We start from the raw sequence: 57671 nt of genomic DNA on the forward strand, positions 1-57671 counted from the left end.
TTTTCCGAACTGGAATTTTACCGTAAAGAGTGGACCGCGAATAATGGAGCAAAATATTCCTTGAACGATCTAGTCGGTGTATCGGCTTCAATCAAAGAGTCGAAAAATCGGGTGAAGAAGATTTCCAGTGGTGACATTTCTGTTCTGATCCGTGGAGAAAGCGGAACGGGGAAAGAGCTTTTTGCCCATAGCATCCACCAGCTGAGCGAACGCAGTATGGCTCCGTTCGTAAAAGTGAATTGTGCAGCCATACCAGACAACCTCCTGGAATCTGAGTTATTCGGGTATGTGGAAGGAGCATTTACTGGAGCTAAAAAAGGTGGTAAAGTTGGGAAATTCATTTTAGCTAATGAAGGTACGCTGTTTTTGGATGAAATCGGTGATATGCCCTTAAGAATGCAGGCTAAGCTGTTGCGTGTGTTACAGGAAAAAGAAATCGAGCCGATCGGGGCGAATGAAACGGAGAAGGTCAATGTACGTGTCATCGCAGCCACGAATCGCCCCCTTGAAAAGATGGTCCAGGAAAAGTTGTTTCGGGAAGATCTTTTTTATCGGATTAATGGCTTCCAGCTCCAAATTCCATCTTTACGCGAGAGGAAAGAAGATATCAAGCCGTTGGTGGAACATTTCCTGGAAAAGGTGACCAGACGGACCGGCAAGCGGATCAAAAGCATTGATGAAGAGGTCAACCAAGTATTGTTCCATCACAATTGGCCCGGAAACATACGAGAGCTGGAGAATGTGATAGAAGCAGCTGTGCACTTGGCTTATGGCGAGACGATCAATAAAGATTCCCTTCCAGAGTATTTAAAAGAAAATGACAGGCTCAGTATTGGAAGTAAATCGTTGAAAGAGTTGGTTGAACAGACTGAGATCAATGCAATCAAAGAGGCCCTTCAGCAAAATGATGGGGATAAGCTTGCAGCAGCAAGAACGCTTGGTATCGGAAAATCAAGTTTCTATGAAAAAATGAAAAAATATGAGCTTATTTAATCGCATTCCAGAATTCCGGAATCCTTCCGGGTTTCTGGAATTTTTAGTGTTAGAAGGGATTAAGCCTGATTTAGATTCTGTATCTTCCGACTTTTCGGAAAAGGATATAAGGGTATTGTTTTGCAATCCGGCTATTCCAGGGTTTTTGAGAGTTGGCATGGAACTTGCATTTAATTGTTGTCGGGTTGGAAAACGCTTTCAAATATAAAATGTAAAAATGAAAGCGATACCAATAAATTGATGAGTTAAGGGAGGATATAGGATGTTAAGCATGATCGGCTTGATCGGTGGTCTTATTTTATTGATTATCTTGACGATGAGAGGGATGAACCTTCTTGTGGTGGCCCCGCTTTGTGCATTGTTTGTCGCTGTCTTAAGCGGTCTTCCGCTTTTTCCACAGCTTGCTGGAGAAGGAGGAGCCAATCTGGTAGGAGATTATATGGCTGGATTCTCAGGCTTTGTCGCGGCATGGTTTTTAATGTTCTTACTCGGAGCAATTTTCGGGAAGGTGATGGAGGACAGCGGTGCTGCTGATAGTGTTTCAAAATGGATCGTTGAAAAGCTCGGCATGAAGCAGGCTGTGCTAGCTATTGTTATCGCCTGTGCAGTTTTGACGTATGGAGGTGTAAGCTTGTTCGTAGTTGCCTTCTCAGTCTATCCGATGGCACTAAGTCTGTTTAAGCAAGCGGATCTTCCACGTCGATTCATTCCGGCTGCCCTTGCGTTCGGGTCGGTAACGTTTACGATGACTTCAGCCGGTTCACCGGAAATCCAAAACTGGATTCCGATCGAATACTTAGGCACATCTCCGTATGCGGGTTGGGAAGTCAGTGCAATCGTTGCAGTCTTCATGATGGTATTCGGGTATTGGTGGCTGAAGAAGATGATTGGAAAAGCAGTTTCGAAAGGAGAACGGTTCGAAGCTCGTGAGGACGATCCGAAAGTAGCGGAAAAGGAACTTCCACATCCAGTCGCGGGGCTTATCCCATTAGTAGTCGTTTTAATCATATCATTCATTTTCCATGATTCCTTACAGCAATCCGCATTGATTGTAGCCTTGTTAGGCGGTGTCATTTCGGCCTATTTCTTGAACAGGAAGTATTTCACCGATTTTTGGGAGGCTGTATCAGCCGGTACGTTGGGAGCCTTGATTGCGATTGGTAACACGGCTGCAGTTGTTGGGTTCGGTGGCGTTGCAAAAGCTGTTCCGGCGTTTGACACGGCGGTCAGTGCGATGACGAGCATTCCGGGAAGCCCATTGATTGGCGGAGCAATCGCGGTCAGTGTAATTGCTGGTATGACCGGATCAGCGTCAGGTGGACAAGCGATCGCCTTGCCGATTCTGGCACCGCACTACATGGACATGGGAGTAAACGCAGAAGCCTTACACCGTACAGTAGCAATTTCTTCTGGGGCGCTTGATTCATTGCCGCATAACGGATATGTCGTTACCACTGTCCGGGCGATTTGCGGAGAATCCCATAGTGCAGCGTATGGAGCCGTCGGTGCTTTGACTGTCATCGTGCCGTTAATTGGATTGGCGCTTGCGGTAATTCTATTCTCATTTGGAGTCGGCATTTAATATAAAAAGGAGGAGCATTCTTGGTTAGCGATAAAGTTGTCTATATCACAGGAGCAGCAAGTGGGATCGGCTATGAACTCGCCTTATCATTTGCTGAACAAGGAGCAAAGGTCGCTCTTGCGGACTTGAATGAAGACGGTGTGAAGGAAGCTGCTCAAAAATTGAACAAAGAAGGACATCAAGCGATTGGTTTACGTTGTGATGTAACAGTTGAAGAAGAGGTGAAGAAGTCGATCGATCAGACTGTCAATCAATTTGGGAGTTTGGACATCTTGATCAATAATGCAGGCTTGCAGTATATCTCATCTGTAGAGGATTTTCCGACTGAGAAGTTCGAGTTGCTGACCCGAGTCATGCTTGTCGCACCATTCATTGCAACCAAGCATGCATTGCCCATCATGAAAAGGCAAAAGTACGGTCGGATCCTCAATATGTCCTCAATAAACGGACTGGTAGGGTTTGCTGGCAAAGCAGCTTACAACAGTGCAAAACATGGTGTGATCGGTTTGACGAAAGTAACGGCTTTAGAGGCCGCAGAACATGGTGTGACGGTGAATGCGATCTGTCCAGGTTACATTGATACTCCCCTCGTTCAGAATCAATTGGAGGATCTTGCGAATAACCGCGGTGTGACGAAAGAAAAAGTGATGGAGGATGTTATTTATCCGCTTGTCCCTCAAAAACGGTTGTTATCAGTAAAAGAAGTTGCGGACTACACATTGTTCCTTGCTAGTGAAAAAGCAAAAGGAATTACAGGTCAGGCAGTCGTTATTGATGGTGGATATACAGCACAATAAGCTTTTGTTAAGGACACTTCATTTATGAAGTGTTCTTTTTTGGCGTTATGAGACCGTGAAAACAAGAAAAAGACAAAATGACGTACTCAAAGAGTGGATTTTAACACGCAAGAATCGTGTAGAAACAAAACCTCCATTAAGTGATTGACATATTTTGCTCCATGTAAGGTAAAATCAAGGTGTATCATTCATTTGATTGTTTTAGGGGTTGGTTGTGATTCATTGGACATTGTTTTATAGAAAGCTTATTGCAGGTGTAGGCACGATTATTGTTGCCACTCTTTGTCTCACCTTGGTCTTTTTCATCATGAGTGCAGGCGATCCGTCATCGTTATTATTCTCAATAGGTGTTATCGCATATGTTTCTGCGGGAATCGTTTTTTACGGCTTTCCCGTTTCTGTACTGGCAGAAGTGCTTTTACCTGATAACATTAGCCATAGATGGAGTTATGCGTTATTGATACATATCGGATTTGTCCTCATCCCTTTAATCATTTGGAAAATGATCGAGCCGGGTTATGAAACCCTTTCTTATCTGATCATAATTACACCTGTCGCGTTTTTGTATTGGTTGTTAGATAAAGCGCTCATCCGGTGGAAACCTGGCTTTAAAATGAAAGAAACAAAGCTTTCGAGAATTTTGTATGGAATTCCTTGTGGTTTTGTGCTGCTATTTTCTTTGATATGGGCGAACGAAGCTTTAAACGATGCCTTAATCCCGCTTGCCCGTTATGAGATCCCAGAAGGACACAGCGGATGGGTCTATGTTTTTTATGAAATGGAGGATGAACCAAAATTAGAGGAAGACGGCAATTATCGTGTCATCAATCTAAACAAGGAAGGCTTTACAAAAACTTCAACGGTGTATAAGGGATCCGCAATCAGTGAAAATGAATATTTTTATGTAGATGAAAAGGGTGAAAAAACGAAAATCCCGGAAAGTCAGATCCCTTTTGGATCAGTAAGTGGGTTTTCGGAATTTTACGGAGCTAAAGAAGTCCATTATGAGGCGATTGAAATGTTTTTCATCGGTACAAAGGAAGAATATGAGAAAAGTGAAGAGCCGAATTATTCAAAGTTCATACCAAAACCGGATCCGGATCGGGAGAAATATCGTTTTATTTTGCCTGAAGGATTTACAGGATGGGTGAAGATTGAAAAGGATCCTGATGTACAAATAACAGAACGCACATTTGAGGTGGATCAAGAAGGGATTGTATTTGTTCGGTATGACATTTCCTCTATCGAACCGGCCTATGATCAGTTTTATTACCAGGATGGGGAAGATCTTATGCAGATTGAAGAGGATCATGTTTCTGAACTCTATCAATTTCCGGATTTGAAGGTTTTTTATATAGGGCCGCAAGAGGATTTTGAACCGTTCAAGTACGAGGAATATATCAGCAAGCAATAAACTGTAAAAGGGGAAATCATAAAAAAACTGATAGTGACCATCATTGCAAGTTTCGTCATCGTAGTGGTTTTGCTTTATGGTACATGGGAATTGGTCAATGCGCGAAGCTTCCAATTATTCGGCGGATTGGTGGACAAGGTTGACACAGAGGAAAAGGTTGTTGCGCTGACATTTGATGATGGGCCAACAGAAAAGGCGGATGAAATTTTAAAGATACTCGAGGAAAAAGGTGTACGAGCAACCTTCTTTTTGAATGGAGATAGCATCGAACAATACCCTGGAGAAACAAAAGCAATCATAGAGGCAGGACATGAGATCGGAAACCACACATACTCGCATCCGCGAATGGTTTTTAAATCCTATTCCACGGTGAAGGAGGAAGTCGATCGGACGGATGAATTGATCAGGGAGGCGGGTTATGAAGAAGAGGTGCATTTCAGGCCGCCATTCGGTAAAAAATTGGTGCTATTGCCATATTATCTGAATCAACAGGAAAAGACGACGATCATGTGGAATATCGAACCAGAGTCATACCCTGAAATAGCGGGAGACTCAGAGAAGATCATTGGGCATGTAAATGAGCAACTTACACCTGGATCCATCATCCTGCTGCATGTCATGTATGATAACGATGAAAGGGATTCACTCGAGGCTGTACCAGGCCTGATAGACTCCCTTCAAAGTCAAGGGTACAAATTCAAAACTGTGACTGAGCTGTTGGAGTATGAATAGATGAAGAGAGAGGACTGGCCGTGTCGGGCCCGCCCTCTCTCTTCATTCGATGATCATATCATTTTGCAAATCTAAAATCCGGGCCATCACTCGCTGGATCTCTTCGCGTTGTTGTGGTGTGGCGCTATTCGAAACCTTTTGAAGATCCAGGTATGCTTCCTCAAGCTGTTGCTGTGCGCCAGAGTAGATAGCAGCTTCAACCTGGGGCTCTTGCCGATTATATAATTCATTTTGTTTAGATGCGTACTCGATCACTTGCTCTGCGCGATTAAGAAAGGTCCTTAAAGATTCATGTTCTGTCATTTTGGGGTTCCTCCTCTAAAAAGTTTACATATAGTGTGTTATAGCAAGCTGAATAATATGTGTACGGGTTCTGGACATTCGCATAATTTTTTAGACTTCCATATTTGTCCCTATCATCGACGTTTTTGAAAACATAATGTATTAGTGACTAGATAATAAGGAGGCTGAAAACATGAGCGATGGAAAAATTAGAAAAGGCGGTAAAGGTTTTACTTTAATCGTTGTTTTATTTATCCTACTGATTATTGTAGGAGCTTCTTATGGCGGCGGCTATGGATATGGCGGTGGCTATGGAGGCGACTGTGGCTGTGATGGATATGGATATGGCGGCGGCTACGGCTGGTAATTTGTAATACAAAACAGATGGATGGCTTTGCCGCCATCTGTTTAGTTGTATTTTCATATTTACTAAAACTCAAGGGTTGACCGAAGCGGTCGCCCTTTTCATCTTGATCACCGAAAAGTATAATATAACTATTTCCAAGGAAGATGGGGGGCATATTCATGGAATTACATAAGATTGAACTTGTCGCTGATTGGTTGAGGAATGCTGAGCGTACGGTAATTCTCACTGGAGCTGGTATGTCAACGGAAAGCGGTATACCGGATTTCCGGTCTCGAGAAGGCTGGTGGAAGAAAATCGACCCGATGACAGTTTCTACAGTAGACGCAATTGAAAACGAATATGAGTTGTTCCATGGTTTTTACAGTTTAAGATTGACCGATTTGAAAACCTGTCATCCTCATAAAGGACATAAGCTATTAGCTGAATGGGAGGAAAAAGGGTTTATAAGTGGAATCATTACGCAGAATGTGGACGGATTTCATCAGGAAGCAAAACGGTCCATGAACTTCACGGTTCTTTACGGTCGATCTTCTGCTCAACTTGTGGACATTCTTCTGATGAGGATGCTTTTTTGAATCAGGAATCTTGTTCAGAGTGTCAAGGGCATTTGCGGCCTGACATTGTCCTATTCGGTGAAATGCTACCGCAAGATGAATGGGGAAAAGCAATCCAATTGATTGAGGAATCAGACCTATTGATGGTCATCGGTTCAAGTCTTCAAGTTTTCCCTGCGAACGAACTGCCTTTTTTGACGGATGGAAAAAAGGTGATCATCAATAATGAGGCAACACTCTTACATGATCAATTTGAAATGCAGCTCGAAGGAAAAGCAGGGGACATTCTCGAAGCTATCAATAAGAAAATGAAAGGTGGGGAACTTTCATGATGGGGCTTAAAATACCTAAGGAAGAGCGTGATCAACTGGTCCGGAGCATACAGGGATATTTCATCGATGAACGTGGAGAAGAAATCGGAAACCTTGCGGCTGGACTCATGCTGGACTTTATTTTGAAAGAAGTCGGGCCTTATTTGTATAACCAGGGGGTACGTGATGCGAAAAAACTGTTTCAAGAGAAAATGTTGAATGTTGAAGAGGATATGGACGCCCTCCAGCGCCCAATTGAATTACATAAACGGTATTAATCGAGAAAATGAAGTGGGTAAATACCTCCATTATCCAACTTATTTTCATATGGAATGATGAAGTTCAAGAGGCCGACCACTTTTATGGTGCGGTCTTTTTCAATATAGGTCTCTGCTGTCATGAAGAACAACCATCCTGTGTGGATGAAGGAACCGGATTCCTTTACTTGATCAATGTTTGTCCGGACAAATCCTGCTGAATTTGTTTTTGAAGAAAACGTAGTGCATTTCTTAAAATCACATGTCAGGATGCTGTTGTCTGCTAGCCATTGCGTATAATCCTCGGCTGTAGGACACGTAATAAATAATATAGCGAAAACTCCTGTAATCGCAATCAATGTGGCTTTTAACTTGTCATTCATCATATCCCCCGTAAAGGCAAAGACTTTTTGGTTCATTATACCTCCAGTTCTAAAATATATAAAATGGCTTTCAGGATTGTTGACATCCTATCCATACCCATCTATAATTGCAGGAAATTTCATAAAGCATAGGGAAGCTTGGATGAGTGAGTCAGCTTTTAAATTAATATCAACCCATCCAACGAAGAGGATAGGCAACGGAAAGAAGAAAGGGTCATCGGTACATTCCATTAAGAGGGAATCCATCTTTAAGGAGGAATTTTAGTGCGAAAGAAGAATTCTGAAACACCAAGACCAAACCATGACCAAGAAGTGATTCGCGCCATGACTGATAAAGAAATTGAAGCTTTTCACAGAAAAACGTATGAAAAATATAGTCGATATGCGAAACGAAAACATAGAGTCCGTAGAAAATAGAGGTAAAAGTAATGAAGGACGAGATGCCGCATTTAGTGTTTGTTTATGGAACACTCCGTAAGAATGAATGCAATGCTCATATGCTAGGCAATGCGAAATGTATTTCAAGTGATGCTTGGGTCCACGGGACACTTTTTGATACTGGATTCGGATATCCAGCAATAACATTAGTGGATTCCGGTAAGGTTTACGGAGAGATTTATCAGGTGAAAGCTGAGGATCTCCCGAAACTAGATGAACTTGAGGGTTATAAAGGAACTGATACTGACAACTTGTATGAACGTAAAAATTGCTTAGTCATGACCGAAGGGGGACCAGTCGAAGTGATCATTTACACTGTCGACCATAATCCAGATTTATGTAAAAAAGTGATAGGGAGTGGCGATTGGCCTAAACGATAGACTAGATGACCATCCGAAATCGGGTGGTTTTTCATTTGGACAAAATTTTTAATATACTGGACGAAATGTAGGCGTTCTGGATACAAAGGTGTAATCATTTTGAGTTGATTGCGTACACATCAATTAGGCGATCCCATTTTACAATTTGTGTCTCTTTCCGCATGCCAATTCTAGTTGCCACAGCTACAGATGGCGTATTTTCTGGAGCTATCAGTGAAACGAGCTGAGGATACTTGCATTTTTCCAAACCGTATTTAAGGCAAGCATATGCTGCTTCAGTCGCGTAGCCTTTTCCCCAATGGTCCCTTACAAACAAATAACCGATTTCCATCAGGACCTCACCATTGATTTTCTGTGGGACAATGCCGCATTGACCGACAAATTCACCAGTTTCAATCAATTCGACTGCCCATAAACCAACGTTGTAGGCATTGTAGTTATCATGGTTCCATGCAATCCATTCTTTTGCATCCTGTTCTGATTTTGTAGAAGGATAATATTTCATCGCCACTGGATCGCAAAAGATTTTCATTAAATCCGAGAGATCACTTTTCCGGAGAGGACGTAATACCAACCGTTCAGTCCGTAGTTCAAACATATTTAATTCCCCCCTTTAACATAAAATAGCGCAATACTTAGTTTTTTGTCAGCTCCAAATACAATATACAGCAGTGCCTTCAGCAGTGCCAGGCACCGAATGAAACCTCAAAAGCCCCAGGGCTTCTCCCAAAAGGTGCCTGGCACCGTCAAGCTCGTAAGGTGAGGAAGGAAAGGAACCAGACAGCGTGGTTTTGTTCATCTTCTGAAGCACGGCGGAAGATATCTTTGATATAAGGTGAGCGGGCGTTATCAGCTATGTCGAGGTAGAAATTAGCGGTCTCTTGTTCGTCGACAAAGGCTGCACGGGTCCCTTTCCTGTATTTATCCGGACATTCTTCAAAGATTTTCGGTTTCGGTTGCTGCCTAGTCAAGCTAGCATAAATTTGCGAGAACGTATGGAAGTGATTGATTTCGTCTTGCCTGATTTCCATGATCTGTTCCTTTTCTATCTTAATTGGTGCGTTCCTTGCTAAATTTTCATAACATTCGATGGTGCTGTATTCGCTATCGATCGCTTTGCGAATTCCTTCTATGAGATCCATCGATTCCATTGGTTTCCTATACCTTTGCATTTGGGCAAACACCTCCGGGAATTATCTTAGGTATCATATGCCCATGAACCAGCTATTGTGATATTCCATAATTCCACATAAAAATCACTCATGTTCATTTCATTTTTCCCATAAGTTAGATTATGCAAAAGTACTGGCTGGGAGGGAACACATTGAAAAGTGAAGAAGAGCGCTTACGTGACATTCAAGCTATGGCATTTCATGTGATGGACGATATTCACTTGAACAAAACACCAAGGAATGAAAAAGATCTGAAGACCGCAGTGGATCACTTATCTAGAGCAGTGGGAATGTTTGCAGATCCAAGTAAATGTGTCTCACTGGATTATGTCGAGGAAAAAGTAAGCAAAGCTTATCAACTTATCGTAAAGAAAAAACGTGTCCAGAAAACGTTTAAAGTGAATTGAATTATAGTTGGATGAGAGGGCGCCACAAATGGGCTCTCTTATTTAATTAAAGGCTTTGTTAAATAGTAATGTTGATATTTTATGGAAATTTTTCTGAATCGAAATTCGCGACACTCCTGGGTAAAAGCGATTGAGGAGGCTTGCAGATCCCCCGTGGAAAGGGAGTCAATTTGTATATATCAACAATGAACTTTAATAGAGCCTAATTAAAAAAATATGGACCGGCTCCTCGGGAGCCAGTCCACTTCAAAGGGGAGGTAGGATAATTTGTTAGGGGGAACCTGACTTCAAATTATAAGCTCAAAGGAACCTCCTACTAATATAGACGCATGACTTTAAAATAAGTTGCAGGAAATTTCAATTAAGTGAGAGAAATATATAATTAGCCGAATGGAACAAATGTTCTTGGTTAAAACAATTAAAGGGAGAGTTGTGCAATGAAGGAAGTATTACTGGTTATCGATGTCCAACAAGCTGTAATGGAGAGTGCATATGAAAAAGAAACAATAATCAACCGGATCTCGACGCTGATCCGCAAAGCACGTTTGAACGGAGTGCCTGTAATTTATGTACAGCACGAAGATTCTTCTGGACCGATGAAACGCGGGGAAGCTGGTTGGCAGTTGGATGCCTTATTGGAAAGACCGCACGAAACAGACCAAGCAATCTATAAAACGAAACCGAATTCATTCGCCAACACGAACCTGAAATCCGTCCTCGAGGAACTGGGAGCAGATCATCTATATATATGCGGAGCGCAGACGGATTACTGTGTCGATTCCACTTGCCGTGGTGCTTTCGATGCCGGTTATGATGTCACGTTGATTAAGGACGCTCATACGACCATGGACAACAACCATTTCACAGCAGAACAGATCATTGCTCATACCCATACTACCCTTTCAAACTTCTGGAGTCCCGATGCATCCATCACATTACAAACCGTTGCAGAAGTACCATGGATGAAAAAGGAAATAAAAAAATGAAAAAAGTTTAAAAAACCCCGTAAGGTTTTAGGAATTTGTTACGTTATATATATAAGGAGGAAAAAAAGAGGTCAATAAATGATAACAGAATCGATGAACACGATTGTCGAAGACACCAGGTCATTACATAATCAATTCGAAAAAGAAATCGAACCCTTCAAGCAAGATCTATGGAACTATTGCCGCTATGTAATTGACACTCCATGGGAAGGGGAGGATCTTTTTCAAGAAACGCTCTTGAAGGCGTTTGCCATGCTGTCCCAAATATGGCATCCGCTGAATACGAAGGCTTATCTCTTCCGTATTGCAACGAATCGCTGGATTGATGAATGCAGAAAAAGAAAAATAAAAGTAGAAGATTAATTGCCGGATCTCAAAATGGATCATCAATCTACCAATGCATTCGATATACGGGAAGCATTAGAGGTATTAGTGCACCATCTTACACCAAAGCAAGTGACGACGCTCTTGTTGATGGATGTATTTCAATTCAAAGCGGCAGAGATTGCGAATATGGTCCACTCGACAGAAGGAGCGGTCTATGGAATGGTCCACCGTGCCCGTAAGAACCTTCAAACGGTTGATTCGTTTGAAAAGAAGCATTCCACCCAGGAGAAATCCCAACATCATACCGAAGTGGTCGATGCCTATTTGGAGGCATTCCACAAGCGGGATGTAGACCAAATGCTCCGACTGACAAGCGATACGATCCATATGGAAGTATCCCCTGGGTTCCAAGAGTTTTCTAAAGGCGATGTCGAAAAGGGATCCATGAAGGCAGGAATCATGGGCAAGAAAGCTTACCGGGAAAACTTATGGGGGAAAGAAGTCATCATTGTGCTGGCGGAAACCGAAAAAGGTCTTCAGCTTCATGATGTGCAATATCAGGAAGTATCGAACGGAAAAATCGTACACCATAAGAGTTATTTCTTCTGCAAAGAATTACTGACGACAATAGCAGAGACACTTGAGATTCCCCTACAAAAATCGAAACCCCCGGTAAACTGGGAATGATAATTTAGGAGGTTATGAAAAATGAAAATCACAAAAAGTCCGATCAATCGTGTCGGAGCAACTTTCGTTCATGTCAAGAATTTACAAAAAACAGCTGAATGGTATGCTGAACTACTTGGAAAAGAAACTCCCCAGGTTGACCCGAAGAGCCCGGTCCATTATTTTGATTTAGGGAATGGCGGATTTTTACTTGATGATGATCGTAACAACGAACCCGGTACCGAAGCAAACTTGATGCTTCATACTGATGATACCGATGAAGCCTATGCTTTTGTAAAAGAAAAGGGAGGGGTCATTGTCCGGGAGATTGAAAGACATCCTGATGTCTCATTCTTCAATTTCAAAGATCCGGAAGGGAATGTGATCATGATCTGTGAGCAACACCACGACTAGAGGATTAAGGGAATTGCCATAATCAGCAATTCCCTTATTCTTTTAAATTGTGGTAGTATTTGATAAGAAAATACATAGAAAGCAGGGATGATGAAATTAACAAGAAGTTGATCCTGATTTTTGCAGGTGCATTCGTCTCCGGTATAATCCTTATTTTGCTGATCTCTTATATGATCGTTACGCCAGAAGAAGCAGCCAAAAATTTCATAGAGGATCTGGAAGCGGGAAAGATCAACGATGAATCCGTTCAAGACCAAAAGTCCGAGTTGGAGGAATTCATCCATTTTGGGGAGAGGAACGACCTTGAAAATACACGGATGGTGCTCAATTCCGCGGAGAACGTAGACCAAGCTTATGAAGTTACTGCACAGTTCCAAGCCTATGAATATAAAGACGAAAGCACTGACGTCATTGAATCCTATGATGGAAGCTTAGTGATTAGAATGAAGAAGGTCGGATTCCGCGGATGGGACATCATTGGCGTGAAGATCAATCCATACAAATAAAGACTAGGGGGAGCCATGGATGTTTATTTTTCCAATCGATGAAGATCTATCTTTAAAACTATTAGAAAAAAGGAATTCCTGAATTATTCGCTCTCGTCGACAAATCACGAGACTACTTAAGAGAGTGGTTGCCGTGGGTAGACGGGATGAAGAAAGAAGAAGATTACGAAACTGTCGTCGAGATGTGGCTGAAACAATTCGCTGAAGATAATGGTTTCCAAGTAGGAATCATGTTTAAAAGGGAGCTTGTCGGGATGATCGGTTATCATCAGATCGATCGTGCCAACTTGAAAACATCCATAGGTTACTGGCTTGCAGAAGGTCATCAAGGGAAAGGCATCATGACAAAAGCTGCCAAGGCACTAGTCGATCATGCGTTCGACACTTTGCACCTTAACCGCATTGAGATCCAATGCGGAATGAAAAATATAAAAAGCCAAGCAATTCCTGAGCGATTGGGATTTGTGAAAGAAGGCGTGTTAAGAGATGCAGAATACCTATACGATCACTTCCATGATTGTGTGATTTACAGCATGCTGAGAAAAGATTATGAATAAACGTAGAAAGAGCGTTCCTATTATGTCGAATAGGGAACGCTCTTTTTTTAGGTTCTGTTAAAGTCATTGTTGATCTAAACGAAATTCACTCCGTTTCCGCGGGCGATCCGAAAGCCTCCTCGTCGGACCTCCAGTGACCTTCGTGGCTGACCAGGAGCGCTTGCACTTTTCGTTAGATCAGTTGAATATTCCAACATCCTGGTAAACATAAGGTGTATCAGGAGTTTCGATTCTCTTGACATCCGTTACTTCAATCATTGGAATCGTAGAATCATTGTAATTCGTTTTTGTGATTGTACCTGTCACTTTCACCCATTGATCATCTTCAATTCTCTGCAGATCTGCTCCTTTTGCCATGGTGCCGATTACAGATGTATCGGCTGAACAACAACTCATTAGATATCGTGCGACAACGAGTTCATCATTGCTCATATCGTTTTCACGATAGGCGAACCCTTCAATTACTATTGTCTTGCCCTGGAACCGATCGAGGAAAATACTCACTGTATCGAGTAGATCAGAATAATTTTCATCCGTCACAACCACTGTGTCTTTGTTATTATATTGATCTGCAATATCTGCATAATACTCATCGTAATCATAGATTCCATCATCCGTCGTTTGGCCGTTGGAAGTCTCAGAGACATCCTCCTCCAAATCTTCCATATAAGCCTCAGGATCCTCTAGAAACTTGTCTGCATTAGGGGTGGAACTTTCAGAGTCTTCCTGCTGGGCAGGACGGTCTTTTTGCTTTACGCTTCCGTTAAGGGAAACCCCTTTTTTCTGCGCCATCGAACTATCCAATACTTTTTCAGGGAAAACAAATCCTGTCAAGAGGGGTAAGATGAAAAGGGAGTATACAAAGAACCGCATGAACGGATGCTTTGTTTCCTGATGATCATGTCCACATAGACAGTGCTCTTCTGAGTCTTCAGAACGAAATAATTGGATGATCCCAAGTATGAAGAACGTTCCCGTAGCAAAATACATGAACTTCATCATTTGTGGAGCGATATAATATTGGATTTGTCCAGTATAGATAAGGGCACTCATCAGGAATGCAAACCCAAATAGAATAATAGACCGCAGATTGATATAAAATTGATTATTCACGGTATCCACCCCCTATAAGAATAATAGTTGAAACAAGAGGATTGCAATAAACACAGTTACAGTAATGACTGCCATAAGGGTAAGCACAAATTTCTTTTTAAAATAAGCGAGAAGCATCAAAGTGTTCTTGATATCGAGCATTGGCCCGTATACCAGGAAAGCGACAATCGAAGCCGTGCTGAAAGTAGATTGGAACGAGACGGCTACAAAAGCATCTGCTTCTGAACAGAGTGATACAAGGTATGCAAAACCCATCATGATCAAGCTTGAAGACCACGCTTCTGTTCCGATCGAAGCGATGAACTCGCGGCTTACAAAAGCCTGGAACGAACTAGCTAGTAAAGCACCAAATAATAGATATTTACCCGTATCAAAGAATTCGTCAGACATATGGTACATCGTCATCTTCCATTTGGATGGTTCAGTGTCATGATCATGGGAGTGCATGTGTGTATGTGTTTCGACCTTTTTAAGCATATCTTTATTTTTAAAAATCGTATAGATAATTGCACCGATTACGATTGCTAAAATGAATCCCAACCCCATCCGCGCGTATACCACAGTCATATCCGATCTGAACGCATAAAATGTAGATAAGAAAACAACTGGGTTTAAAATTGGGGCTGCAACAAGGAAAACGACGCCAATATGTAAAGGCATTCCCTTCTTGATCAACCTTCTGACAACAGGGATGATGGCACACTCACATACAGGAAACAGTGCAGCCATCACCGTTGCCGGTAACAAAGCAATGTACCCCTTTTTCGGCGTGAATCGTTTGATCGTCTCTTCGGATACAAACGATTGGATGATTGCCGAAACGAATACTCCCAATAACAAGAATGGGAATGCTTCCAAAACAATACTTAAAAAAATCGTATTCAAATCTATCAGACTACCTGGGATGTTCAGTGGGACTGCTGAACTCTTGATCTCTTCGATAAAAAGGAATCCGAAAAGAAAAAGAAAGAATAATAGAAAGATCAGGATATTTTCCCGTGTAGATTGTTGAAACATAAATCAGTCACATCACTTTATGATTTAATTGTTCAAAGCCTTCTCCAACGTCTTGATATTCCTTTTCATCAACGAAAAGTAATCTTCCTTATTTTCGATATCCTCTTCTGTCAGGACAGAAAGATTATGAAGGTAAAGGATGTCTAGATCTAATTGGTTCTTGATCGTTTGTGCAGGTTTCGTATTCACGTTTTGTTCAAACAGGATGTAGCGGATTTCGTGTGCCTTGGATTCTTCCATCAATTTCTTGATCTGTTTTTGGGTAGGCTCGTTCGTTGGTGATAACCCTGAAACGCTTAGTTGTTCAATTCCATAACGGCTTTGCCAATAACCGTATGCAGCATGAGAAACAAGGATTTCTTTTTTCTCAGCTTGATCTACGGTTTTTTGGAATGATTGATCCAACTCAATGAGCTCGGTCTTCAACTCTTCGAAGTTTTTCTCGAATTCTTCTTTAGCTTCAGGTTTTACTTCAATAAGTTGCTTCTTGATGTTTTCTGCAAGATCGACAGCCAATACAGGATCGAGCCAGACGTGATGATCAACATCCCCATGTTCATGATCAACTTCCTCTGAATGCTCTTCACCTTCTGGATGTTCACCTTCTGAATCACTATGTCCATGGTCCGAATCGTCCTTATCCTCATGGCTTTCATCTTCGTCCAATTTTTCATGGTCGTGTTCTTCATGGGTGAAAGCTTGAAGGTCCATTCCTTTGGTTGCTTCAAGGATTTTGACGTCATCATTTTTCAATGTCTTGACTGCTGAATCAGCAAAACCTTCCAATCCAGCTCCATTATAGATAAAAATATCGCTTTTAGCTAGGTTGATCATCATTTTTGGTGTCGGTTCATATGTATGCGCATCAACACCTGGAGGTAAGACACTTTCTACTTGGACATGCTCCCCGCCAATTCGTTCGGTAAAATCCTTCAATGGATATAGTGTAGTCATCACCTTCAATTGTTCCTCGCTGGAACCTTCTCTTGAAGTCTGAGTACTCTGACCACATGCAGTTAATATAAGAACAGTAAATAATACTGTAATGATTTTTTTTATCGTAATGACCTCCCCGGAACTTTTTATACAAACAACAGTATATCGTAATGGTTACGATTTGGAAACCGAAATTATTACGATTATCCGAAAAAAATATTAAAAAATAAATTCGACTATTAATTCATATGATTTTAGGGAACAGGATATATAACTAGAATACGATGGAGGAGAACTATGACTAAAACAGAGATCATCCAAAGAAATGTGCGATTCAATCAGTGGGTACAGAGTCTTGAATCTCTGAGCAATGAGGAATGGTTAAGTCCGGTCAAGCCTGGCAAATGGTCGATTGCAGAAATTATTGCGCATCTTACTTATTGGGATCGATACTTTTTAAAGGAAAGGTATCCAAAAATAAAAGCAGGAGCAAGGCTGCCAAGATCGATTGATGTACATGTCATGAACCAAGGGGCTTCGTTATATGCAAGGAGCGGTGTTTCCAAGAAGGAGATCATCAAAGAATTTTTGGAAACGAGAGACCTGTTGATCAAAGCCATCAATGCCCGTTCAGAGGAAGAATTGGACGCCCCCTTCTATAATCGGGAACACCCTGAAACATTGAGAAAATGCCTGATCACCTTCTGTGAGCATGACCGACACCATAAACACCAAATAGAAGATTTCCTGCATAAAGCCCCAGAAGTAGAGGAGATGAATTAAGAAGACTTAGGCTGATCGCTAGTTGAGTTTTAAAGGATAAAAAGGTTTGACAAGCATTGATCGGTTTGGCATAATGTAGGGAATTTCATAAATTCATTGGTTTCTAGGGTTCCGCATAAAAATGGTCTGGTCCGAGAGAAACCGCACAAACGATTTGTGTACACGGAGGGAGAAAAGCCCGGGAGGATATCATTAAGATATTTTCCCGGGCTTTTATTTTTAGCAGGAGTGATTAGCAATGGCGTGGATCTATCTTTTTATTGCAGGTATTTTTGAAGTGGTGTGGGCGATCGGCTTGAAATATACGGAAGGATTCAGTCGTTTGATTCCATCCATCATCACAGTCATCGGGATGATTATAAGCTTTTATTTTTTATCGAATGCGATCAAGGCGCTGCCGATCGGGACTGCTTATGCAGTCTGGACAGGTATCGGTGCGCTCGGAACGGCTTTACTTGGGATATTACTGTTCAATGAACCGAAGGACTTTACCAGAATCCTCTTTTTAGGTATGATTTTAATCGGAATCATTGGGTTAAAGTTCACATCCTCTTGAAATTAGAACCAAAATCGAGAGAAAAACATGATTATCCCAACAACACAGGAATTATCTTTACAAATCCGGAATTATCTCGAAAACTACGAAATTATCTCAAAAACGACTGTCCAATGGAGTGACCCTTAAGGTTTGAGGCCTTTCGGGTCACTCTTTTTTCTGGATAATATAAACATTGAAGATTTCGACTATTCACCCTATAATTAATGAAAGTGTTAATTTTCGGAACAATGATTCCGAATATCGGAATGTCAGGTGTTGTTGGGGTGTATAGATGAAAGACAAGAATACTACAGTTATAAAAGCAATGGAATTACTGACACTTTTCAAAACAAAAGAGAGTCTCTCGTTACTGCAAATGAGCGAGCTGACAGAGATGCCGAAAACGACTGTCTATCGTATGGCTCTTTCACTTGAAGAAACAGGGTTCCTGAAGAAAAATCATCATGGGGAATATGAATTAGGACTGGGTTTCCTGCAATATGGGCAACTTGTCAAAGATCGGCTGGATATCCGTAAGGCCGCTTTACCGATTATGGGAAAGCTGAAGGATGAACTTGGTGAAGCCGTCAATTTGATTGTCAGGGAAAACCAGGAGGCAATTTACATTGAAAAAATAGAAACGGATAAACCTGTGAGGGTTTTTACTAGAATCGGACGTAGTGCACCTTTATATGCAGGTGCATGCCCTCGGGTCCTTTTAGCGTTTATGCCAGAGGAGGAGAGGGAAAAATACATCGATTCGGTAAAACTCAAGAGGATTGCTTCTGGAACGATTACGGACAAAGTAACGTTGAAGGAAATGTTGAAAGAGACGAGAGCCAAAGGTTATACGGTGAGCCATGCTGAATTACACGACGATTCTTCTGCCATCGCGGCACCGATTTTTGCTCATGATCATCAAATTTTTGCTGGTCTTAGTATTGTAGGTCCGGAAAACCGTTTTCGAAATCCTGAAACACTTGTGAATTTGACAGAGCGGGTGAAACAGGCAGCCTATGAAATCTCGAGATTGATCGGATGGGAAGGCTGATCAGATGGAGGTGCTATTTTGAAATATGAACTGCATCCGCTAGGAGATTCGGCGGTCATCGTACATCTGGATGATAAAATCACAGAGGAAACGAATGTTCTTGTGCGAAATATTTCGCTTCTCCTAGAGGAAGAACCACTGCCGGGAATGATAGAATTCGTACCCACGTTTACTAGTGTGACCGTGTTTTATAATCCACTGAAAATACTCCAAGATTGTAAAAGAAATACCAAGCCAAATACAGAATCCCCTTATAAGTTGATTTGTAATGAAATCGAATCAGTATTGAAAAAGATTGGAAAGGAAAACAAAAGCGAAGCACGAACGGTTGATATACCAGTTTGTTATGGTGGAGAGCTCGGACCCGATATAGAATGGGTGGCACAACATAACAACCTGACATCGGAAGAAGTCATTAAAATCCATACCGAAGCTGAATATTTAGTGTATATGATCGGTTTCGCACCAGGCTTCCCATATCTAGGAGGTATGTCTGAAACAATTGCCGCACCCCGGAAAGAATCTCCACGTTTAAAAATTCCTGCAGGTTCAGTGGGGATAGCAGGCTCTCAAACAGGGATCTATCCGATTGAAACGCCAGGCGGCTGGCAATTGATCGGTCAAACGCCTTTTAAGCTATTTGATATCGATCAGGATCCACCGACATTATTGCAGGCAGGGGATAAAATACATTTTCATCCGATCTCATCAGCAGAATTCGAGAAATTGAAGGGGGAACAAGGATGAAGATAGTTAAACCAGGACTTCAGACGACCGTCCAAGATGCTGGTCGTTATGGTTATCAACGCTTTGGTGTCATCGTAAGCGGGGTTATGGATCAACTAGCTTATCGGATTGGGAATCTATTAGTCGGCAACAATAATGACGAAGCATGTTTGGAAATGACGATGAAAGGACCAGAAGTCGAGTTTGAAGAGGATGTTTTGATTACGCTTACTGGTGGTAATTTCTCTCCGAAAATAAACGAAGAACCAGTGAAAATGTGGCGTCCGATTTATGTCAGAGCGGGCAGTGTGTTGAAGTTCGGTGCCTGCACGGCTGGATGCAGATCTTATCTATTTGTTTCTGGCGGTATTGACGTACCGGAAGTCATGGACAGCCGTTCCACGTATTTACGTGCAAAAATCGGTGGTTTTGAAGGAAGGGCGCTTGATTCTGGAGACTCTTTTAAGATAGGAAAACGTTCAGAGAGAGCGAACCATATTTTTCATCAGCTTTCTGATTCTGAGCTTCCGTATGTAGAATCCGATTGGTTTTCGGCTGCAGAATGGAGCACGGAAGCAAGTCAGAATGGTATCATCCGAGTCATTCCAGGCCGGGAGTGGAACGAATTTACGAAAGAAAGCCAGGAGAAATTCACCAGTACAGAGTTCCAACTGACCCCTCAATCCGATCGGATGGGTTTCCGGTTCAAAGGAGAGCGGTTGGAGCTTTCAGAACAAGTAGAGATGATTTCAGAGGCTGTTTCATTCGGAACGATCCAGGTACCCTTGGAAGGAAATCTGATCGTACTGTTGGCAGACCGGCAAACGACGGGTGGTTATCCCAAAATCGCTCAAATTGCTTCGGTTGATTTTTCAAAGGTCGCTCAGTTGAAGCCAGGAGCAATGATACGATTCAAACTTATACCCCATAAAGAAGCTGAAGCTTTATACCTTGAACAGGAAAAGCATCTTCAGCAGCTTGAACAGGGTATTTCGTTAAAGCTGAGAGAGGGAGGAAAAAACCTATGAATACAGTAGATTTGAATTGCGATTTAGGAGAAAGCTTCGGGACTTATAAGAAGGGAACGGATGAAGATATTCTAGATTACGTGACATCAGCAAATATCGCCTGTGGTTTTCATGCAGGCGATCCTTCTGTCATGAGGAAGACCGTCAAACTGGCGATGGAAAAAAACGTTGGGATCGGTGCACACCCAGGCCTTCCTGATTTAGTAGGGTTCGGAAGACGTGAAATGCGCATCTCACCTCAGGAAGCATATGACATGGTCATCTACCAAATCGGGGCACTTTATGGATTTGTAAAATCTGAGGGTGGTGTCATGCAGCACGTAAAGCCGCATGGGGCTCTCTATAATATGGCAGCGAAAAATTCTGATCTTGCAGAAGCCATTGCCGAAGCGGTATATAAAGTCGATCCTGAATTGATCCTTTTCGGGTTATCTGGAAGTGAGTTGGTCGAAGCGGGTGAAAAAACAGGAATTCGTACAGCAAACGAGGTTTTTTCAGACCGGACTTACCAGGAGGATGGTTCCCTTACATCTCGGACACTTATTAATGCATTGATTGAAGAGGAGGAGAAATCCCTTCAGCAAGTGGTCAGGATGGTGAAGGAAGGGAAAGTGAAATGCCTGCAAGGGGTCGATATACCGATAGAAGCGGACACCATCTGTATTCATGGAGATGGCGTAAATGCCCTATCCTTCGCCCGTAACATCCGCACAGGATTGAAAGAAGCAGGAATCACAATCGAAAAGGTTGGGAAGATCAACAAATAGGAGGCACAACATGAAACAGTCGAACAGGAGTATTTTGTTGGGTGCGGCGTTCCTTATGGCAACGTCAGCAATCGGACCAGGATTTCTTACACAAACGACTTTTTTCACCGAAGCATTATTAGCAAGTTTCGGATTTGTAATTCTAGTTTCCATCATCATTGATATCGGAGCGCAACTGAATATTTGGCGGATCATCGCTGTGTCGGAAAGAAGGACACAGGATATCGCGAATATGGTTTTACCAGGACTCGGTTATTTCGTAGCACTGTTGATCGTTATTGGAGGACTAGCTTTCAATATCGGGAACATTGCTGGTGCTGGGTTAGGCTCCAACGTACTTCTGGGTGTGTCACCTGAAATAGGAGCACTGTTCAGTGGAATCATAGCAGTCGGAATATTCCTTTTACGTGAAGCGAATAAGGTTATGGACCGATTCACACAGGTATTAGGATTCCTCATGATCGCCCTCACCGTTTATGTGATGTTCTCAGCTTCCCCACCAGTTGGCGAAGCAGTAGTGAAGACATTTGTACCGGATACAATCGATTTTATTGCAATTGTTACTCTGGTCGGTGGTACTGTCGGAGGATATATTACATTTTCAGGGGGTCACAGACTGCTTGATGCTGGTGTAAAAGGCGTGGACAACCTGTCGGAAGTGACAAAAAGTTCAGTTTCAGCGATCGGGATCGCATCAATCATGCGGATTTTCCTGTTCTTAGCTACATTAGGTGTCGTGGCACAAGGGTTGTCCTTGGATCCTTCAAACCCTCCAGCTTCTGTATTCCAATTGGCCGCAGGCAATGTTGGATATAAAATATTCGGAGTGATCATGTGGGCGGCTGCCATCACCTCGGTAATCGGTGCTGCTTATACATCGGTCTCATTCATACGTACGTTCAATCCTAAACTGGAAAAATATCATAAGTGGTTGATTGTCGGATTCATTTCGGTATCCACACTTGTTTTCGTATCGATCGGGAAGCCGGTCAATGTATTGATTCTTGCAGGAGCATTGAATGGATTGATTCTTCCGATTTCTCTTGGTGTGATGCTGATTGCGGCATATAATCGGAAAATCGTCGGTAATTATAAACATCCGTTATGGCTTACGATTTTCGGCGGCCTCATTGTGATTACCATGTCTTATATGGGTTTCATCACGATGATCGACCAACTTCCGAAATTGTTCCAGTAATCTTGAGGAGGGGTTAGTGTTGAAGGGATATAGTGATTTAAGTCCATCCGAGGCTAGGGGGTTATGTCGCTCGAATGAGTGGATCAAACCGACGTCTGGCATGGCTAGTGGGTATACTCAAGCGAATCTGGTCGTCTTAAGAAAAGAGTTGGCCTTTGATTTTTTATTGTTTTGTCAACGGAATCCAAAGCCATGTCCGGTCCTTGATGTAACGGACATAGGTTCTCCAGTGCCGCGAATGGCAGCGCCGGATTCAGATTTACGAGTTGATTTACCGAAGTACAACGTGTATGAAAAGGGCGTTCTAACAAAAGAGGTGACGGATATCACCTCTTTATGGGATGAGAATCTGGTTGGCTTCCTTTTAGGCTGCAGTTTTACATTCGAAAGTGCACTGTTGAAAAAGAATATCCCTGTCCGTCAAATTGAAGAAGAATGCAATGTACCGATGTACAAAACGAATATGAGGTGTGTGAAAGCAGGCCCATTTGAAGGGAACATGGTGGTCAGTATGAGACCGATTCCATCCAGTGAAGTAGCTGACGCCGTCCAGATTACATCAAGGTTTCCAGCGGTCCATGGAGCACCTGTCCATATCGGCCACCCGGAGCAGATCGGGATCAAGGATATAACGCAGCCTCACTTCGGAGATCCAGTAACGATAAAAGAGGGAGAAGTGCCGGTCTTTTGGGCTTGTGGGGTCACCCCTCAGAATATTGCGATGAACATGAAACCTGATTTGATGATCACCCATTCTCCGGGGCACATGTTTATTACAAACTGGACAGATGAGGAATTTGAGGTCCTATAAGTGAGGGTATCGTTAGCTTCTTTACAATGGTTCATCTTCATTCTTGCCGGTAGTGTCGTAGCTCCATTGACAATCGGCGCTGCTTTTGGCATGTCTGTTTTGGAGATCTCTAGCTTTGTACAAAGAACTTTTTTTGTGATCGGGATCATTTCTCTTTTACAAGCATGGTTCGGTTATAAAAAGCCGATCGTTGAAGGGCCGGCAGTTTTATGGTGGGGAGTTTTCCTGTTGTTCGCTGGGCTCGGCTCTGCGATGTCCTCAGACCGTTTTGAAATTTTGCGCAGCATTGAAATGGGCATGCTGTTCAGTGGGATCCTGTTCATTTTACTTAGTGTGTTCCGGGTAATCCATCATGTAAAACGTATTTTTACGCCAATTGTTACCGGAACCTATTTTATTTTATTAGTCGCACAGATCAGCGGACCGTTCATGAAAGGAATACTAGGAGTAGGTTACTTTTCAGAGGAAGTGCACGGGACTGTGGCTATGCTTGGAATATTGACAGCACTTGTGACGATTCTGTTTGCTACAAGCCGTTGGTTTTATTTGAAGAGCTATTCGGTGTTGTTCGGAATAGCAGTTGGCTGGCTGTTGTTCATTATGTTCGGGCTAGAGAAGAAGATTCCGTTCCAAGCGGAAAGCTGGTTTTCGTTCCCTGAGGTTTTCGTTTGGGGCACACCTGTATTTGATCTCGGTATAATGATTACTTCTGCAGTCGTCACACTTCTCCTGTTAATCAATTTTGTTGCAAGCATTGATGTCGTTGGAGAAGTATTGGGAGATTCTTCTGATTCTCGCTACAATCAATCTGGGGTTGTGATGGGGATCAGTCAACTTCTCTCTGGTGTGTTTTCAGCAATTGGGATGGTCCCGCTTTCTTATACAGCAGGATTTATTTTATCGACGAGGATGAACGATCGTTTTCCCTTTGTATTAGGAAGTCTGATTTTGTTGGGATTGAGCTTTTTTCCTGGCATTACGATGTTCTTTGCGTCAATCCCTGTTCCAGTCGGATACGCCAGTATGCTGCTCGTCTTTTCGAATATGGTGGTCATCGGATTGCAGGCTTATATGAAGACGAACAGGGATCAACAAAGCCTGTTCATCATCAGTCTATCCCTCATGATCGGTATAGGAGTAATGTTCCTGACACCAGCATCACTTGCAGGAGTCCATCCAGCATTAGCTTCGATAATGAATAACGGGTTGATCGTCGGCGTCCTCATCTGTATTTTCCTCGAACAAGGAATAAAAAAGAAAAACAAAAACAGTGCCAAAGACGGTGCCAGGCACTAATCCAGAACCCTTGCGGGAGAAGAAGTTCAATTTGGTGCCAGGCACCGATTCCGAACCCTTATGCTGCAAGGGTTCTTTTTGTGTGTCAGGCACGCGTTTTCTGTGGAAGACGGTAAATGGCAAATAGCATGATATAAGATAGTACAATGATTGAGCCAACCCACAACCAGGCCAACTTCATATTTCCTGAGTCCATCGCGAGATATATGGCGGTTGGCACCGTTTGGGTTTTGCCAGGGACGTTACCGGCAAACATCAAGGTGGCACCGAATTCTCCGAGGGCACGGGTGAAGCTCAACACACCGCCTGTAATGAGTGCTTGGATCGCTAGAGGCATCGTCACTTTTAAAAAAACTTGCAGTTTTCCAGCCCCATCCATTTTTGCAGCATCTTCTATCTCGGGATCGACTGATTCGAATCCGGTTTTAGCAGACTGATATATGAGTGGAAACGAGACGACTACTGCAGCGATGACGGCAGCCCACCATGTGAAAATCAATGAGTGGCCAAATAATTGTGTAATCAATTGGCCAATGGGGCTGTTGAGTCCAAAAATTATGATAAGTAAAAAACCGACAACTGTCGGCGGTAAAACGAGTGGCAGCATAAGGAATGTTTCGATCATCGTTTTTCCAGTGAACGATTTTCTTGCCATCAAACGACCGATAAGAATTCCTAGAAGAGTTACAATAATTCCAGCTGTTAAAGCGATTGTAATGGATAGATAAATTGGAGACCAAAATGATTGGACCATAAAAATAACCTCAATCTATAGGCTTGAAGCCGAATTCTTTGAATGTGTCTTTAGATTGCTGATGTTGAAGATATTCATAAAACATTTTCGCTTCATCTGGGTGTTGAGTGTTCTTAAGCACGCCAGCAGGATAAATGATCGGAGAATGTAAGTCGCTATCAATGGAGTTATGGATCGTGACTTTAGAAGAAGTCTTTGCATCCGATGCATAAACAAAACCGACATCTACATTTCCAGTTTCAATATAGGAGAGGACTTGTCGAACATCTTTAGCATAGACGATCTTGTCTTCAACCCGTTCCCAAAGTTCCATGCTCTCTAATGTTTCTTTTGCGTATTTTCCTGCAGGGACGGATACTGGAGTGCCAATTGATATTCGTTTGACCTGATCCTTTTTCAGATCCTCAGGATTTTGTATATTCGATTTGTTAGCCTTATTCGTAACTAATACCATTTGATTAGATAAAATATTTTTTGTGTAATCAGCATGGAGCAGATCTTTCTTATTCAATCGGTTGAATTCCTTTTCAGAAGCAGAAATGAATATATCCGCTGGAGCGCCCTGTTCAATTTGACGTTGCAATGTGCCAGAAGAAGCAAAATTCAGGATCACTTCAATTTCAGGATGAGCCTCTTCAAAATCCTTTTCAATTTGTTTTAAAGCATCGGTCAAGCTCGCAGCGGTTAGTACATGCAGCTCCACCTTATCATTTTCTTGATTTAAACCATTTTGGCAGCCATTAAGCAGCACCATTATTAGAGTAGTCACTAGAAGTTTGTCATACCTCACACCCGTCACATCCATTAACACAGTATACTCTCCGTCTACTATATCAAAAATGAGACAGCACTGCCTCTAAAGGATATTGAGAAAAAGTGTACCAGCCACCATACAAGAAGCGTTGGGAGAGAAGGGGTTCAAATCGGTGCCAGGCACCATCTCAGATTCGTTGGGGCAGAGGGGGGGATAAAATGGTGCCTGGCACCGCAAAAAACGACCCAGAAGGGGGTTAATGCCCTTTTGAGTCGCTGTAGATCCTACTTCTATAAATCGTATAGTTTGGTGAACTTCTGTTCTAGATAGTCGACGAGATATTTGGCATCAAGTTCTTCACCAGTTACCTTCTTGATTAATTCAGCTGGTGTATAGAGCTTTCCGTATTGATGTACATTCTCTTTGAGCCATTCACGGATCTTCATGAATTCCCCTTTTTGAATCAACTCGTAGAAATCAGGCATGTCCTTTAATACAGTATTCAATATTTGTGCTCCATACAAATTTCCAAGTGAATAGGAAGGGAAGTATCCGACACCGCCGTGGGACCAATGGACATCTTGTAGTACGCCTAAACGATTTGAAGGAGGGGTCACACCTAAATAATCGACCATCTTCTCATTCCAAATCTTCGGTAGATCCTTCACTTCGATCTCTCCAGATATCAGGCCTTTTTCGATTTCATAGCGGAGCATGATGTGCAAGTTGTAAGTCAATTCATCGGCTTCAACCCTTATCAGGGATGGTTCCACACTGTTCACAGCTCGATAAAATTCATCTAATGACACACCGCTCAACTGGTGAGGGAAGTACGTCTTGATATCATCATAAAAATAGGTCCAAAACTCTTTCGTACGGCCTACGAAATTTTCTAAGAAACGGGATTGTGATTCGTGGATTCCAAAGGATGCTCCGCGACGGATGACACGACCTTCATACTCAGGGTTCACGCCTTGCTCGTATAGGGCATGGCCTGTTTCATGGATGGTTCCGAACACTGCCATACGAGGGTTTTCAGGTTCGTAACGAGTCGTGATCCGTACATCTCCAGTATTGATTCCCATTGCAAATGGGTGAGTCGTTTCATCCAAACGTCCAGCTTCTAAATCGTATCCAAGTTTACCAATGATGAATTGCGCGAATTCTTTTTGCTTTTCTACATCATAATTTTGATTGAAAAGATCTGTACGAGGTTTTCGTGACGACTGCTGAATGCGGTTCAACAAGTCAATGCTCTTTTGGCGTAAATCAGAAAAAAGTGGATCAAGCTTCTCAACGGTCAATCCAGGTTCGAATTCATCGAGTAATGCATCATATGGATGTTTTTCATAACCGAAATACTCTGCAAATCGTCGTTTCATTTCAATCATTTTTTCTAAATAGGGCTGGAAGTGTGAAAAATCATCATTAGCACGGGCTTCTTCCCAAGCATCATTTGCATTCGATGCAAGAACCACATACTTATTATATATTTTAGAAGGGATCTGTTTTGACTTATCATAGTCCTTTTTACGCTCTCTCACACAAGCTTTTGTTTCAGGGTCAAGTTGATCAAAAACATCTGGTTTTGAAAGAGTTTCTAAGCATTCTCCCATTTCTTTTGAGACGGAAAGTTTAAAGGTCTCAGTGGAGAGTGTCCCTTTCGCTTTTGCAAAAATCGGTCTCCCTTTCTTTGGAGCATATGTACGTGCATCCCAACCAAGGAGCCCTAAAATATTATTGAAATGACAAATCTTTTGATCGAGTTCCGTAAATTGCTTGATCGCTTGTTGTAATGTTTCGTCCAAAACTTGTTGCGCCATCCAAAAACCTCCTAATATAAAAATAAATTTACCTACTATTGATATTCTTTCTTAAAGGCTGAAGTCCTTCGAGGTGCGAAACAGTTTTTTCAAAATCCCACTAAAAGTTAATTTACTAACATAAAAAGAGCCTGACATCCAGGTCAGCCTCTTACCAATTACTGTTTATTCAATTGATCTTTTGCCCGTTTGATCAATTCATGGACCATGCTTCCGCCGATCTGGCCGCCTATCCGGCCGGCATCATGAGAACTTAGGTTTTGATTGCCTTTTTCTTTTAAAGGGATACCGAGTCCTTTTGCGACTTCAAACTTGGTCTGATCTGGTTCTTCAACCTGATAGCCCTTCTTTTTCATGACTTCGACTTTAAGCTGATCGAGTTCCTGCCTTGCTTCAGGAACAAGGGGCTTTCGATTTCTCGCCACTAAATTCGCCTCCTTTTCTGCCGGAAAAAAGCACAAATGCTTTCTTCAATATCGTGCAACTGGCTTAATAAGCTTCAGACAGTTTCTTGCTTTTAGTATGCGCAGTTAAGAAACAAATTAGTGACGCTTTCCTCTACTATACGTATTCCTTCAAACCATTCTCAAGTGATTCTTGGTTATGGTGTTGATAGCCATATAATGCTTCTTGGAGACCGAACGTTCCTGCATAGAACTTTGCCCTCGGAAGTAAATTTTCCAAGTCTGGATAATAGTTGGCCATTATATCGACAAACTGGAGGCCATATTGCTTGAACAATCCAGCTATATCAATCGCAGGATCGCCTACGTGGCTGCTGCCGAAATCGACAATACCGCTTATTTGCTTTTCTTCATCATTATATAGGATATTTGAAATCCCAAAATCTCCATGGATGATTGCAGGTATGAACTCAAAGTTAGAGCGATCGTTTAAAAATAACTCAAAATGCCTGGTGATCAACTGCTGTTTTTCAAGCCTGATGTAAGAAAATAAGGATTGTTTGATTTTCTCATACAATTTGACCCAATAGTTATAGGCTGTATCATTTGAAATCACCATACCAGGGGCGTCTTCAGTCGGAATGGCATGAAGTTCACACAGGAATTGAGCTAAATTTTGGGCGAACCGTTCCTGTACAGAAGAGGGTGAATCGTTCACGGTTTCTGCATAAAGCGGTGCTCCCGGGATTAACGGGTATCCGAAAAAGGCTTGGCCCAATATGTTGGTATCGGTATTTACGAAAATTGGTTCAGGAGTGGGAAGGGTGATGTAAGGTCTGACATAAGTTAGTTGGGCACATTCCGTTTGCAGTGATTTCAACGCTTCATCATGTTTAGGGAACCGGAACACCCACTGGTCATTTAAAAAAAGGATGTCGTTGTTTTCTCCAAAATGGTTCCAATGAATCGTACTAATTTGTAGTGAAGGATAAAAAGATGTGATACATTTCAAATATTGTTCCAAGTACATGAAAAATCCCTCCCTAATTCATGATTCGACCAGGAGGGATTAATTCCTTTATTTCACACTTTAAGAAAGTATAAAATACTTTCTTCAGTATAAGTGCACAAGCTGAAGGCTTCGGAAGCAATACACCACACGAAGGAAAAACAATTGCTTTTTCGAGGAACTATGACTCAGCCTACGCCTATGGCTTGGTTTTGCCAAGTTTTCTTTATTGTTTAAGAAATAGTAACAATTATTTTATGCTTCTTTTCTTGTGCCGTAAATTTGGTTCTTTCCGGACGACTTTAATTATCGAAATGCACATGACGATCAATATGATGGTGAATGGCAAGGCTGCTATTAACGAAGCGGTCTGCAGTCCTTGCAGCCCACTACTGAGGATAAGGACTATTGCAATCGCCGCCATGAGTACACCCCAGATGAATTTTACGAATCTACCAGGGTTCAAATCTCCATCTGTCGTCATGATACCAAGGACGAATGTCGCCGAGTCTGCTGATGTGATCAGGAATGTAAAGATCAACAGAATGGAAAGCAGCGAGAACAAGAATGAAAACGGAAGTTGTTCATAAGTGACGAATAAGGCCGTTGTAACATCTTCATTAACGAGTCCAGCGATATCTGTCCCTTGTAAAAGGTCAAGGTGTAATGCAGTTCCTCCAAAGATTGCAATCCAAACGATTGCAAGAAAAGGAGGGATGATCAACACGCCGAACACAAATTCTCTAATCGTTCGTCCGCGTGAAACACGCGCCACGAATGCGCCGACGAATGGTGACCATGCGATAACCCATGCCCAATAGAAAACCGTCCAATCCCTCACCCAGGTTCCGCCTGTATAAGGGGTCAATCGGAAGCTCATCTCTAGGAATTTGGATAAATAGTCACCAATACCAAGTGTCATACTGTTTAATATGAATACGGTAGGTCCGATGATCAGCATAGCAATCATCAAGAATAAAGCCAGTCCCAAGTTCAGGTTACTGAGCCATTTGATTCCTTTATCTAAACCAGTCATCGCTGAAGTAAGGTAAAGGACAAGTAAAATAGCAGTGATGATCAATTGCATCATACCATTATTCGGTAAACCATATACGGTTTTCAGACCACCATTGATTTGTAAAATCCCGAACCCTAGTGAGGTAGCGACCCCAGTAATCGTCGCTATGACGGCGAGGATATCGACTGTTTTTCTGAGGGTGGTTTTTCCTGTCTTGCCGATCAAAGGATTGAACGTTGTGCTGATCAGTCCTTTTTCTTGTTTACGATACTGAAAGAAACCTAACGCAAGACCCACGACCGTAAACACAGACCATTGATGGATTCCCCAATGGAAAAAGGAATACCGCATCGATACTCTTGCTGCCTGTTCCGATTGCCCTTCTATGCCCATAGGTGGTTCGAAAAAGTGGCTCATCGGCTCTGCAACGCCCCAGAATACGAGTCCGACCCCGAACCCAGCACTGAAGAGCATTCCAATCCAAGTGAAAAAAGGATATTCCGGCCTGGATTCATCTCCACCTAAACGTATTTTTCCGTATCGGCTGATTGCCAATACTAAACAAAAGATTGTAAAGAAAAAGACCGCGATAAGATAAAACCAGCCAAAGGCGTATGTTGTGAAATCAAATACTCTACCTGCATTGTCCCCTAAGCTTTTAGGAGAAACTGCTCCCCATATGACAAACAAGAAAACGATTATGGATGAGACCCAAAACACCACATTCCTGTGGGGAGCCTTTCCTTTCAGATTTTCCAATTTGCTTTCCTCCTTTATCCAATTGCTGTGACTATTAGTGCATATAATTTAACTATACCCACTCAGCAAGTTTATTAACTTAAAATTAAGATAAAGGTATAAAATCATCAGTATTACATTAGAATTGTAAAATAGAGGAATAACCAACATAAAGAGACAGACAATTTTCGGCTGGACAAAACTCATTATGGTCATCACGGTCAAAAAAGCGTACAATGGATTTAAAATATTATGCATTTATGAAAAATTTTCTATAATGAAACATTTTTACCATTCGTCCGTACAATATATTAAGATACTCCTTTTGAAAGGAAGGAACAGAGATACATACCTGGGTGAAAACATAATTATTACGGTGAAAGGGTGATTGGCTTGGAATTGACCGCAAAGATCACGATTGACTTCATGGTGGAGGGCAATAAGGAATTTTATGTAGAATTGCTTGATATACCAGAAGAAGTATCAGCAGGGGAATTGCAAGAATTAGTTGATAAACGCGCAAAGAAAGTGAAAGAAATCAAATCAGCAGAAATTCTCGGTTCATCGATAAAAATTGACAGGACAAAACCTGTAAGACATTAGTTAAGAAGATAAAGACTTCAATGGTCCAACCATGAAGTCTTTTTTAGATCTTATCTTTTTTCCTCAGTTTCCGGTTGATCCCGAAGGTAATGAGTGTACCTAAAAACACGATAGAGGCCCATGTCACAGCTCCGAATTGCTTGAAAAATTTATACATACGATGACCTCCATTGAAATTATATATGACTTAATGCAAATTATAGACTGAACGATTGAAAATGTAAATATCTTCAAAAACAAAGAAGGGTGAAACATCACCCTTCATAAGATTGTGCACTAGCCTAGTGGAGAGGGAAGAGAACAGCTTTTTCATCGGTCGGTTGTTCCAAGCGTTCCAAGATTTAGGGGAGGTCCTCTCCAACTGAGCTTAGCCATGCAGCTTTTAATTTCCTTTTTTACGAGTGGTCCGTCCCACTCACTCATATTATTCTTCCCCCCATCTTTATTGATGGGGGCTCATTTTTTGTCGAATTTGTGAAACTAGGGATTACAGTATTAAACAGGGTTAAACAGATCGTTCCTCCAGCTCAATCGCTTCTTCTTTGTCATCAAGGGTTTCAGCGTTACTGTTCCTTAATGGAATTTCCCTTAAAAACAAGGTCAGAATCACAGCAGACGCGATAACCAAGCAACCTGTCAAGAACACTGCGCTTAACGAATGGCTGAGTGCTGTTCGTAGGATGGAGATGAGTTGATCGAACAGCCCTAGGAAATTCTCAGGCATGGTAGACCTCATTTGCTCCAATGCCTCCGGATCCATCAGTACTTGAGGATCTTGCAGCTGTTCGAATTTTGCTGCAGCCTCGGGGTTTTGAGCGAAAGCTTGACTTGCGTTCCCCCCTGCGGCTTCTGTCATTTCCTTCTTCATACTGAGCGACATGATCGTACCCATGATCGATACCCCTATCGTACCGCCGATTTGTCTGAACAATTGAGCCGATGAAGTCGCCACACCAAGGAACTTATGGGATACTGCGTTCTGTATCGTCAAGGTGAATACCGGGAAACTGAGCCCCAGCCCCAGACCGACGATGATCATGTTTACGACTGCGATCCAGTTTGAAGTGCTTTCATCCATCTGTGCTAAAGAAAGCATCCCCAGACTCATGATCAATAGTCCGAAAATCGCAATTTTCTTATATTTTCCAGTCTTTGTAATAAACTGTCCCCCAATTGTGGATGCTGCAACCATCGAGAGTGTCATCGGCATCATGATGAAACCGGATTGGGTTGCTGATATTCCCATTACACCTTGGATGAAGAAAGGTGTATACATGATGGCACCGAACATGCCCATTCCTAAAATAAACCCGATTACATTCGACAAGGAAAAAATACTGTTTTTGAACAAGTGTAACGGAAGGACTGGACTTGTTGCCTTTCTTTCAATTTGGATGAAGATGATCAGCGATATGAGAGTTGCTGTAAACAATCCAATAATTTGAGGCGACACCCAGGCATATGTTTCTCCCGCCCAAGAAAATGCCAATAATAGCGGCATAATCGTCAATGTCAAAAAGATCGATCCAAGATAATCCACTTTCTCTGACGGATTATGCTCAGAACTCGGGAACAATTTCCAAATTAGAATGAATGCGATGATTCCAATCGGGAGAAAAACCCAGAAAATCCAATGCCAATCAAAGTTATCGACGATATATCCCCCGAGTGTCGGCCCGAATACACTTGCGAGACCGAAAACACTGCCCATGATCCCTTGCCAACGGCCACGTTCACGAGGAGAAAAGAGATCCCCGACTGCTGTGAAAGCTGTCGACATGATCATCCCTGCGCCAAGGCCTTGCAATGCGCGGTATACAATTAGATGGATGATCGTATTAGATGTTCCACAAAGGAATGTACCGATCATGAAAACACTTATTCCTATTAAGATGAATGGTTTTCTTCCATAAATGTCTGAAAGCTTCCCTACTAAAATGGCAGTGACACTTGAGGCCAGCATAAACACTGTAAACACCCAACTGAAATATTCCATACCGCCGAGATCCGCGATGATTTTAGGAAGAGCTGTACCGACGATAGTTTGGTTTAATGCAGCAAATAACATAGCTGACATGATCGCGATCATGATGGTAATTTTTGATTTATGATCTAAATGTTCCATTTTTCCCACTCCTGTTCATTTCGTATACTGAAATATTCATTAAGTTAAGTAAAAAACAATAAAAATGATTACTGAGCTTTCTTTAATTTTGAAAAAAAGTTGATCATTTGGTTGATTTCATCATCATCCAAATCTTTAAAACGATTTTTGAAATAAGTATTGCGCTTTCTTCTGACTTTTTCTAAAACTTTCGACCCCTCAGCTGTCATTTGCAGTTCAACAATTCTTCTGTCACTCCTCGATCTAATTCTGGTAATCAGATTTTTGGAATCCAGTTTATCTGTCACATTCGTCACATGACTTAAATTGACTTGGAATTCTTCGGCCAAGTCAGATACTTTGGAAGGACCTGACTCATACAAGTACTGAAGAAACATGAATTCACTTGCTGTGAGATCACTACCTAGACGTGCAGTCATATTTTTTCGATGAGCCCTTAACAGTTTTCGAAAGGACTTTTCCAGTGCATAAATCAATTTTTCACGTTCATTCATCTAGTTTCACCACGCATATATTTAACTTAGTTAACTATTAACCAAGTTTATTATACGCTCATTATTTAAAAAGTCAATCTTAACCTTTAATGTTACATCTTTATTGGTCTTCTAAAGTCTCTGTTAAGATTATAAAGATATGGCTCTTTGACTTTCTTTCCCTGCGATATTCATTATTGATTTTGAAACGAACAGTGAGAAATAAAATGACGGGGCTGTCTCAAAAGCCCTTTTAAATGAGAAAAAGCCATGGAGAAAATGAAAATTCTCTGTGGCTTTTTTCTTTTTTGAATCTTGTTTAGAAAACAGGCGGTTCTGTTCCGCCTGTTTTAAGAAGTTGTGGGCTATGGCGATCAGCCCGAATTCGATATTCACTTTCTCAAGGCCTCTCAGTGAAAACCGGCGGAACGATCGATTACCCTTGATATGACCAAACACACTTTCTACTTCAACTTTCCGTTGTGCGTAGATTTGTGCGCCCTCGTCAGAACAAAGGTTCTTCTTGGCTTTTTCTTTTAGTTCCTCATACACAGGATTGAAATGGACTTGCCGGTTCCCTTTTGCTTTTGTTTCTCCTTTAATGGACATTCACTACAGTCTTCACATTCGTATATCTTGAAATCTCTGGTGTATCCATATTTATCTGTTCGTTGAGAATAGTGCTTGAATAGGACTTTCCGTTGGTTGGGGCAAATATAATAATCGTCTTCGGCACAATACGCCCAGTTATTCACGTGACGCGGATCTTTTTTATAAGCTCGAGATTGTTCTTTTCGCAACGTATTGTAAGGAATCAAGGTCTTAAATTCTTCTTCCTCGGCATACACATAATTGGCCTCTCCTCCGTAGCCAGCATCTGCGACGACATATGTAGGGATCGGAAGTCCTGTAGCTTTCAGCTTTTCGATATGCGGTTCAAAACAACGCGTATCCGTTGGTCGTTGATGGATTGAGTATCCCACGATAAATTGATTTTCGGTCCCAGCTTGCACGTTATATCCAGGTTTCAATTGACCATTCTTCATGTGATCTTCTTTCATTCGCATAAACGTGGCATCGGTGTCCGTTTTCGAATAGCTGTTTCGATCGCCAAAGGTCGCTTGTTGGGTCTCATACTTCTGAAGGCGCGGGAGAAAATCTTCCTTCAGCTTTTTATGTACTTTACGTTTGGCTCGGAGGACGGATTTCTTCTCTTTTTTCTTTTCCTTATCTTTTTCCTCATCAGCTTCGGTTTCGGCTTGGATGACCTGCTTTTCCACGTGTTGCACGACTTTTTCTAACTGTTCGGAAGTCACACGTTGAACCGATTCTTCCTCCTCTGAGAGGATCTTTTCATCTAAACGGATAGCGTCTTCAATGTATTGGAAGGTTTGATGAATGTTCTGTTGAAGCTTTTCTTCGTATCGATCCGTTGCTTTTTTCCATACAAACGTGTACTTATTCGCATTCGCTTCCAGCTTCGTCCCATCCAAAAAGTAATTTTCCATTGATATGTATTTTCGATCTAATAAGAGCTTGATCAGTTCTGTAAATAGAGGTTCGATCATTTCTTTCATCCGTTCCGAACGGAAACGGTTGATTGTTCGAAAATCTGGTGTTTGTTGTCCGGCTAACCACATCATCGGAAGATGTTCTCGAAGAGACTTCGCGATTTCACGGCAGGAATAGATCTTTTGAGTATAGGCATAGAGGATCACTTTTGTCATCATTTTGGGATGATAGGAACTGCGCCCACCTCCTGGAAAGTGAGAAAAGAAAATTCAGGAATTAAATCACTGTAATCCATTGGTAGAACCAATTGTCCCATGTTATAATCAATAAAAGTAGCTGAAGAGTTACTCAAAAGAATCGCCTCCGATTTTGTTTAATTGTGGGTTTGGTCGCTTACATTATAACGAATCAGGCGATTTTTTTGTATACATAAGAGAGGGGCTGCCCACAAAAGTCTATTGTGTAGACTTTTGGGACAGCCCCGTTTTTTTAAGGGTTGTACGTTTTAACAGTCGTTTTTGAAGATAGAAGTGGAAGAACAATGCGAATGGTTGTGCCTTCCTTATATTCCGACTCGATTGAAAGTCTACCTCCGTGCTCACGGACGATTTTCCGGCTCATCATCAAGCCAAGACCAATTCCTTTTTCTTTTGTGGAGTAGAAGGGTTCACCAATATACTTCAGTCGTTCTTTTTCGATTCCTTTACCTGAATCAATGAATAGAAGTTCTACGTATGGATCTCTGGCGAGGATTTTTATATTCAATTCCCCGTCTTTTTCCATAGCTTCCATTGCATTTTTCATAATGTTGATGAAAACTCGTTTTAGTGCATTCTTTTGACAGTTAAGCATGATTCTCTGTTCATTTATGTATTCAACATCCATGTTGATGCCTTGTAAAAAGGCAGTTCCTTCGAATAATCGCACACAGCTGTCCACAATTTCATGTAATTCAGTCTCCTCAAGGCTGATGACATGAGGTTTTGCTAGATCCATGAATTCATCTGCGATCCGTTCGATGCTATCCAGTTCGCCACTGATGATCTCCAGATAGCTTGTCAAAAGGGAATCGTCAATTTCATCCTTGATCATACGGATGAAACCTTTCACACTCGTTAAAGGATTCCTTAGTTCGTGGGCGATTCCGGCAGCAAGCTGACCGACCGTCGACATCTTCTCTAGTTGCATGGAAACATGCTCATCCTCGAGGCGTTTCGTAATATCCCTTGCGATAAGCAAAATCATATCCTCTGAATGTCTCGTGTATTCGTTCGAAATCAACGGAGTAAGAATTGCATCAAAAGTATAAGTGTGCCCATCCTTATCAATTGTGAAAGCGATCTGATCAGCTTTTTTAGTTTTGAAAACTTGATGGATGATATCATACATTAATCCTTGTTCTTCATCCACTACATAATCATCCATGAACCCATACATATTGGTGATCGTTGAGTTTTTCATCCAGCTTTGCAATGAGGAGGATACAAATTGTACAACGCCTTGTTGATTGAAGGTGACAACGAAATCTGAAGTCTTTTCAAGTATCAGGCGGTATTTCATTTCACTTTCACGTAATGCCTCTTCTGAATGTTTTCGATCGGTGATATCACGTCCGACGATAACAAACTTTTCATATGGTGCCTGGTTCTCATACAATGGTGAAGCAATCAATTCAATCCAAATGTACCCTTTACTTGCGTGTTTATAGCGAATTTGGGCTTTTGCAGAACGACCTGCCTCGATCAATTGTTGGATCTGCTTGAATACATGTCTCCTGTCCTGAGGATGGATATGTCTGAAAACATTCATGTTCAGATAGGATTCAGAAGGATAACCTGTGATATCCAGATGGGAAGGCGATGTATAGACGAATTTGCCAGACAAATCGACAATCGCGACAAGGTCTTTCATATTTTCAGTGATCAGTTGATAAGAGTTCCGTTGTTCCAGGTATTTTTCATGGAACAGGATCTGTTTGGAGATGTCGATATATAACCTAGCTACAGCGATCCGTTCCCTTCTGTGATTATAAATGTTCATATAACAGATCGACACATCTTTAATGGTTCCATTTTTATGTACTCGTTTTGTATTCGTAACTAGATATGTATCGTTTTTTCGTAATTGGCGTACGATTTCTTCATATTCCTTTTCGTAACTAGAAGGAAATAGTGAAACCGAATTCCCGATCAACTCATAATCTTTCCATCCGAACATTTCCGTAAAAGCCGGATTGACGTTGTACACTTCTCCATCCACATTCTGAATCAAGATTGCATTTGGAGAAGAGAGAAAAATAGAGTGCAACATCCGTTCATCTGTCATCATCTTCGTCGCCTTGTATGGGGTATCTAAAATGACCCCGCAATATTTAACACCGCTTTCGGGGCTTAAAGGTGTTATTCTTACTGCTTCGAACATAAGGTCATGTTGTGAAATGGAAAAATGTTCGAGGGTCACAGGTTGACCATCTTCCATTGCTTGCTTACATGAAGCGCTCAACATCTTCGCATTGAGGAACACCTTTTCAATATGCTGGCCGATACAGCTTCTATCTATTTGGAGGACATCTCTTGCAGCCTCATTGATATAATTGAGGTGTCCTTGTTGTTCATCTATAAAAACCAGAAGTATATAGGGCTCCGGATAACTATCTAATATTGAATGTTCAAATGGCTTCACTTTACACACCCCCTGACCAACCGACAAAAGTCATCAGTATTAAGCATTCTTCTAATGGATACACATTCCTTCTTAAATTTGACATTAATTTCGGCTCTTGTACTAACAACATCGTCATAAACACGGACCTTTTTCATCGTTCAACTATATTTGAGCAAAAAGTACTGGGCTATATAAAAGAGGTCGACCGTTCGAGGTCAACCTCCTAAAAATCAATTTTAACGTTCAGGAAGCCCGCTTTAACAAGGGACTTGATGATGATGACTAACGCTGGGCCGATGACCAACCCGACTATGCCTAAAAGGGCAAACCCGATATATAGGCTGGCAAGTGCTGCCAAAGCGCTGATTCCAAGGCTCGATCCCAGAATTTTCGGTTCGATGATTCTTCTGAAAATCGTAATCAACAAGAAGAGGACAAGCAAACCGATCGCTAACCGCTGATCCCCGACATATAGATGGTATAACGCCCAGGGGACAAGGAATGAACCTGTTCCTAGAATCGGAAGGATATCCACAATCACAATCAAAAGAGAAAAGATCAAGGCGTATTTCACATCTAAAATCAAAAGACCGATCCAAGCAATGATGAATGTAAGGAAACTTAAGATCACTTGAGCTCTAAGAAAACCGATAAATGCAAATGAAAGCTGTTGAAGCACAAGTTGTACTTTCTCTTTGGCTTGTTCGGAAAACATGTTGAGAAAACCAGCATGGATCCTTGGAAGGTCCAAGCTGATCAAGAATAAACTCACCAGATAAATGAGTCCTTTGATAAGAAGAACTGGAACAGCTGTCAGAAACCCGACCAAGCCATTGGCGATATTGGATAGGAAGTCAACAGAAAATTGCCTTAGATCATTTAAAGCATCCTGAATCGTAGAAACGTATTCAGGGGGAATTTCCTGATAATACTGCTGTAATTGGAAAATAAGGCTTTCAACGTTTTCAAAGATATATTGGGCGAATTCTGGAAGTTGTTCAGTAAATTCAATGATCTGGACAACTAATGTGGTTACTGCCCAGTATGTCCCGAGCGCCATCAAAGCAAGAAACAGTGTAAATGTAATGGTTACACTCCAAACCCGTTTCAGTGAAAACGACCGTATCAACAGTTTTACAAAAGGCTCAAGCATAACAGCTGTCAATAGAGCTAACACGAGCGGAATACTATATGGGATTAGAAAAATAATGACACCGATAAGTAATAGGAACGGAATGTATTTCTTCAACTCCAACTTTGTGTCTCCTTAAGGACAAAAACCCATTGTCGTTTCTGTCTAATATAAATTATCATTATTATACCTTTTAAAAGAGAAAAGAACAGCTATTCTGAAAAAATTCTAATACAAAGAACGATTCTAAATAGGTATTTTATAGGAATATAGTTATGTAAGCGAGGCGTATTTCGATTCCATATGAATAAAAAGGTCTGTTCCTATAAAACTATTTATGCGGTTTTGTGCGATTTATGTCATTTATACAATAATTACACCTTAATTTCTGTTATTCTACAAGTATAGCAAGAAGGGGGGAGAATGTTGAACATTGGGTTAGAACGTTTTGCTCACATGAACAAAACATTAGTAGAAAGCGAAAATAAAACCTATATTCAATCATTCGAGGATTTATGTTCAAAGGTAAGGGAAGGAAAGACCGTATATTTTTCCACAGAGGAGCTATACGGTACGATTGAAAAGAATGGAGAAGCAAGGGTCACGATTACAGTCGCAACAGAAAAAGAAGTCGACCGGATCGAGGGGACGACCTTAAAGCTCCAGAATGTGTATTTTTATTTGAAAAAGACCTTATTTTTATTAACTGAACAACCAAATAGAACTTGCTAGGGAATAGACCTCTTTGAAGGAGCCTTCAGAGAGGCTTTTTTACATATAAGATATTAATTAGTAAAGGTTACTCGAAAATAGTATGTGATCTACCAATCATTATTTTTTTCATAACCCAACTTGATCAAAAGGTCACCGGCAATAGCCTTGAATTGTTTTTTCATTTCCTCATCAAATATCAGCTGCCAATTACCAGCTTGCCCTTTACGGAATGTAGGAGATTTGCCTGGATCTACATTGGCTTGCATCCTATCGACGATCGCCTCGATTTTCATCGGCTTTTTTTCAATCTCTAAGAATCGGAGGATTTTCCTGAGTTCATTTCTTTGCGATTCTTTAGAATGGACAAGACTTTCATAAGGAACAAGAATAATATTCGTCTCAGACATCCAGCCTAAGAAATTTTGATAGAACATATTGATGTTCGAACGGTGTGTGTATTCGGTATTGAAACCAGTGGTCATTGCTAAGCATCTATCTCTGATGTTCATATTATTTTCGGTGAAGTAACGCTCATAAGGATGTCCTTTGAACTTCATGAAAAAATAGGCATAAGAAACGACAATGTCTCGCGGATCACGGTATAAAAAAATCTGCTTCATATTGAGTTTCTTGAAAAGTTCCGCATATTGCGGTGAATAGTGCAGATGCCCATTAGCGAAATGGTTAGCAGGCATCGAAGACAGAATCCTCCTATGTTCCTCTAATTGGTGGAGTAGCCCAGGGTAAATGAAAGTATGATGATTCAAGGAAGGAATACCCTCTAATAATGGCCTTAACAAGTGTGTACCACTCTTTGCGATGGAATTAGCAAAGAAAGGTTGTATCTGTTTATTTCCATGATGTCCCATACGATTGTGCCCTTCTTCCGGATCAATAGTCATATATATTATATGGCGCAGTTGTTAAACGTGTTTGGACAACCATCTAAGAGATATGGCCTATCTTTACATAAAGTTTATGAAATATGGTTGTGCCATCCATGGATTTTGTTTTTGATAGAATCGTAATCTTTCAATATAAAAATATATCGAAATGGGGCAATGAGAGATGAAGAGATGGTTACAAGCAGTTATAATGATAGCGCTCACAGTTTCCTTCCTGAATCCAATTTCAGGAGGACAAAAAGCAGAAGCTGCGACAACTGGGGATGTGGTAATCAATGAAGTCGCCTGGATGGGAACGACAGAAAATTACCATGATGAATGGATCGAATTGTATAATCCGACCATGAATGATATTTCCCTTGATGGATGGACCTTGGATGCTGTTGATGGAACACCATCCATTTCCCTATCGGGTACCATCCCTGCTAACGGCTATTACCTTTTAGAGCGGACAGATGACGATACTGTACCTGATGTGGAAGCTGATCTCATCTACAGCGGTGCACTCAGTAACAGTGATGAAGGATTGGAATTGAAGGATAACAGCGGTGTTTCCGTCGATTCAGTTGATGAGTGGTATGCAGGGGACAATAATACCAAAGCGACGATGGAACGGGTTGATGCATCAGAAAGTGGAACGATAGCTTCCAATTGGACGACAGCGACAGCTACATATAGTGTAGGTTACGGAACCCCTGCTTCAGGAGTAGAAAATACTTCGACGTCTTGTGATACTGATACGGAGCAGTTGAATAATGTATCGGAAACCATCGGGTCGATCAATGTGTATTTTAACAAGTGTGCTTTAGCTGAATATGCTAGCGCCAGTGGAAATAAGGCGAACTATAATGTGAACCTTGAGGAACGGTTGATCAACCGAATAAACCAAGCCACGACAAGCGTAGATTTTGCTACATATGAAATCAATCTGCCGAAAATCGTAGATGCTTTGATCAACAAGGCTGCTGAAGGCATTGACGTAAGAGTTCTAGCGGACTCTAAGGATGCTGATGATCCGCACTACGCGGAACGGTTTGAAACGATGCGTCTTTATTTAGAGAAAATGGCTCGTGGAAACGATTTGGAAGTCGGTACAGCCGATGATATTTCGATTTTTTCAGATTCACCGATGTTTGCGGTAGAGGACCAATCGAAACGAAGTGAATTCGGTTTACCAGGTTCACCAGATGATTATCCTTTTGTAACCACGACAGTCGGGACCACTGAGACTTCAGGCTACCTATTCGTCGAGGGTGAACAAAAGACGGACGGAACATATTACTCACCTGGTAACCAAATGCACAACAAATTCGCGGTCATCGATGATCGTTGGGTCTTTACTGGCAGCTGGAATTTTACAGTAACAGGGCTTTACGGATCTGAGGAGAACATGGCGAACGGTGTGCTTGATGGAAACCAACAGCATGTTATAGAAGCACATTCCCCTGAGCTGGCTTCTATTTATGAAACTGAATTCAATGAAATGTGGGGGAGTTCCACAATGAACCCTTCTCCCCAAGAGGCTAATCTCGGTCCGCGTAAAACAGATAATACCCCACATGAGGTCACGATTGGTGGAAAAACAGTGGAAATCTTTTTTTCTTCCGGAGATGATGCAATCGGAAAAATGAGCGAGCTTGTTAAAAATGAAGCGGATCTCAGTGCCTATTTCACGATTTTTGCATGGTCGGATCAAACCCTGGTAGATGAACTGAAATACAAGTGGGAAGGATCCTATAACGATCTAGAAGGAGCATTGACAGGATTTGATGTAAGGGGCGTTTTCGATAGCAGCTTCTGGAACCAATGGTGGTCCGCAAGCATTGAGATGACAGGACGAACGGCTTCACAAACAAGCAAGAATAACCCGAATATCCGCTGGGCGAACCCTGCTCCAGTCTATATTGATGCGGAAACGCGTAAGCTTCATAGCAAAACGATGTTGGTTGATGCAGACTCATCAAGCGATCCGACTGTAGTGGTGGGCTCGACAAACTGGAGTACGAACGGCAATGATATCAATGATGAAAACATGCTCATCATCCATGATTCTTTAATTGCAAACCAGTTCTTGCAAGAATTCTATGCACGTTATTCACAAGCGGGCGGAACGATTCCTGTTCAGTGATGAAAGAAGAGGCTTCCAAAGGACATACATCCTTTGGAAGCCTCTTTATGGTATGTTCTTACTATTTTCTAGGATTGTATCGTGTTTTTCTAGGATTACCTCAGGAATTTCTAGGATTAGGTGAAGAAATTCTGGGATTCCACTCGAATTTTCTAGGAATCACGACATTCTTCACAACCCCGCTTGAACAGACTTTGCTGTGTCCATACTTGCAAGGATCCCCTCAAGTGCCTGGATCAAGGCTTCAACCTCTTTTTTTGATGTCGATTTTCCAAACGAAATACGGACGAGTTCTCTCGCTTCTTCTGGTGATCGGCCGAGTGAAAGCATGGTTTTTGAAGGTGATTGTTTACCGACCGAGCATGCGGATCCAGTCGAGACTGCGAATCCTTTCCGGTTAAGCTCAAGCATCACATATTGTCCTTCCAAACCCTTTACCCGGAAACCGATAATTGCAGGGAGATGCTCAGCCGGATGTCCTTCAATAACGATCCGATCATCAGATTTTGCGAAGTCCACGAAGTTGTTCCTCAACATACGGAAGTGTCTTTCATAGTGTGCCATGCTATCTATCATTTCCTCGGCGGCTGTAACGAAGGCAGCATTTCCCGGCACATTTACAGTACCTGAACGGAACCCATTTTCGTGGGAGGAACCTGGAATGGATGCACACCAAGAGACATTCGGGGCAATATAACACGCACCGACCCCTTTCGGTCCATACACTTTGTGGCTGGATATGGATAAGCTGTCTAAACCGATACCTTTCACATCAATAGGGATTTTCCCGAAAGTTTGAACACAATCACTATGGAACAGGACCCCGCGTTCTTTTAAAAGCAGTCCGATTTCTTTCAACGGTTGCACAGTTCCGATTTCGCTGTTGGCGTGTCCGATACTCACAAGGATCGTATCTTCCTCCAAAGCCTCTCTGACAGCAGCAACCTCTACGGTACCAGTTGAATCGACAGGTATTTTCGTAACCCGAAATCCTTCATTCTCTAAAAGTAAAAAGGTATTGGCGATCGACGCGTGTTCTGTCTCAGTCGTAATCAAGTGCTTGCCCTTGGATGCATTGCCGCGTGCCATCGAGACAATGGCAAGATGATTGCTTTCCGAACCACCACTTGTAAAATAAACCCCTTCTGGATTTCCATTGAAGTAGGTTGCGAGTTGCCTGCGGGATTCTTCGAGTAATGACTCGGCGTCACTTCCTACGTCGTGCAGACTGGATGAATTCCCGTAATATCGTCTAGAAACTTTAGAATATACACGTATGGCTGTTTCAGACATAGGTGTCGTAGCAGCATGATCTAAATAAATCATAGGTAACCTCCTAAGAAAACCTCTTGCTATAAGTTTAATTTTATGTAAATATAGGTGTCAAGACACATGTAAATAAATCTGATGTCTAATCAGTCGGGAGGTCCTTTTATGAAAACACGAAAAACGGATGTCCTAATCATCGGAAGTGGACTCTCTGGGTTAATGACTGCAGAGCTTCTTTCTTCGCGAAAGAATGTGATGATTTTCACAAAGAAAAGGGTCGAGGATAGCAATTCCTATTTAGCACAAGGTGGGATAGCGACTGCGATGCAGGAAACGGATGACTGGTATGATCACTTTCTTGATACGTTACAGGCTGGTTGCTTCCATAACGAATCAGCTGCGACAAGACAACTTGTAACAGATGGCCCTGAGATGATTCAGAAGCTTGTGGAGCTCGGTGTCCAATTCGATCGCCAATCAAACGGAACTTACCAATACGGAAAAGAAGGGGCCCATAACCGTGCCCGAATTCTTCATATCGGCGGTGATTCGACAGGGAAACATTTGATTGACACTGTAAAAAAGAGAATCATAGAAAAGGATCTTGTTGTCGAAGGGGAGACAGCTATAAAGCTGATCGTCAAAAACAACCGTTGTGTAGGTGTTTGGAGCATGGATGAGTATGGGAATATGACTGCAACCTATGCCCAGGCTGTCGTCTTGGCAACAGGTGGTCTATCAGGACTGTATCCTCTGAACTCAAATGCGTCGACCATTACAGGTGATGGGTTGGCACTCGCCTATGTTGCAGGTGCAGAACTTACGGATCTGGAATTCATCCAATTCCATCCGACATTGTTAGTGAATGAGGAAGGAAAGAGTGTTGGCCTTGTTACAGAAGCGATTCGGGGTGAAGGGGCTGTATTGGTAGACGAATACGGCAACCGACTTATGAAACACGAGCATCCTTTAGAGGATTTAGCCCCACGGGATGTCGTTTCCCGTGTCCTTTACCGCGCGCGAATGGCTGGCAATAAAACCTTTCTTGATATCCGAAGCATCAATGATTTTCAAAAACGCTTTCCGACGGTTACACGTTTATGTAAAGAAAATGGTGTTTCCATAGAAAAAGGATTGATCCTGGTCGCACCTGGTGCCCATTTTACGATGGGGGGCGTTGAAACAGATGTAGATGGCCGTACCTCAATCGCTGGCTTGTATGCTGTTGGCGAGGTGGCGAATACGGGTGTACACGGGGCTAATAGACTCGCAAGCAATTCCTTATTGGAAGGGGTTGTCTTCGCAAATAGGTTAGCACATTCGATACGATCTGAAACTGACATCGCGCTGATTTCAGGATTAGAGTGGGAAGGAATTGAGATACTAGCTGATTCCCCGACGTATGAAGAAATACATGAAATAATGAACAACCATATCGGAATTGAACGGGATGAACATGGTTTAAACCAGGCTCTCCGATGGTTTGAACGATATATAGATACGACTGTAATACACGAGTTTCCTAGTTTAGGAGAAATAAAGAAACGCAATCAGATTTTAGTAGGATGGCTGGTTGCAGGATCAGCTTTACAACGAACGGAAAGCCGCGGAAGCCATTATCGTACAGATCATCCATATCAGCGGGAAAAATGGCAGCAACGCAGAGTGAAGAGGAGGAAAGAATGCTATGAATCGGTTAAAAGTACGGCAGGAGCTTGAAAGGTTTTTCATAGAGGATATTGCTACAGCCGACCTTACAAGCCAGTTATTGTTCCAACCTGATCGATTGGGGACAGGGCGGTTATTCATGAAGGAAGACGGTGTTTTTTCAGGAGAGCAGATTGTTCGGGAAGGTTTTAATCTGATTTCAGAACAAATAAAAGTTGAGCTCCATGTGCATAATGGATCGGAGTTGACGAAAGGAGAAACAATCGCCACTATCTCCGGACCTGTCGTATCGATTCTTGAAGGGGAGCGGGTGATCCTCAATCTGATCCAACGGATGTCAGGGATTGCAACGATGACGAGCGATGCTGTAAGACTCCTGGGCGGCTCTGGCCCCAAAATCTGTGATACCCGTAAAACGACACCAGGTCTGCGGATGTTTGAAAAATATGCGGTTCGTTCCGGTGGTGGCGTGAATCACAGGTTGACTCTTGATAGCGGCGTTATGATCAAAGATAACCATATCGCAATGTTCGGAAGTATCGAGAATGCAGTTCAACATGTTCGAGCGGCACTCGGTCCGATGACGAAAATCGAAGTGGAAACAGAATCAGTGGAACAAGTGAAGGCTGCCGTGGAGGCGAAAGCGGATATCATCATGTTCGATAACAGGTCCCCGCATGAGATCAAAGAGATGGTGGGACTGGTACCCGAGCATATCGCTACTGAAGCATCAGGAGGGATCACCCTCGATACATTAGCTGCCTATAAGGATTGCGGTGTACAATTCATTTCATTAGGTGCATTGACACATTCAGCAAGAGGACTGGACATCAGTCTCGAATTGGAGGTCGACTAAAGATGGGCGTATTAGATATTTTGCAAAAAAAGAACACAGGTTTACCGGAACATTACCGTCATATGAGTGAATCTGAAATGGTTACACGGATTCGAGCCATCAAGGAACAGATGGGTCCGGAATTGTATCTTCCAGGTCACCATTATCAAAAGGATGAAGTCATCCAGTTTGCAGATGATACGGGTGATTCTTTGAAGCTTGCCCAGCTTTCCGCTGAAAACGAACAAGCGAAATACATTGTCTTTTGCGGTGTCCATTTCATGGCGGAGACGGCTGATATTTTATCGAGTGATGAACAAATTGTCGTGCTCCCTGACATGAGGGCAGGTTGTTCAATGGCGGATATGGCGGATATCTATCAAACTGAAAAAGCGTGGGAGATTCTACAGGAAACGTTCGGGGATACGATCATCCCGCTGACCTATGTCAATTCCACCGCGAGCATAAAAAGCTTTGTTGGTAAAAATGGGGGTGCGACAGTGACCTCTTCTAATGCGAAAGCAATGGTTGAGTGGGCGTTGACCCAGAAGGAACGCATCCTGTTTTTACCGGATCAGCATCTAGGCAGGAACACTGCTTATGACTTAGGTGTACCACTTGAGCAGATGGCAGTATGGGATCCGATTTCCAACGTTTTGGAGTGTGATTCACTTATTGATGATGTACGTGTAATCTTATGGAAAGGTCATTGCTCCGTCCATGAAAAATTCACGATGGAAAACATCAAGCAAGTCCGAAAGGAGATGCCGGATGTTACTGTGCTTGTCCATCCTGAGTGTACGTTTGATGTCGTTCAAGCATCGGATATCAATGGATCAACCAAAAAAATCATCAATACGATTGAACATGCACCAGCAGGTTCCTCATGGGCGATCGGTACAGAAATGAATTTGGTCAATCGTCTGATCCAAACCCATCCTGACAAAAAAATTGTTTCATTGAATCCGAATATGTGTCCGTGCCTGACAATGAACCGGATCGACCTTCCCCATTTGTTATGGGCATTGGAATCAATTAGAGAAGGCGAAGTGATCAACCAGATCAAGGTTGATAAGGAAACTACAAATTTTGCAAAAATTGCCCTCGAACGAATGTTGGATAAATCCATATAATGTAAATAGGCTGACTCCTCTAAAAGATGGGGTTCCCGGCCACTACAACATAAGCTCATTAATCATCCGTTTATATCTCATGTTGTGTGATCGGGCCGCATTTTTTACGGGTCAGCTTTTTTGACGTATATTTTGCATTTTCTGATATCGGTGCAAACTCAAAATTTATCGTAGTAAATCCAAAATTTATCGGTGCAAACTCAAATTATTTCGTCAATTTCCATTTCTACGACAGTGGATCAGTCCCCATCCATTTCTTCTACCGGGACAAAGTAGTGGTTTTTACGATAGGCTATGGCTTCCATCTTCGCAATCATTTCTCCATCACTCTCAACCCGGATGTTATACCAGGACGTTCGGTGGTTACGTTTCTCTTCAGTTGCGGTGGCTCTCAGTTTGGAACCGGGTTGACCAGCAGCTATGAAATTGACGGTCGTCGATAACCCGACAGATGTTTTCCCATATGAATTGCAAGCAGCTGCGAATACATAATCGGCGATAGCAAAAGTGATCGCGCCGTGGACTGTGTTATGAGTATTCAGCATATGATCCTTCACTTCCACCTCCGCAGTCGCTGTACCTTCACCAAGCTCCACAAGTTCAATTCCCAGGAATTGAGCGTAAGGCTCTGCTTTTAGTGTGTCGAAAATCTGGTTGTAAAATCGCTTATGTACTTCAAGTTCATCAATATGCTTTTTCATTTACATCTCTCCCATCCATTTGTTACTACTAATCATATAGAAAGAAGTCAGGAGTTGAAAAGAATTTATCCTTTGCAGCTGAAAGATTCAAAGGGGGTTTATTCTTTGATGCACAATGCTTGTTTTGGATTAATTTCTTTTAATAAAATATAGCTGGAATAGGACATCGAGGAAAAGGAGGGAGATCTGTGAAAGGAACCCTGGAGAATATCAGTTTTTTTGTCATCGGTCTATTTATCATGACACTTGGAATCAGTGCGACGATCGTTTCCGGTTTAGGGGCTTCCCCGCTTGATGCATTGAACGTAGGATTGACGAAGCATTTCGGATTGACTGTCGGCAGTTGGGAAGTCATCGGAGGAATTATCCTCGTTTTTATCAACGCATGGATTCAAAAATCGAAACCGACTTATTTTGCGATTGTAACCGCAATGATAACAGGAATCTTCATTGATTTTTGGCTTTTTACACTTTGGACGGTTTGGGAACCTACGGGGCTTACGTTGAAAGCATTGGTGCTTGGTTCAGGTCTCCTGTTGCTCGGATTAGGGATCTCGATATATCTGCATTCTAATTTGGCATTGATCCCAGTCGATGGTACGATGATCGCTCTTCATAAGCGTTACGGGTTCAGGCTTGCAGTCGCCAAGACGATAGCTGGGGTTTTTATCTTGATGCTTGCACTGATAGCGGGTGGCCCGGTCGGAATCGGTACATTGATCGTAGTCCTTTGTGTGGGACCGATTATTGGATTTTTCCACAAGTATATCACTTCTCTGAAACAAATGATCGACAGCCGGTTGTATAAATGTCCTTCCAATTGAGGGATTTGTAGATTTTGAGTATCACGACAATAAAACGGGATACACGACACTCCTGCTGGAACAGCGAACCAGGCGAGACCCTGGTTTATGTACAGAGAAGTGATGTCCAGCTCTGCGACCAGTCACTTGGATCACTTCAAACTTCCTGCGGCGGTCGACACATGATTTAGATCGGAGTATTACCCACGCAGAACCGAACTGAGTTTGGTTCGAGCCTCCTCGTCAGTCTTCCAGTGACCTACGTGACTATGCGGGTCGCTTCCGCTTTTCTTTTGCCCGCGGAAAGGGAGTGAATTTCGCATATAGGAACGTTTTAAAAAATCACGACATTTCAATTTCATCCTCCCTATGAAAGAAGGAGAACCAGCTTTTATCCCGAACTTTAAGACAGAACATATTTTCGTTTTAATAAGGAGGATAAAATGAAAAGCTTGGATGAGAAATCGTTTAACCGTGCAAAAGAGTATCTTTTAAACAATGGCCGAGAATTAGAAAAAGCGTTATTCCTCTATCACTTCGAGGCCGGATCAAAGGAAGATGTATTGAGAACACTCAAAAACTATCAGAATGCAGATGGCGGTTTCGGGAACCAAATTGAACCAGACTTCCAGCTTGAAATTTCTTCCCCAATGTCGACATCAAAAGCCTTTCAAATATTCAAAGAGTTAGAGGTTTCAGCGGATCACCCGATGGTTCGGGGAGCAATGGATTATTTAATTGAAAACTATGACCAGGATCAAGGGCGCTGGCATGCTGTACCACCTGAAGTAAACAATGTTCCTCATGCACCGTGGTGGCATTACGATCATGAAAATGAACGTGTAATGGTGGAAGCGGCCTGGGGGAATCCCAATGCTGAATTGACTGGTTATCTATTACGTTACAAAGAACTCTCTCAAGAGGAAATGCGTGAAAATCTGGAATCGAGATCCCTTACACATTTTAAGGAGCTCGATACCCTGGATATGCATGAAACCTTTTGTTATCTAAGGATGGCTGAAGAGTTAAGCGAATCAAACCGAAACATGATCATAGAAAAGGTGAAGGAACACATCCCTGAACTTGTAAATTTGAAACGTGAACAATGGTCGCATTATGGGATGCAGCCAGTCCAATTAGCTGATCGTCCAGACTCGCCATTTTATAAAGAAATGAGCGAAGCTGTTGAAGGAAATCTTGATTATATAATTGATCAACAAAAGGCTGACGGCTCATGGCACCCTAATTGGGAGTGGGGACAGTACGAACAGGATTGGCCAAAAGCAAAGGATGAATGGAAGGGAATCTTAACCTACGAAAATTTAAAACTCTTAAAAGCTTACAAGAGGTATGAAAAACAACCTGTTCAATCGTGAAGTCCCTTAGAGGAGATGAGCAAGGAGGCAATCCATACATAGACTTCACAATGCACCTTAGATTTTTTAACGAATAAAAATGGAGGTGTAAGGAGATGGATATTTTAGTTATTGGTGGTACGAAGTTTGTCGGGAGGCATATCGTAGAAGCAGCTATCAAAAAAGGGCATAACGTTACCCTTTTCAACCGGGGCAATAATCGAGAGGTGTTCCCTGATCTTGATTGGATCCAGGGTGACAGAATGGAAGACACCAGCATAATCAGCGGTAGGAAATGGGATGCTGTAATCGACACATGTGGTTATCATCCGGAAACTGTACGAAAATCTGTACAAGCTGTCGTGAAGTACACGGAACTCTATACGTTCATTTCGACAGCATCTGTCTATAAGAATTTCATAAATAAGGATCATATTGATGAAGAAGCTCCTGTTCTAACGTTGACCGAAGAGAAATTATCCGCCATTGACCAAACGGATGATATCACCCCTGAAACATATGGCCCCTTGAAATACCACTGTGAACAAGTGGTGTACGAAGAGATGGCAGGACGAGGACTTGTCATTCGTCCAGGACTGATTGTAGATCCATATGATCCGACTGACCGTTTCACATATTGGGCTAAACGTTTAGCGGAAAGATGTGAAATCCTTGCACCTGGAAGACCTGATCGGAAAATCCAATTCATTGATGTCCGTGACCTTGCAGAATGGACGATTCACATGGTCGAACAACATATCATCGGAACATTTAACGCGGTTGGTCCGGAAGTGAAGCTGATGATGGAAACCTTCCTGGAGAAAGGCAGATTGCTCTTCAACAATAAAGCTGAAATTACTTGGGTATCGGAATCTTTCTTGAAACGCTGTAATGTCGCACCTTGGGTCGAAATGCCATTATGGATTCCTGAAACATATCCGCTTTCAGATGAACTTCCTGCTCCCAATGAAGATATCGGCCTCAACAATTTTAAAGCGATCAAACAGGGATTGACCTTCAGACCATTTGAGGAAACACTCAAAGATACTCATGACTGGTTCTCAGAAGAAGATCGATCACTTTCTGATGCTTGTCTGGATAAGAAGAAAGAGAAGATGATTCTAAAAAAATGGATGCAAGCAGCAAGCGTGTAAAAAACAAAGGACAGCCTAAGAGTGGGCTGTCCTTTGTGTATTCAATTTCTTCATGATGATATAGTTTACAAGGATCAAGGTATAGAGAGTGAAATATTTAATAAACGAGAGATGCAAACCCCAATTATTATGGTGCATCAGACCGATTTGCAGAGCAATCCATTCGCAAAACACGATCAAGAGTGCCAACAGACCATAAAACTACCCTTTAACCACCAGTTCCGATGCAACGGAAAGAACAGGATGAACACAAATGCTGAAATTGGAATGAAGCTGATCCGGATGAGAATATCCGACCATTGAACATCGGCCTTTAAATAGTGATAAAATTTATATTTCCCCTTTAAAATGGCATCCATCACAAGTGCCCAATATAATGTGAAGAAGAGTGTGCCGTAGACTTCGATCTTGAAAAAAAACGCTTTCTGTGAATACATCCTGGACTTAAGAATAGTTTCCTCATTAAGAAGAAATTCAACAGCAAGATGACGTACAAGGTAGGATAGATAGGGATAGAATAAATCGTTTTCCACCCAGTATAATTGAACATCTCGCTATGATTTGCGGCAAACCACTCATACCCGAGTGAAACACTGTCCAGGCGGGGATATACATCACTTTTAAATGGAAAAAGGCTGATGAATAGAATATTGATAGCTGGATAGGTGACCATTGCAGCTAGAAAATCGATATAGTGAACACCAGGTTTGAAATAAGCATAGAGTTTATATTTTCCACCAAGAATCGTATCGGCAACAAGCGCTATATACAAGGTGAACCAAGAGCTCATATACATTTCGATCCTTTTCATTTCCTTTGGGGCAAGATAGGCGATGGCAGTAAAAATCCAAAAACTTATAAGTAATAAGATCATAGCAACCCCATCCAACTGACTTTACCTTCAGTATTACCAAATAGCCCCCCCTGGATGATTTGGGAAACCAGGTATTGATACCTCATTTCTGCTACCCAGAGTATATTATATTAAAATATGTTAATAAATGGTAATGCCTATAAAAGAAAGAGTGTTGAAGGTGTCGATATTTTTATGTTCTATAATATATACACTTGCTGCATGGAAATGGGGAGACTGGAGGAATTGGAAAACCTATTATCCTACTATACTTTTCTTCCTTGTTGGAGATTTATTGTATCAGTTTCTTTTCCATGACTATTCCATGTGGGAATTCGAGAACTTACGCGTAGAGAGTTTGATCCACTTGAACCACACACACATTTCATTGTTCCTCATGGCCGTTAAATACCCAGCGACTATCTTGATTTATTTGGGGAATTTTCCAAAGAGACCAATTTATCAGTTCTTGTACATATTGCTATGGGTGTTCATCTATTGCCTTAACGAGTTGACCAACTTGTGGCTCGGTGTGATCTCCTTCCATAACAGCTGGCATTTTGGATGGTCCATACTTTTCAACTTCTCTATGTTCGTCATTCTATTTGTGCATCATAAAAAGCCCTTGTTAGCCTGGGGGATATCTGCAGTGTTCATCTTTTTCCTATGGAACGTACACGGGATACCAAAAGACATATTAAAATAAAAATTTAAATAATCAATCTAAACCGTATTTCTTTTCGCCATCCCAAGTCATAATTTTAGGATTACTTTCAAGGATTTGATAGAATATTCAGGTAATCAGACTTGAGGTGGCAACTATGAATAATGTGAGCAACTACATACAATCACGATACTCCTTTTTCTATGGATGGATCATCGTCTTTTTGGGCGGCCTTGGTTTATTCTTTTCTGGGCCTGGCCAAACCTATGTAAACGCAGTATTCATTGATTCATATATCGAAGAGTTTGGATGGAGCAGATCGCTCGTATCGGGCATATATTCTGGAGCAACGCTTTTGTCAGGAGCTTTGCTGTTTTTAATGGGAAGAGCCGTAGATAGGTTCGGACAGCGCAGGATGTCTCTGATTATCGGAATCATGCTTGCTATAGCATGCTTTTGGAACAGTTTTGTCTTCTTGCCTTCAATGCTATTCATTGGCTTCTTCATGTTACGTTTTTTCGGGCAAGGCTCAATGACACTCGTTCCGAATACGCTCGTACCTCAATGGTTCATTGAGAAACGGGGACGGGCACTCAGTTTCATGGCAATCGGAGGTTTCCTAAGTTCAGCTTTATTTCCTCCACTTACAGCATGGCTTATCGGAGCGTTCAGCTGGGAGGTTGCATTTCGTATATTAGGAGCCACGGTTCTGTTTATTTTTGTACCGCTTGTCTTTATATTCATGAAAAACCGTCCCGAGGAAATCGGGCTTAAACCGGACAATACTGTAAGACAAGTCAGGGAAGATGGAACCGAAATAGAAGCAGAAAATCCGAATGATATTTCTTGGACACTGAAGGAAGCGATGAGGACAAGACAATTTTGGATGATCCTGTTTTGTGTCAGCATTCCGGCACTTGTGAATACAGGTATAACGTTCCATCTCGTTTCCATTTTCACAGAAGGGGGATTAGGTAGGGGCACCGCCGCTTTCATTTTAAGTCTTATGGCCATAATCGGTTTTCCGATTACAATGGTTTCAGGTTTTATTCTTGAAAGAGTAAAAGTCAATGTGGTCCTATCCGTCAGCTTTCTCGGTCAGTTGGCCTTCGTTATCATCCTATTATTTACTGAGTCATATTGGATGGCGATCTTATTCGGGGTGATATGGGGTATGGTAAATGGTTTAGAGAGGATTACTTTATCCATTATTTGGCCGGATTACTTTGGGCGTAAGCATTTAGGAAGCATAAAAGGATTGGCGATGACGACGATGGTAATTGGATCAGCATTCGGGCCATTACCGTATGGATTTGCTTATGACCTTTTCGGTGGCTATAAAGAAATCCTTTTACTTACAATGATTTTCCCTATTCTTGGATTTATTTTTGCCCTCATTTCTCCAAAGCCTGAAAAAGCATAAAGAAATGGATCTGTTATCCTTAATTGGTTTTTTTGGCAAAATTCACTCCCTTTCCCCGGGCGATACGCATGTGCTCGTTCATCGGCTGCGGAGTCTCACCTGGCTCGCTTTTCCAGTAAGAGTGTCATGAATTTCGCTAAATGCAATTTTCTACATGAAATCAACATTCACCTTTAATAATCCCATAGAAGAAAGAGGATGCTCTTAGGGATACCACCCTACGAGTCATCCTCTTTTTTGGTTTAACGAACTAACCTCGTCTTTCCGCCATCAATATGCTTTTACTGTCTTTTTCCCACATTTTCGTATAAGGATTGAACAAGCTCTCGAGTTTATCAACAAGCCCAAGGGTCAGCAGACCATTCCCGACAGCTTTATTGGAATAATCAAGCGGGGTTGTCCGTCTTACGAGCTGTGCATACAACTCTGGTTCAGTCAACACACGCCCGAATTCCTTTGCTGTCAGGTTGTTCAATAATATCAATGCACCTGAAACATGTGGTGTTGACATCGAGGTTCCCGATAACTTTGCATATCTATTATCTGGAAACGTTGATAAAATATTGATACCAGGAGCAACTAAATCGATCTCATCGTTTGTATTCGTAAATCGGGCGATTTTTCGCTGGAAGTCAACTGCGCCCACCTGGATGACTTCATTATAAGCACCCGGATAGGAGAATTCATCCGTGTCCTCTTTATTATCCCCTTCATTACCTGCAGCACAAACGACACATACATGGTTGTCGACAGCATATTTGATTGCATCATGTAATTCATCAGTGCCTTGAGGACCTCCAAGTGACATGGAGATGACCTTCACTTTTTCTCCATCAGGACCAGTCCAGTCAACTGCATGACGGATTGCGTCGACAATCCATTCCATCCTGCCGCTTCCTTGCTTGGTCAATACTTTCAAAATCAACAGGTTGGTTTCCGGGGCAACACCTGCAATCCTGTTATCTCTTCCAATCGCGGCTATCGTACCAGCAACGTGGGTTCCATGTCCGTTGTTATCAAGATAATTGTCTGGATCGCTATTAAAGTCAGTTGTAAAGTTACGGCCTCCAATCACCCGCCCTTCCAAGTCAGGATGGTTTGTTTGGCAACCCGTATCAATGATCGCGACGACATTCCCTTTACCTTTGTCAGCCCTGTCCCATAATTCGGGAGCTTCAATCATCTGGACACCTTCAGGGATACTCGTTAATTCTTCGATGATCTCTTCCACTTGATAAGGAATCAGTCGGACATCAGTCATTTTTCATCCTCCTTTTTAATATAATCATCGAATGCGATAAAACTATTCTGAATAATCAAACTATAAATGAAATTATATGAAAATACAATAGTGTGAAATACCTGATTATCTGTTGAATAGTGTAAAATCCCATCTACTAATTCTTTATGTATAACCTACCCTTCTCCTAAATATGGTAAAATGTGTAGATGTTGAGTTTCGTAGGGGGGATTTTTTTGAAAGAGAGGTATTTTTGGATAGCGATCATCTTAACAGTCATCATATGGACTGGTAATTATACATATTTGCAATCTAAGCAATTAACCGAACCTATCTTTCTTAAACACTATTATGAAGTGCCCTTAGAGGAAAGAATGCCTTTGGAATTCTTTTATGTAACTAATAAAAATGATCCAGGGGTGGTGAATGGCATTACCGTAAATGGCATTCATTTTTACTCCTCGCAGGATGGGTTCATGTTCCAACAGGAAGGACCAGTGTATAAAAAGGAGTACATACATCATCAATTACGTTCTTTTACTATAGATATGCCTAAGGAGCTGCTTCCGATTGAAAGTGACGAACAATGGTTGTTTACATATTTCAAGCCTTCTTTCAATAATGGTATTGACTTCGATCACGAAGTTGATATCGGGTATGTGAATATCCGAGGAGAAAGACAACGTAAGCCACCTTTGAAATTCCAAATGAGCGGAAGCGGAAGTGACCATCGTTCCCTGCATCAATTGAGTGCTACAGAAAGACTCAAGATCAAGGAAATCGATATTCCTATGTTGAACAAATATCCGGGTCTGGTGGAAGTGAAAGTCAATGATGGACAAGGGAAACTGACTGTTCCTGAAAAACATGATCCTGATATCAACACAAGGGACCTAAGATCAAATTGGAATAAGGTGCCTGGTATATCACTTCGAGATATCGAACTTCCGATTGAAATTGAAAAAGGTGATTGGATCAGTTTTCATACGAAGATTGATGAAAACAATACCATGTATTTGAAATTCAAC

57 protein-coding genes, 4 pseudogenes and 1 riboswitch (2 of these 62 only partly in view) are annotated in these 57671 nt (G+C 41.9%); of the genes and pseudogenes, 38 read left to right on the forward strand and 23 right to left on the reverse strand.

The features are described 5' to 3' along the window. The 5 genes from ACJROX_RS05110 to ACJROX_RS05130 all read left to right on the forward strand — a co-directional run. Nucleotides 1–993, forward strand: the 3' portion of a protein-coding gene (locus tag ACJROX_RS05110) for a sigma-54 interaction domain-containing protein (protein ID WP_408009684.1). 378 nt of this gene lie to the left of the window's left edge; 993 of the gene's 1371 nt are visible here — the last part of the coding sequence; the start codon falls outside the window, past its left edge; the stop codon is at nucleotides 991–993. Between the two features lie 262 nt (nucleotides 994–1255). After that, nucleotides 1256–2575, forward strand: coding sequence for a GntP family permease (locus tag ACJROX_RS05115; RefSeq protein ID WP_408009685.1), 1320 nt, complete (start codon nucleotides 1256–1258; stop codon nucleotides 2573–2575). Between the two features lie 20 nt (nucleotides 2576–2595). Continuing rightward, nucleotides 2596–3372: a 3-hydroxybutyrate dehydrogenase gene (locus ACJROX_RS05120; RefSeq protein WP_408009686.1), complete on the forward strand. Its 777-nt coding sequence runs from the start codon at nucleotides 2596–2598 to the stop codon at nucleotides 3370–3372. A 214-nt stretch (nucleotides 3373–3586) separates the two neighbouring features. Next, on the forward strand, nucleotides 3587–4786 hold the full coding sequence (locus ACJROX_RS05125) for a DUF6843 domain-containing protein (protein ID WP_408009688.1): 1200 nt from the start codon (nucleotides 3587–3589) through the stop codon (nucleotides 4784–4786). An 18-nt stretch (nucleotides 4787–4804) separates the two neighbouring features. Then, nucleotides 4805–5518 (forward strand): polysaccharide deacetylase family protein, encoded by a 714-nt coding sequence (locus ACJROX_RS05130; protein WP_408011580.1) that lies wholly within the window; start codon nucleotides 4805–4807, stop codon nucleotides 5516–5518. 42 nt (nucleotides 5519–5560) lie between these two features. On the opposite strand, the gene ACJROX_RS05135 is transcribed toward ACJROX_RS05130, so the two are convergent. Next, nucleotides 5561–5821 carry a DUF2524 family protein gene (locus ACJROX_RS05135; RefSeq protein ID WP_408009689.1) on the reverse strand — a complete coding sequence of 87 codons (261 nt, stop codon included), beginning with the start codon at nucleotides 5819–5821 and terminating at the stop codon, nucleotides 5561–5563. Between the two features lie 187 nt (nucleotides 5822–6008). On the opposite strand from ACJROX_RS05135, the pseudogene ACJROX_RS05140 reads away from it, so the two are divergent. The 3 genes and pseudogenes from ACJROX_RS05140 to ACJROX_RS05150 all read left to right on the forward strand — a co-directional run. After that, nucleotides 6009–6095 (forward strand): annotated as a pseudogene (locus tag ACJROX_RS05140) (YjcZ family sporulation protein); the annotation flags it as partial. Nucleotides 6096–6403: 308 nt separating this feature from the next. Next, nucleotides 6404–7053 (forward strand): annotated as a pseudogene (locus tag ACJROX_RS05145) (SIR2 family NAD-dependent protein deacylase). Further along, complete coding sequence (locus tag ACJROX_RS05150) at nucleotides 7050–7310, forward strand: DUF2164 domain-containing protein (protein ID WP_408009690.1); 261 nt, start codon at nucleotides 7050–7052, stop codon at nucleotides 7308–7310. The pseudogene ACJROX_RS05145 and the gene ACJROX_RS05150 overlap by 4 nt, the downstream one beginning before the upstream one ends. Here ACJROX_RS05150 and ACJROX_RS05155 read toward each other — a convergent pair. Further along, on the reverse strand, nucleotides 7307–7708 hold the full coding sequence (locus tag ACJROX_RS05155; protein ID WP_408009691.1) for a hypothetical protein: 402 nt from the start codon (nucleotides 7706–7708) through the stop codon (nucleotides 7307–7309). The two genes, ACJROX_RS05150 and ACJROX_RS05155, sit on opposite strands and share 4 nt — an antisense overlap. A 228-nt stretch (nucleotides 7709–7936) precedes the next feature. Here ACJROX_RS05155 and ACJROX_RS05160 point away from each other — a divergent pair, with 228 nt between their 5' ends. Next, entirely contained in the window at nucleotides 7937–8089 is a 153-nt protein-coding gene (locus ACJROX_RS05160; RefSeq protein ID WP_408009692.1) for a hypothetical protein, read from the forward strand. Between the two features lie 11 nt (nucleotides 8090–8100). Next, nucleotides 8101–8490: a gamma-glutamylcyclotransferase gene (locus ACJROX_RS05165; RefSeq protein ID WP_408009693.1), complete on the forward strand. Its 390-nt coding sequence runs from the start codon at nucleotides 8101–8103 to the stop codon at nucleotides 8488–8490. A 94-nt stretch (nucleotides 8491–8584) separates the two neighbouring features. Here ACJROX_RS05165 and ACJROX_RS05170 read toward each other — a convergent pair whose 3' ends face one another. Both ACJROX_RS05170 and ACJROX_RS05175 read right to left on the reverse strand, forming a co-directional pair. Continuing rightward, nucleotides 8585–9088, reverse strand: a complete 504-nt coding sequence (locus ACJROX_RS05170; protein ID WP_408009694.1) for a GNAT family N-acetyltransferase — start codon at nucleotides 9086–9088, stop codon at nucleotides 8585–8587. A gap of 148 nt (nucleotides 9089–9236) precedes the next feature. Beyond that, entirely contained in the window at nucleotides 9237–9662 is a 426-nt protein-coding gene (locus tag ACJROX_RS05175; RefSeq protein ID WP_408009695.1) for a ferritin-like domain-containing protein, read from the reverse strand. Nucleotides 9663–9814: 152 nt separating this feature from the next. Between ACJROX_RS05175 and ACJROX_RS05180 the strand changes: the two genes are divergently transcribed. The 7 genes and pseudogenes from ACJROX_RS05180 (at nucleotide 9815) to ACJROX_RS05210 (ending at nucleotide 13525) form a co-directional block, all read left to right on the forward strand. Then, nucleotides 9815–10069, forward strand: a complete 255-nt coding sequence (locus ACJROX_RS05180) for a hypothetical protein (RefSeq protein ID WP_408009696.1) — start codon at nucleotides 9815–9817, stop codon at nucleotides 10067–10069. Between the two features lie 437 nt (nucleotides 10070–10506). After that, nucleotides 10507–11055, forward strand: coding sequence for a cysteine hydrolase family protein (locus tag ACJROX_RS05185; RefSeq protein ID WP_408009697.1), 549 nt, complete (start codon nucleotides 10507–10509; stop codon nucleotides 11053–11055). 78 nt (nucleotides 11056–11133) lie between these two features. After that, nucleotides 11134–11418, forward strand: coding sequence for an RNA polymerase sigma factor (locus ACJROX_RS05190; protein ID WP_408009698.1), 285 nt, complete (start codon nucleotides 11134–11136; stop codon nucleotides 11416–11418). Nucleotides 11419–11433: 15 nt separating this feature from the next. After that, the gene (locus tag ACJROX_RS05195; protein WP_408009699.1) at nucleotides 11434–12069 is read left to right on the forward strand and encodes a sigma factor-like helix-turn-helix DNA-binding protein; all 636 of its coding nucleotides are present in this window, start codon (nucleotides 11434–11436) and stop codon (nucleotides 12067–12069) included. 21 nt (nucleotides 12070–12090) lie between these two features. Continuing rightward, on the forward strand, nucleotides 12091–12462 hold the full coding sequence (locus ACJROX_RS05200; RefSeq protein WP_408009700.1) for a VOC family protein: 372 nt from the start codon (nucleotides 12091–12093) through the stop codon (nucleotides 12460–12462). A gap of 59 nt (nucleotides 12463–12521) precedes the next feature. Beyond that, on the forward strand, nucleotides 12522–12968 hold the full coding sequence (locus ACJROX_RS05205) for a hypothetical protein (protein WP_408009701.1): 447 nt from the start codon (nucleotides 12522–12524) through the stop codon (nucleotides 12966–12968). A 19-nt stretch (nucleotides 12969–12987) separates the two neighbouring features. Next, nucleotides 12988–13525 (forward strand): annotated as a pseudogene (locus tag ACJROX_RS05210) (GNAT family N-acetyltransferase). 177 nt (nucleotides 13526–13702) lie between these two features. On the opposite strand, the gene ACJROX_RS05215 reads toward ACJROX_RS05210, so the two are convergent. From ACJROX_RS05215 to ACJROX_RS05225, 3 genes are read right to left on the reverse strand one after another with little or no spacing between them, the layout of a single operon-like run. Then, nucleotides 13703–14638, reverse strand: coding sequence for a TIGR03943 family putative permease subunit (locus tag ACJROX_RS05215; RefSeq protein ID WP_408009702.1), 936 nt, complete (start codon nucleotides 14636–14638; stop codon nucleotides 13703–13705). A 12-nt stretch (nucleotides 14639–14650) separates the two neighbouring features. Next, a complete protein-coding gene (locus tag ACJROX_RS05220; protein WP_408009703.1) occupies nucleotides 14651–15655 on the reverse strand; it encodes a permease in 1005 nt (334 codons plus the stop codon). Nucleotides 15656–15679: 24 nt separating this feature from the next. Beyond that, entirely contained in the window at nucleotides 15680–16609 is a 930-nt protein-coding gene (locus tag ACJROX_RS05225) for a metal ABC transporter solute-binding protein, Zn/Mn family (protein WP_408009704.1), read from the reverse strand. A 279-nt stretch (nucleotides 16610–16888) separates the two neighbouring features. Here ACJROX_RS05225 and ACJROX_RS05230 point away from each other — a divergent pair, with 279 nt between their 5' ends. The 9 genes from ACJROX_RS05230 (at nucleotide 16889) to ACJROX_RS05270 (ending at nucleotide 24789) form a co-directional block, all read left to right on the forward strand. Then, nucleotides 16889–17374, forward strand: a complete 486-nt coding sequence (locus tag ACJROX_RS05230; RefSeq protein ID WP_408009705.1) for a DinB family protein — start codon at nucleotides 16889–16891, stop codon at nucleotides 17372–17374. A 92-nt stretch (nucleotides 17375–17466) separates the two neighbouring features. Next, nucleotides 17467–17561, forward strand: a riboswitch (guanidine-I (ykkC/yxkD leader). Nucleotides 17562–17612: 51 nt separating this feature from the next. After that, on the forward strand, nucleotides 17613–17930 hold the full coding sequence (gene sugE / locus ACJROX_RS05235) for a quaternary ammonium compound efflux SMR transporter SugE (protein ID WP_408009706.1): 318 nt from the start codon (nucleotides 17613–17615) through the stop codon (nucleotides 17928–17930). 274 nt (nucleotides 17931–18204) lie between these two features. Continuing rightward, nucleotides 18205–18963, forward strand: a complete 759-nt coding sequence (locus ACJROX_RS05240; protein WP_408009707.1) for an IclR family transcriptional regulator — start codon at nucleotides 18205–18207, stop codon at nucleotides 18961–18963. An 18-nt stretch (nucleotides 18964–18981) separates the two neighbouring features. Beyond that, nucleotides 18982–19710 carry a 5-oxoprolinase subunit PxpB gene (gene pxpB / locus ACJROX_RS05245; RefSeq protein ID WP_408009708.1) on the forward strand — a complete coding sequence of 243 codons (729 nt, stop codon included), beginning with the start codon at nucleotides 18982–18984 and terminating at the stop codon, nucleotides 19708–19710. After that, nucleotides 19707–20717 carry a biotin-dependent carboxyltransferase family protein gene (locus ACJROX_RS05250; RefSeq protein ID WP_408009709.1) on the forward strand — a complete coding sequence of 337 codons (1011 nt, stop codon included), beginning with the start codon at nucleotides 19707–19709 and terminating at the stop codon, nucleotides 20715–20717. Before pxpB ends, ACJROX_RS05250 begins: the two co-directional genes overlap by 4 nt. After that, nucleotides 20714–21484, forward strand: a complete 771-nt coding sequence (locus ACJROX_RS05255; protein ID WP_408009710.1) for a LamB/YcsF family protein — start codon at nucleotides 20714–20716, stop codon at nucleotides 21482–21484. The genes ACJROX_RS05250 and ACJROX_RS05255 overlap by 4 nt, the downstream gene beginning before the upstream one ends. 10 nt (nucleotides 21485–21494) lie before the next feature. After that, nucleotides 21495–22682: an NRAMP family divalent metal transporter gene (locus ACJROX_RS05260; protein WP_408009711.1), complete on the forward strand. Its 1188-nt coding sequence runs from the start codon at nucleotides 21495–21497 to the stop codon at nucleotides 22680–22682. A 19-nt stretch (nucleotides 22683–22701) separates the two neighbouring features. Next, nucleotides 22702–23493, forward strand: coding sequence for a putative hydro-lyase (locus tag ACJROX_RS05265; RefSeq protein ID WP_408009712.1), 792 nt, complete (start codon nucleotides 22702–22704; stop codon nucleotides 23491–23493). After that, nucleotides 23494–24789, forward strand: a complete 1296-nt coding sequence (locus tag ACJROX_RS05270) for a purine/pyrimidine permease (protein ID WP_408009713.1) — start codon at nucleotides 23494–23496, stop codon at nucleotides 24787–24789. 85 nt (nucleotides 24790–24874) lie between these two features. On the opposite strand, the gene modB is transcribed toward ACJROX_RS05270, so the two are convergent. From modB to ACJROX_RS05300, 6 genes are all read right to left on the reverse strand, one after another. Then, nucleotides 24875–25543: a molybdate ABC transporter permease subunit gene (gene modB / locus ACJROX_RS05275; RefSeq protein WP_408009714.1), complete on the reverse strand. Its 669-nt coding sequence runs from the start codon at nucleotides 25541–25543 to the stop codon at nucleotides 24875–24877. 10 nt (nucleotides 25544–25553) lie between these two features. Further along, the gene (gene modA, locus ACJROX_RS05280) at nucleotides 25554–26348 is read right to left on the reverse strand and encodes a molybdate ABC transporter substrate-binding protein (protein WP_408011581.1); all 795 of its coding nucleotides are present in this window, start codon (nucleotides 26346–26348) and stop codon (nucleotides 25554–25556) included. A 239-nt stretch (nucleotides 26349–26587) separates the two neighbouring features. Further along, nucleotides 26588–28120, reverse strand: a complete 1533-nt coding sequence (locus tag ACJROX_RS05285; protein WP_408009715.1) for a carboxypeptidase M32 — start codon at nucleotides 28118–28120, stop codon at nucleotides 26588–26590. A gap of 158 nt (nucleotides 28121–28278) precedes the next feature. Beyond that, a complete protein-coding gene (locus ACJROX_RS05290; protein ID WP_408009717.1) occupies nucleotides 28279–28545 on the reverse strand; it encodes a small, acid-soluble spore protein, alpha/beta type in 267 nt (88 codons plus the stop codon). A 136-nt stretch (nucleotides 28546–28681) separates the two neighbouring features. Continuing rightward, nucleotides 28682–29554, reverse strand: coding sequence for a phosphotransferase family protein (locus ACJROX_RS05295; protein WP_408009718.1), 873 nt, complete (start codon nucleotides 29552–29554; stop codon nucleotides 28682–28684). Nucleotides 29555–29783: 229 nt separating this feature from the next. Further along, nucleotides 29784–31301, reverse strand: coding sequence for a BCCT family transporter (locus tag ACJROX_RS05300; RefSeq protein WP_408011582.1), 1518 nt, complete (start codon nucleotides 31299–31301; stop codon nucleotides 29784–29786). Nucleotides 31302–31682: 381 nt separating this feature from the next. Here ACJROX_RS05300 and ACJROX_RS05305 point away from each other — a divergent pair, with 381 nt between their 5' ends. Then, nucleotides 31683–31892, forward strand: coding sequence for a hypothetical protein (locus ACJROX_RS05305; protein WP_408009719.1), 210 nt, complete (start codon nucleotides 31683–31685; stop codon nucleotides 31890–31892). A gap of 505 nt (nucleotides 31893–32397) precedes the next feature. Here ACJROX_RS05305 and ACJROX_RS05310 read toward each other — a convergent pair. The 5 genes and pseudogenes from ACJROX_RS05310 to ytvI all read right to left on the reverse strand — a co-directional run bounded on the left by ACJROX_RS05310 (nucleotide 32398) and on the right by ytvI (nucleotide 39921). Continuing rightward, nucleotides 32398–34017, reverse strand: a complete 1620-nt coding sequence (locus ACJROX_RS05310; protein WP_408009720.1) for an MDR family MFS transporter — start codon at nucleotides 34015–34017, stop codon at nucleotides 32398–32400. A 68-nt stretch (nucleotides 34018–34085) separates the two neighbouring features. Further along, nucleotides 34086–34511 carry a MarR family winged helix-turn-helix transcriptional regulator gene (locus tag ACJROX_RS05315; RefSeq protein WP_408009721.1) on the reverse strand — a complete coding sequence of 142 codons (426 nt, stop codon included), beginning with the start codon at nucleotides 34509–34511 and terminating at the stop codon, nucleotides 34086–34088. 129 nt (nucleotides 34512–34640) lie between these two features. Further along, a pseudogene (locus ACJROX_RS05320) lies at nucleotides 34641–36220 on the reverse strand (IS1182 family transposase). A gap of 271 nt (nucleotides 36221–36491) precedes the next feature. Further along, nucleotides 36492–38684 carry a PAS domain S-box protein gene (locus ACJROX_RS05325; protein WP_408009722.1) on the reverse strand — a complete coding sequence of 731 codons (2193 nt, stop codon included), beginning with the start codon at nucleotides 38682–38684 and terminating at the stop codon, nucleotides 36492–36494. Between the two features lie 205 nt (nucleotides 38685–38889). Further along, on the reverse strand, nucleotides 38890–39921 hold the full coding sequence (gene ytvI, locus ACJROX_RS05330) for a sporulation integral membrane protein YtvI (RefSeq protein ID WP_408009723.1): 1032 nt from the start codon (nucleotides 39919–39921) through the stop codon (nucleotides 38890–38892). Between the two features lie 303 nt (nucleotides 39922–40224). Here ytvI and ACJROX_RS05335 point away from each other — a divergent pair, with 303 nt between their 5' ends. Continuing rightward, nucleotides 40225–40530 carry a hypothetical protein gene (locus ACJROX_RS05335; RefSeq protein WP_408009724.1) on the forward strand — a complete coding sequence of 102 codons (306 nt, stop codon included), beginning with the start codon at nucleotides 40225–40227 and terminating at the stop codon, nucleotides 40528–40530. An 89-nt stretch (nucleotides 40531–40619) separates the two neighbouring features. Here ACJROX_RS05335 and ACJROX_RS05340 read toward each other — a convergent pair whose 3' ends face one another. Then, the gene (locus ACJROX_RS05340; RefSeq protein WP_408009725.1) at nucleotides 40620–41414 is read right to left on the reverse strand and encodes a sulfotransferase domain-containing protein; all 795 of its coding nucleotides are present in this window, start codon (nucleotides 41412–41414) and stop codon (nucleotides 40620–40622) included. Between the two features lie 166 nt (nucleotides 41415–41580). Between ACJROX_RS05340 and ACJROX_RS05345 the strand changes: the two genes are divergently transcribed. Further along, a complete protein-coding gene (locus ACJROX_RS05345; RefSeq protein ID WP_408009726.1) occupies nucleotides 41581–43545 on the forward strand; it encodes a phospholipase D-like domain-containing protein in 1965 nt (654 codons plus the stop codon). Between the two features lie 171 nt (nucleotides 43546–43716). Here the strand turns inward: ACJROX_RS05345 and ACJROX_RS05350 are convergent, their stop codons facing one another. Further along, nucleotides 43717–44871, reverse strand: coding sequence for an IscS subfamily cysteine desulfurase (locus ACJROX_RS05350; RefSeq protein WP_408009728.1), 1155 nt, complete (start codon nucleotides 44869–44871; stop codon nucleotides 43717–43719). A gap of 108 nt (nucleotides 44872–44979) precedes the next feature. On the opposite strand from ACJROX_RS05350, the gene nadB reads away from it, so the two are divergent. From nadB to nadA, 3 genes are read left to right on the forward strand one after another with little or no spacing between them, the layout of a single operon-like run. Beyond that, complete coding sequence (gene nadB / locus ACJROX_RS05355; RefSeq protein WP_408009729.1) at nucleotides 44980–46533, forward strand: L-aspartate oxidase; 1554 nt, start codon at nucleotides 44980–44982, stop codon at nucleotides 46531–46533. Continuing rightward, entirely contained in the window at nucleotides 46502–47338 is an 837-nt protein-coding gene (gene nadC / locus ACJROX_RS05360; protein WP_408009730.1) for a carboxylating nicotinate-nucleotide diphosphorylase, read from the forward strand. The genes nadB and nadC overlap by 32 nt, the downstream gene beginning before the upstream one ends. Nucleotides 47339–47340: 2 nt before the next feature. After that, nucleotides 47341–48450 carry a quinolinate synthase NadA gene (nadA, locus tag ACJROX_RS05365; RefSeq protein ID WP_408009731.1) on the forward strand — a complete coding sequence of 370 codons (1110 nt, stop codon included), beginning with the start codon at nucleotides 47341–47343 and terminating at the stop codon, nucleotides 48448–48450. 239 nt (nucleotides 48451–48689) lie between these two features. Here the strand turns inward: nadA and ACJROX_RS05370 are convergent, their stop codons facing one another. Further along, a complete protein-coding gene (locus ACJROX_RS05370) occupies nucleotides 48690–49151 on the reverse strand; it encodes a PaaI family thioesterase (protein ID WP_408009732.1) in 462 nt (153 codons plus the stop codon). Between the two features lie 188 nt (nucleotides 49152–49339). On the opposite strand from ACJROX_RS05370, the gene ACJROX_RS05375 reads away from it, so the two are divergent. From ACJROX_RS05375 to ACJROX_RS05385, 3 genes are all read left to right on the forward strand, one after another. After that, nucleotides 49340–49975, forward strand: a complete 636-nt coding sequence (locus ACJROX_RS05375) for a YczE/YyaS/YitT family protein (protein ID WP_408009733.1) — start codon at nucleotides 49340–49342, stop codon at nucleotides 49973–49975. Between the two features lie 422 nt (nucleotides 49976–50397). Further along, entirely contained in the window at nucleotides 50398–51330 is a 933-nt protein-coding gene (locus ACJROX_RS05380) for a hypothetical protein (protein WP_408009734.1), read from the forward strand. A gap of 95 nt (nucleotides 51331–51425) precedes the next feature. After that, the gene (locus ACJROX_RS05385; RefSeq protein ID WP_408009735.1) at nucleotides 51426–52463 is read left to right on the forward strand and encodes an NAD-dependent epimerase/dehydratase family protein; all 1038 of its coding nucleotides are present in this window, start codon (nucleotides 51426–51428) and stop codon (nucleotides 52461–52463) included. A 358-nt stretch (nucleotides 52464–52821) separates the two neighbouring features. Here ACJROX_RS05385 and ACJROX_RS05390 read toward each other — a convergent pair whose 3' ends face one another. Then, nucleotides 52822–53337, reverse strand: a complete 516-nt coding sequence (locus tag ACJROX_RS05390; RefSeq protein WP_408009736.1) for a hypothetical protein — start codon at nucleotides 53335–53337, stop codon at nucleotides 52822–52824. Between the two features lie 133 nt (nucleotides 53338–53470). On the opposite strand from ACJROX_RS05390, the gene ACJROX_RS05395 reads away from it, so the two are divergent. Continuing rightward, complete coding sequence (locus ACJROX_RS05395) at nucleotides 53471–54022, forward strand: CBO0543 family protein (RefSeq protein WP_408009737.1); 552 nt, start codon at nucleotides 53471–53473, stop codon at nucleotides 54020–54022. A gap of 115 nt (nucleotides 54023–54137) precedes the next feature. Then, nucleotides 54138–55403: an MFS transporter gene (locus ACJROX_RS05400; protein ID WP_408009738.1), complete on the forward strand. Its 1266-nt coding sequence runs from the start codon at nucleotides 54138–54140 to the stop codon at nucleotides 55401–55403. Between the two features lie 250 nt (nucleotides 55404–55653). Here the strand turns inward: ACJROX_RS05400 and ACJROX_RS05405 are convergent, their stop codons facing one another. Then, entirely contained in the window at nucleotides 55654–56664 is a 1011-nt protein-coding gene (locus tag ACJROX_RS05405; RefSeq protein ID WP_408009740.1) for a S8 family peptidase, read from the reverse strand. Nucleotides 56665–56879: 215 nt separating this feature from the next. On the opposite strand from ACJROX_RS05405, the gene ACJROX_RS05410 reads away from it, so the two are divergent. Continuing rightward, nucleotides 56880–57671: the 5' portion of a hypothetical protein gene (locus ACJROX_RS05410; protein WP_408009741.1), read on the forward strand. Its footprint extends 126 nt past the window's final position; the window shows 792 of its 918 coding nt (coding positions 1–792); it begins with the start codon at nucleotides 56880–56882; its stop codon lies off the right edge, out of view.

Origin of the sequence: Pseudalkalibacillus sp. A8 (assembly GCF_045920555.1) — a bacterium.
GTDB lineage: Bacteria > Bacillota > Bacilli > Bacillales > Fictibacillaceae > Pseudalkalibacillus.

Coding starts and splice junctions, on each gene's coding strand:
- ACJROX_RS05165 (WP_408009693.1), top strand. CDS start 8,101: ATGAAGGACGAGATGCCGCATTTAGTGTTTGTTTATGGAACACTCCGT.
- ACJROX_RS05350 (WP_408009728.1), bottom strand. CDS start 44,871: ATGATTTATTTAGATCATGCTGCTACGACACCTATGTCTGAAACAGCC.
- ACJROX_RS05225 (WP_408009704.1), bottom strand. CDS start 16,609: ATGACTACACTATATCCATTGAAGGATTTTACCGAACGAATTGGCGGG.
- nadB (WP_408009729.1), top strand. CDS start 44,980: ATGAAAACACGAAAAACGGATGTCCTAATCATCGGAAGTGGACTCTCT.
- nadA (WP_408009731.1), top strand. CDS start 47,341: ATGGGCGTATTAGATATTTTGCAAAAAAAGAACACAGGTTTACCGGAA.
- ACJROX_RS05150 (WP_408009690.1), top strand. CDS start 7,050: ATGATGGGGCTTAAAATACCTAAGGAAGAGCGTGATCAACTGGTCCGG.
- ACJROX_RS05135 (WP_408009689.1), bottom strand. CDS start 5,821: ATGACAGAACATGAATCTTTAAGGACCTTTCTTAATCGCGCAGAGCAA.
- ACJROX_RS05380 (WP_408009734.1), top strand. CDS start 50,398: ATGAAAAGCTTGGATGAGAAATCGTTTAACCGTGCAAAAGAGTATCTT.
- ACJROX_RS05185 (WP_408009697.1), top strand. CDS start 10,507: ATGAAGGAAGTATTACTGGTTATCGATGTCCAACAAGCTGTAATGGAG.
- ACJROX_RS05155 (WP_408009691.1), bottom strand. CDS start 7,708: ATGAACCAAAAAGTCTTTGCCTTTACGGGGGATATGATGAATGACAAG.
- ACJROX_RS05115 (WP_408009685.1), top strand. CDS start 1,256: ATGTTAAGCATGATCGGCTTGATCGGTGGTCTTATTTTATTGATTATC.
- ACJROX_RS05260 (WP_408009711.1), top strand. CDS start 21,495: ATGAAACAGTCGAACAGGAGTATTTTGTTGGGTGCGGCGTTCCTTATG.
- ACJROX_RS05315 (WP_408009721.1), bottom strand. CDS start 34,511: ATGAATGAACGTGAAAAATTGATTTATGCACTGGAAAAGTCCTTTCGA.
- ACJROX_RS05295 (WP_408009718.1), bottom strand. CDS start 29,554: ATGTACTTGGAACAATATTTGAAATGTATCACATCTTTTTATCCTTCA.
- ACJROX_RS05175 (WP_408009695.1), bottom strand. CDS start 9,662: ATGCAAAGGTATAGGAAACCAATGGAATCGATGGATCTCATAGAAGGA.
- nadC (WP_408009730.1), top strand. CDS start 46,502: ATGAATCGGTTAAAAGTACGGCAGGAGCTTGAAAGGTTTTTCATAGAG.
- ACJROX_RS05240 (WP_408009707.1), top strand. CDS start 18,205: ATGAAAGACAAGAATACTACAGTTATAAAAGCAATGGAATTACTGACA.
- ACJROX_RS05220 (WP_408009703.1), bottom strand. CDS start 15,655: ATGTTTCAACAATCTACACGGGAAAATATCCTGATCTTTCTATTATTC.
- modA (WP_408011581.1), bottom strand. CDS start 26,348: ATGGATGTGACGGGTGTGAGGTATGACAAACTTCTAGTGACTACTCTA.
- ACJROX_RS05400 (WP_408009738.1), top strand. CDS start 54,138: ATGAATAATGTGAGCAACTACATACAATCACGATACTCCTTTTTCTAT.
- ACJROX_RS05405 (WP_408009740.1), bottom strand. CDS start 56,664: ATGACTGATGTCCGACTGATTCCTTATCAAGTGGAAGAGATCATCGAA.
- ACJROX_RS05250 (WP_408009709.1), top strand. CDS start 19,707: ATGAAGATAGTTAAACCAGGACTTCAGACGACCGTCCAAGATGCTGGT.
- ACJROX_RS05170 (WP_408009694.1), bottom strand. CDS start 9,088: ATGTTTGAACTACGGACTGAACGGTTGGTATTACGTCCTCTCCGGAAA.
- modB (WP_408009714.1), bottom strand. CDS start 25,543: ATGGTCCAATCATTTTGGTCTCCAATTTATCTATCCATTACAATCGCT.
- ACJROX_RS05230 (WP_408009705.1), top strand. CDS start 16,889: ATGACTAAAACAGAGATCATCCAAAGAAATGTGCGATTCAATCAGTGG.
- ACJROX_RS05310 (WP_408009720.1), bottom strand. CDS start 34,017: ATGGAACATTTAGATCATAAATCAAAAATTACCATCATGATCGCGATC.
- ACJROX_RS05285 (WP_408009715.1), bottom strand. CDS start 28,120: ATGGCGCAACAAGTTTTGGACGAAACATTACAACAAGCGATCAAGCAA.
- ACJROX_RS05340 (WP_408009725.1), bottom strand. CDS start 41,414: ATGACTATTGATCCGGAAGAAGGGCACAATCGTATGGGACATCATGGA.
- ACJROX_RS05395 (WP_408009737.1), top strand. CDS start 53,471: ATGCCTATAAAAGAAAGAGTGTTGAAGGTGTCGATATTTTTATGTTCT.
- ACJROX_RS05200 (WP_408009700.1), top strand. CDS start 12,091: ATGAAAATCACAAAAAGTCCGATCAATCGTGTCGGAGCAACTTTCGTT.
- sugE (WP_408009706.1), top strand. CDS start 17,613: ATGGCGTGGATCTATCTTTTTATTGCAGGTATTTTTGAAGTGGTGTGG.
- ACJROX_RS05255 (WP_408009710.1), top strand. CDS start 20,714: ATGAATACAGTAGATTTGAATTGCGATTTAGGAGAAAGCTTCGGGACT.
- ACJROX_RS05190 (WP_408009698.1), top strand. CDS start 11,134: ATGATAACAGAATCGATGAACACGATTGTCGAAGACACCAGGTCATTA.
- ACJROX_RS05195 (WP_408009699.1), top strand. CDS start 11,434: ATGGATCATCAATCTACCAATGCATTCGATATACGGGAAGCATTAGAG.
- ACJROX_RS05370 (WP_408009732.1), bottom strand. CDS start 49,151: ATGAAAAAGCATATTGATGAACTTGAAGTACATAAGCGATTTTACAAC.
- ACJROX_RS05385 (WP_408009735.1), top strand. CDS start 51,426: ATGGATATTTTAGTTATTGGTGGTACGAAGTTTGTCGGGAGGCATATC.
- ACJROX_RS05390 (WP_408009736.1), bottom strand. CDS start 53,337: ATGATCTTATTACTTATAAGTTTTTGGATTTTTACTGCCATCGCCTAT.
- ACJROX_RS05345 (WP_408009726.1), top strand. CDS start 41,581: ATGAAGAGATGGTTACAAGCAGTTATAATGATAGCGCTCACAGTTTCC.